Source organism: Parapedobacter koreensis (assembly GCF_900109365.1).
In the GTDB taxonomy this organism is placed as follows: Bacteria; Bacteroidota; Bacteroidia; order Sphingobacteriales; family Sphingobacteriaceae; genus Parapedobacter; species Parapedobacter koreensis.
Map to the genome: position 1 here is coordinate 345,623 of NZ_FNZR01000004.1, position 57,671 is coordinate 403,293.

At 49.2% G+C, this 57,671-nt stretch carries 45 protein-coding genes (2 of these 45 running past the window's edge); 21 read left to right on the forward strand and 24 right to left on the reverse strand.

The annotated features are described in order from the left end of the window. From BMW65_RS12845 to BMW65_RS12865, 5 genes are all read left to right on the forward strand, one after another. A protein-coding gene (locus BMW65_RS12845) for a nucleoside hydrolase (protein ID WP_218145401.1) crosses the window boundary here: on the forward strand, positions 1-722 show its 3' portion. 2,101 nt of this gene lie to the left of the window's left edge; 722 of the gene's 2,823 nt are visible here — the last part of the coding sequence; the start codon falls outside the window, past its left edge; the stop codon is at positions 720-722. A gap of 82 nt (positions 723-804) precedes the next feature. After that, positions 805-1,935, forward strand: a complete 1,131-nt coding sequence (locus tag BMW65_RS12850) for a sialidase family protein (protein WP_090606028.1) — start codon at positions 805-807, stop codon at positions 1,933-1,935. Between the two features lie 33 nt (positions 1,936-1,968). Beyond that, complete coding sequence (locus tag BMW65_RS12855) at positions 1,969-2,349, forward strand: SRPBCC domain-containing protein (RefSeq protein WP_090605925.1); 381 nt, start codon at positions 1,969-1,971, stop codon at positions 2,347-2,349. Between the two features lie 28 nt (positions 2,350-2,377). Continuing rightward, positions 2,378-3,490 (forward strand): acyltransferase family protein, encoded by a 1,113-nt coding sequence (locus tag BMW65_RS12860; protein ID WP_090605927.1) that lies wholly within the window; start codon positions 2,378-2,380, stop codon positions 3,488-3,490. Between the two features lie 24 nt (positions 3,491-3,514). Then, a complete protein-coding gene (locus BMW65_RS12865; protein ID WP_090605929.1) occupies positions 3,515-4,831 on the forward strand; it encodes an acetylxylan esterase in 1,317 nt (438 codons plus the stop codon). Positions 4,832-4,841: 10 nt separating this feature from the next. Here the strand turns inward: BMW65_RS12865 and BMW65_RS12870 are convergent, their stop codons facing one another. The 3 genes from BMW65_RS12870 to BMW65_RS12880 form a co-directional block, all read right to left on the reverse strand. Continuing rightward, complete coding sequence (locus tag BMW65_RS12870; RefSeq protein WP_090605930.1) at positions 4,842-5,639, reverse strand: glycosyltransferase; 798 nt, start codon at positions 5,637-5,639, stop codon at positions 4,842-4,844. Between the two features lie 12 nt (positions 5,640-5,651). Continuing rightward, positions 5,652-7,451, reverse strand: coding sequence for an ABC transporter ATP-binding protein (locus BMW65_RS12875; RefSeq protein WP_090605931.1), 1,800 nt, complete (start codon positions 7,449-7,451; stop codon positions 5,652-5,654). 200 nt (positions 7,452-7,651) lie between these two features. Continuing rightward, positions 7,652-9,259 carry a M20/M25/M40 family metallo-hydrolase gene (locus BMW65_RS12880; RefSeq protein ID WP_245747632.1) on the reverse strand — a complete coding sequence of 536 codons (1,608 nt, stop codon included), beginning with the start codon at positions 9,257-9,259 and terminating at the stop codon, positions 7,652-7,654. A gap of 275 nt (positions 9,260-9,534) precedes the next feature. On the opposite strand from BMW65_RS12880, the gene BMW65_RS12885 reads away from it, so the two are divergent. After that, positions 9,535-10,851, forward strand: coding sequence for a DUF3748 domain-containing protein (locus BMW65_RS12885; RefSeq protein ID WP_090606031.1), 1,317 nt, complete (start codon positions 9,535-9,537; stop codon positions 10,849-10,851). Positions 10,852-10,864: 13 nt separating this feature from the next. Here the strand turns inward: BMW65_RS12885 and BMW65_RS12890 are convergent, their stop codons facing one another. After that, complete coding sequence (locus tag BMW65_RS12890; protein WP_090605933.1) at positions 10,865-13,597, reverse strand: outer membrane beta-barrel protein; 2,733 nt, start codon at positions 13,595-13,597, stop codon at positions 10,865-10,867. 235 nt (positions 13,598-13,832) lie between these two features. Between BMW65_RS12890 and BMW65_RS12895 the strand changes: the two genes are divergently transcribed. Together BMW65_RS12895 and BMW65_RS12900 are read left to right on the forward strand one after the other, a co-directional pair. Continuing rightward, positions 13,833-15,074, forward strand: coding sequence for a cysteine desulfurase (locus tag BMW65_RS12895; protein WP_177181115.1), 1,242 nt, complete (start codon positions 13,833-13,835; stop codon positions 15,072-15,074). Positions 15,075-15,139: 65 nt separating this feature from the next. After that, positions 15,140-15,559 (forward strand): SufE family protein, encoded by a 420-nt coding sequence (locus tag BMW65_RS12900; protein ID WP_090605934.1) that lies wholly within the window; start codon positions 15,140-15,142, stop codon positions 15,557-15,559. A gap of 84 nt (positions 15,560-15,643) precedes the next feature. Here the strand turns inward: BMW65_RS12900 and lysS are convergent, their stop codons facing one another. Next, complete coding sequence (gene lysS / locus BMW65_RS12905) at positions 15,644-17,362, reverse strand: lysine--tRNA ligase (protein ID WP_090605936.1); 1,719 nt, start codon at positions 17,360-17,362, stop codon at positions 15,644-15,646. Positions 17,363-17,650: 288 nt separating this feature from the next. Between lysS and BMW65_RS12910 the strand changes: the two genes are divergently transcribed. From BMW65_RS12910 to BMW65_RS12925, 4 genes are all read left to right on the forward strand, one after another. After that, positions 17,651-18,256, forward strand: coding sequence for an RNA polymerase sigma factor (locus BMW65_RS12910; protein ID WP_090605937.1), 606 nt, complete (start codon positions 17,651-17,653; stop codon positions 18,254-18,256). Positions 18,257-18,268: 12 nt separating this feature from the next. Next, positions 18,269-19,591, forward strand: coding sequence for a hypothetical protein (locus BMW65_RS12915; protein WP_090605939.1), 1,323 nt, complete (start codon positions 18,269-18,271; stop codon positions 19,589-19,591). A gap of 232 nt (positions 19,592-19,823) precedes the next feature. Continuing rightward, the gene (locus BMW65_RS12920; RefSeq protein WP_090605941.1) at positions 19,824-21,758 is read left to right on the forward strand and encodes a tetratricopeptide repeat-containing sensor histidine kinase; all 1,935 of its coding nucleotides are present in this window, start codon (positions 19,824-19,826) and stop codon (positions 21,756-21,758) included. Between the two features lie 105 nt (positions 21,759-21,863). Further along, a complete protein-coding gene (locus BMW65_RS12925) occupies positions 21,864-23,282 on the forward strand; it encodes an alkaline phosphatase (protein WP_090605942.1) in 1,419 nt (472 codons plus the stop codon). A gap of 24 nt (positions 23,283-23,306) precedes the next feature. Here BMW65_RS12925 and BMW65_RS12930 read toward each other — a convergent pair whose 3' ends face one another. Together BMW65_RS12930 and BMW65_RS12935 are read right to left on the reverse strand one after the other, a co-directional pair. After that, positions 23,307-23,933, reverse strand: coding sequence for an HAD family hydrolase (locus tag BMW65_RS12930; RefSeq protein ID WP_090605944.1), 627 nt, complete (start codon positions 23,931-23,933; stop codon positions 23,307-23,309). Further along, a complete protein-coding gene (locus tag BMW65_RS12935; RefSeq protein ID WP_090605945.1) occupies positions 23,930-25,126 on the reverse strand; it encodes a proline dehydrogenase family protein in 1,197 nt (398 codons plus the stop codon). Before BMW65_RS12935 ends, BMW65_RS12930 begins: the two co-directional genes overlap by 4 nt. An 85-nt stretch (positions 25,127-25,211) precedes the next feature. Between BMW65_RS12935 and BMW65_RS12940 the strand changes: the two genes are divergently transcribed. From BMW65_RS12940 to BMW65_RS12955, 4 genes are all read left to right on the forward strand, one after another. Further along, complete coding sequence (locus tag BMW65_RS12940) at positions 25,212-25,421, forward strand: RNA-binding S4 domain-containing protein (protein WP_090605947.1); 210 nt, start codon at positions 25,212-25,214, stop codon at positions 25,419-25,421. A 3-nt stretch (positions 25,422-25,424) separates the two neighbouring features. Further along, positions 25,425-25,850, forward strand: a complete 426-nt coding sequence (locus BMW65_RS12945; RefSeq protein ID WP_090605948.1) for a hypothetical protein — start codon at positions 25,425-25,427, stop codon at positions 25,848-25,850. Between the two features lie 7 nt (positions 25,851-25,857). Then, the gene (gene aroB / locus BMW65_RS12950; RefSeq protein ID WP_090605949.1) at positions 25,858-26,925 is read left to right on the forward strand and encodes a 3-dehydroquinate synthase; all 1,068 of its coding nucleotides are present in this window, start codon (positions 25,858-25,860) and stop codon (positions 26,923-26,925) included. Between the two features lie 86 nt (positions 26,926-27,011). Beyond that, positions 27,012-27,740: a ThuA domain-containing protein gene (locus tag BMW65_RS12955; protein ID WP_090605951.1), complete on the forward strand. Its 729-nt coding sequence runs from the start codon at positions 27,012-27,014 to the stop codon at positions 27,738-27,740. Between the two features lie 21 nt (positions 27,741-27,761). Here the strand turns inward: BMW65_RS12955 and BMW65_RS12960 are convergent, their stop codons facing one another. The 5 genes from BMW65_RS12960 to BMW65_RS12980 form a co-directional block, all read right to left on the reverse strand. Further along, complete coding sequence (locus BMW65_RS12960; RefSeq protein ID WP_090605952.1) at positions 27,762-28,292, reverse strand: peroxiredoxin family protein; 531 nt, start codon at positions 28,290-28,292, stop codon at positions 27,762-27,764. A 71-nt stretch (positions 28,293-28,363) separates the two neighbouring features. Next, positions 28,364-29,473: a lipid-A-disaccharide synthase gene (lpxB, locus tag BMW65_RS12965; protein WP_090605954.1), complete on the reverse strand. Its 1,110-nt coding sequence runs from the start codon at positions 29,471-29,473 to the stop codon at positions 28,364-28,366. A 50-nt stretch (positions 29,474-29,523) separates the two neighbouring features. Then, positions 29,524-30,732 (reverse strand): porin, encoded by a 1,209-nt coding sequence (locus tag BMW65_RS12970; RefSeq protein WP_090605956.1) that lies wholly within the window; start codon positions 30,730-30,732, stop codon positions 29,524-29,526. A gap of 89 nt (positions 30,733-30,821) precedes the next feature. Beyond that, complete coding sequence (locus BMW65_RS12975) at positions 30,822-31,874, reverse strand: agmatine deiminase family protein (protein WP_090606034.1); 1,053 nt, start codon at positions 31,872-31,874, stop codon at positions 30,822-30,824. Positions 31,875-31,926: 52 nt separating this feature from the next. Continuing rightward, positions 31,927-32,799, reverse strand: a complete 873-nt coding sequence (locus BMW65_RS12980) for a carbon-nitrogen hydrolase (RefSeq protein ID WP_090606035.1) — start codon at positions 32,797-32,799, stop codon at positions 31,927-31,929. Positions 32,800-32,889: 90 nt separating this feature from the next. Here BMW65_RS12980 and BMW65_RS12985 point away from each other — a divergent pair, with 90 nt between their 5' ends. After that, positions 32,890-34,095: a carboxypeptidase-like regulatory domain-containing protein gene (locus BMW65_RS12985; RefSeq protein WP_090605958.1), complete on the forward strand. Its 1,206-nt coding sequence runs from the start codon at positions 32,890-32,892 to the stop codon at positions 34,093-34,095. A 15-nt stretch (positions 34,096-34,110) separates the two neighbouring features. Here BMW65_RS12985 and BMW65_RS12990 read toward each other — a convergent pair whose 3' ends face one another. Then, positions 34,111-34,980 (reverse strand): PQQ-binding-like beta-propeller repeat protein, encoded by an 870-nt coding sequence (locus BMW65_RS12990; protein WP_218145402.1) that lies wholly within the window; start codon positions 34,978-34,980, stop codon positions 34,111-34,113. Positions 34,981-35,049: 69 nt separating this feature from the next. Next, positions 35,050-36,522: an RNA polymerase factor sigma-54 gene (gene rpoN, locus BMW65_RS12995; protein WP_090605959.1), complete on the reverse strand. Its 1,473-nt coding sequence runs from the start codon at positions 36,520-36,522 to the stop codon at positions 35,050-35,052. 184 nt (positions 36,523-36,706) lie between these two features. Between rpoN and BMW65_RS13000 the strand changes: the two genes are divergently transcribed. Then, positions 36,707-37,840, forward strand: coding sequence for a cytochrome-c peroxidase (locus BMW65_RS13000; protein ID WP_218145403.1), 1,134 nt, complete (start codon positions 36,707-36,709; stop codon positions 37,838-37,840). A 61-nt stretch (positions 37,841-37,901) separates the two neighbouring features. Here BMW65_RS13000 and trxA read toward each other — a convergent pair whose 3' ends face one another. Next, positions 37,902-38,219: a thioredoxin gene (trxA, locus tag BMW65_RS13005; protein WP_090606039.1), complete on the reverse strand. Its 318-nt coding sequence runs from the start codon at positions 38,217-38,219 to the stop codon at positions 37,902-37,904. Between the two features lie 181 nt (positions 38,220-38,400). Further along, the gene (gene dnaE / locus BMW65_RS13010) at positions 38,401-42,834 is read right to left on the reverse strand and encodes a DNA polymerase III subunit alpha (RefSeq protein WP_090605961.1); all 4,434 of its coding nucleotides are present in this window, start codon (positions 42,832-42,834) and stop codon (positions 38,401-38,403) included. 357 nt (positions 42,835-43,191) lie between these two features. Here dnaE and BMW65_RS13015 point away from each other — a divergent pair, with 357 nt between their 5' ends. Both BMW65_RS13015 and BMW65_RS13020 read left to right on the forward strand, forming a co-directional pair. Beyond that, on the forward strand, positions 43,192-44,502 hold the full coding sequence (locus BMW65_RS13015; RefSeq protein WP_090605963.1) for an ammonium transporter: 1,311 nt from the start codon (positions 43,192-43,194) through the stop codon (positions 44,500-44,502). A 154-nt stretch (positions 44,503-44,656) separates the two neighbouring features. Further along, the gene (locus BMW65_RS13020) at positions 44,657-46,567 is read left to right on the forward strand and encodes an amidophosphoribosyltransferase (protein ID WP_090605965.1); all 1,911 of its coding nucleotides are present in this window, start codon (positions 44,657-44,659) and stop codon (positions 46,565-46,567) included. On the opposite strand, the gene BMW65_RS13025 is transcribed toward BMW65_RS13020, so the two are convergent. The 8 genes from BMW65_RS13025 to BMW65_RS13060 form a co-directional block, all read right to left on the reverse strand. After that, positions 46,557-47,531, reverse strand: coding sequence for a bifunctional riboflavin kinase/FAD synthetase (locus BMW65_RS13025; protein WP_090605966.1), 975 nt, complete (start codon positions 47,529-47,531; stop codon positions 46,557-46,559). The two genes, BMW65_RS13020 and BMW65_RS13025, sit on opposite strands and share 11 nt — an antisense overlap. Continuing rightward, a complete protein-coding gene (truB, locus tag BMW65_RS13030) occupies positions 47,509-48,240 on the reverse strand; it encodes a tRNA pseudouridine(55) synthase TruB (protein WP_090605968.1) in 732 nt (243 codons plus the stop codon). The genes BMW65_RS13025 and truB overlap by 23 nt, the downstream gene beginning before the upstream one ends. After that, the gene (locus BMW65_RS13035) at positions 48,237-49,031 is read right to left on the reverse strand and encodes an undecaprenyl-diphosphate phosphatase (protein ID WP_090605969.1); all 795 of its coding nucleotides are present in this window, start codon (positions 49,029-49,031) and stop codon (positions 48,237-48,239) included. Before BMW65_RS13035 ends, truB begins: the two co-directional genes overlap by 4 nt. Further along, the gene (locus BMW65_RS13040; RefSeq protein WP_090605971.1) at positions 49,028-49,267 is read right to left on the reverse strand and encodes a DUF3098 domain-containing protein; all 240 of its coding nucleotides are present in this window, start codon (positions 49,265-49,267) and stop codon (positions 49,028-49,030) included. Before BMW65_RS13040 ends, BMW65_RS13035 begins: the two co-directional genes overlap by 4 nt. A gap of 9 nt (positions 49,268-49,276) precedes the next feature. Continuing rightward, entirely contained in the window at positions 49,277-50,155 is an 879-nt protein-coding gene (locus tag BMW65_RS13045) for a cell division protein FtsX (protein WP_090605972.1), read from the reverse strand. Between the two features lie 101 nt (positions 50,156-50,256). After that, positions 50,257-54,807, reverse strand: a complete 4,551-nt coding sequence (locus BMW65_RS13050) for an efflux RND transporter permease subunit (RefSeq protein ID WP_090605974.1) — start codon at positions 54,805-54,807, stop codon at positions 50,257-50,259. A gap of 38 nt (positions 54,808-54,845) precedes the next feature. Continuing rightward, on the reverse strand, positions 54,846-56,009 hold the full coding sequence (locus tag BMW65_RS13055) for an efflux RND transporter periplasmic adaptor subunit (protein WP_090605975.1): 1,164 nt from the start codon (positions 56,007-56,009) through the stop codon (positions 54,846-54,848). 224 nt (positions 56,010-56,233) lie between these two features. Continuing rightward, positions 56,234-56,608 (reverse strand): hypothetical protein, encoded by a 375-nt coding sequence (locus tag BMW65_RS13060; RefSeq protein WP_090605977.1) that lies wholly within the window; start codon positions 56,606-56,608, stop codon positions 56,234-56,236. Between the two features lie 210 nt (positions 56,609-56,818). On the opposite strand from BMW65_RS13060, the gene leuS reads away from it, so the two are divergent. Further along, positions 56,819-57,671, forward strand: partial view of a leucine--tRNA ligase gene (leuS, locus tag BMW65_RS13065; protein ID WP_090606041.1) — the 5' portion only. Its footprint extends 1,937 nt past the window's final position; the window shows 853 of its 2,790 coding nt (coding positions 1-853); it begins with the start codon at positions 56,819-56,821; the stop codon falls past the right edge of the window.

Below are 57,671 nucleotides of genomic sequence, written 5' to 3' on the forward strand. Positions count from 1 at the left end.
CCGTCATTATCCATAACGGCAGAATATGGCGCGCCATGGAGGATGAAAAAGGAGAAGGCGGTTGGGGTAAAAATTTCAGGGCCTTGATGCTGAGTGCTCCTGTTGATGCAGACTTAATGAAGGCCTCGAATTGGACGGTTTCTGAGCCATTGGGCTATAATGCTCAATGGTTAGATCGGCAGTTCAACGGTTGGCTGGAAGGAAATGCCGTGGTTTCACCCCAAGGCAACATCGTCAATATGTTGCGGGTAAGCATGACCCAGGGTGGTGGAAAAGCGGCCATTATCAGATATGATGCATACGGGAAGAAGCCGAACTTCGATCCTCAGCAAGATTTTATCGATTTTCCCGGCGGAAGTACCAAATTTCATGTCTTGTTTGATTCAGTTTCGAATAGATATTGGGCACTGTCCAATGCCGTGTTAAAAAAACATGAAAATGAGCGTCATACGCAAGGGATGATCAGAAACACACTCGTGCTTATGTGTTCTGCCGACTTAGCACATTGGGAGATCATTGATACCGTTTTGTACCATCCAGATGTGGCCAAACATGGCTTTCAGTATCCGGCTTTTGCAGTTGATGGTGAAGATATTGTACTGGTTTCAAGGACAGCTTATCACGATGACTTTGGAGGGGCATTTAGGCAGCACGATGTTAACTACTTCACTTTCCATCGCATAAGACAATTTAGAAAGTTACTGCCAAGAAAGGAGGAATAGCTGTAAAATAGCATCCAGCAATCGGGATTACCGAAATGAGCCTTATATTAGCTTGCTCAATGGGGATACAGAAAAAAATGTTATGGAAAAGTTAGTAAACGCATTGCTATTAGCCCTATCCTCTTGTTGCTTAGCCTGTCAATCAATCGACAGCGGTAACATCGACAAATCCGACCTTCCAGAATTGGCCGAGCCGGGTGTGGGTGCTTATCTAAAAGGCCAGTTGGTTTATCCCTTGGACAACAAACCGACACCACAATGCCATGCGTCCACTATCGTGGAAACACCAGAAGGGCTGGTTGCTGCGTTTTTTGCAGGTACGGAGGAAGGGGATCCCGATGTCGGTATTTGGATTTCGCGCTTGGTGGACAGTACGTGGATGCGGCCTATAGCAGTTGTGGATGGCGTGGTCAATGACACGTTGCGGTATCCGTGCTGGAATCCGGTTTTGTTCCATCCCGATGGTGGAGACCTGATGCTCTTTTATAAGGTTGGCCCCAGTCCGCAGACTTGGTGGGGAATGCTGATGACTTCGGTTGATAATGGTGAAACGTGGTCTGCACCGAGAAAGCTGGGTGAGGATCCAAAAATCGGGCATCTACTGGGGCCAATAAAAAATAAACCCATACAGCTTGGCAACGGCACCATCATCAGCCCAACCAGTATTGAATATCCGAAGGGTGACGGTGAAGACCAGGATTGGCGCGTCTATTTCGAAGTCAGCAGGGACTTGGGACAGACATGGGAAGTCGTTGGCCCCATCAATGATGGTGTCGAATTTGACGCTATCCAGCCGAGCGTGCTGACGTATCCCGACGGGAGGTTACAGGTAATTTGCCGCACACGGCAGGATGTATTGGCCGAAAGCTGGTCAGAAGATAATGGCCATACGTGGAGCAAGATGATAGCGATGCCGCTGCCCAACCCAAATTCCGGCACGGATGCGGTGACCTTAAAAGATGGACGTCAACTGCTGGTTTATAATCATTCCACGAGGAAAGGCGAGGAGCCGAAAGGACGTAATGTACTGAACCTGGCCCTATCGGATGATGGAAAGGACTGGAAGCCAATAATGACATTGGAAAACGAACCCATTGAAGATGGCTATGCTTATCCGGCTGTTATTCAATCGTCAGATGGTTTGGTGCATATCACTTACACTTACAACAGGCGATCGGTAAAATACGTGGTCGTCGATCCGGAGGCTATGTAAAAATACCTACTTTTGTGCTGTGAAACCAATAACATGAAAGATTATAAAGCATATTTTATCATACCGGCTCCGCCGGAACTGGTTTTTTTGGCACTTACCACCGCGGAGACTATCCGGCTGTGGACGGGCGACGAGGCGGTAATGGTTGCCGAGCCAGGCAGCGAGTTTTCGCTTTGGGACGGGGCGATAGTGGGCAAAAACCTGTCGTTTGAGCCCGGCAGGCAAATCGAACAGCAATGGTATTTCGGCGAGCAGGAACAGCCTTCCATCGTGGTCATCAAACTGCACGATCATAAACACGGGACGTCAATGGAGATACGGCAAAGCAATATCCCCGATGAGGAATACGATGACCTTGTGGAGGGGTGGCGCACCGAATATGCGGGAGCGCTCATCGACTTCTATACGGAGTGAAATTTCACCACGTCTTTAACGTCAATTTATGGCTCAGTATACAAATAGTGATGCAACGGGGCGCGGGCAATCACGGCAACGCCTGGTGTCGTTGGATGCCTTCCGCGGATTTACCGTGGCTGCGATGATTATTGTGAACACGCCAGCGAGCTGGAATCACGTGTTTCCACCATTGCTGCATGCGACTTGGCATGGGATTACACCTACGGACTGTGTTTTCCCGTTTTTCATTTTTATTGTGGGGATCGCCATCACCTTGTCCTACGACAAGCTTAAGGCAACAGGGGCCTCCACGAAACAAGTGGTATGGAAAACCCTTAAGCGCGCTTCCGTCATTTTTCTCTTAGGCATATTTTTAGGCTTGTTTCCCGAGTTCAATTTTTCCGAAATCCGCGTTGCTGGTGTGCTGCAACGCATCGCGCTTGTGTTTTTGGCATGTGCGTTCTTGTTTTGGTACACCAACTGGAAACAGCAGGCGCTGATTGGCGCCGTTGTGCTGGTGGTTTATTGGATGGCGATGGTGTGCATTCCGGTTCCGGGTGTAGGAATGGGCTTGCTGGAGCCGGGTAAAAACCTTGCCGCCTGGGTGGATAATATGCTAATGCCCGGCAGGATGTGGCAGGGCACATGGGATCCGGAAGGCCTGCTTAGCACGCTTCCAGCCGTAGCAACCGGGATTTCGGGCATGTTAATCGGCAGGCTTATCGCGAATCCCAATGTATCAAGAGAACAAAAGGTGGCTTGGATGTATTTGCTGGGATTATCAGCTTTTGTCCTGGGCTCGGTATGGGGGTGGGTTTTTCCGATCAACAAAAACTTATGGACAAGCCCGTATGTCCTCTATACGTCCGGATTGGCTTCCATGGTATTGGCTTCGTTATTTTTTGTTATTGAAGTATTAGGCGTGAAAAAATGGGCGACTGTTGGCGTGATCTTCGGGAGTAACGCCATCGTGGCCTATGTGCTGGGAAGTATCATACCCAGTGTGCTTGCACCATTGAATAACTGGTATGTTATGAACGTGGTGGAAGGTAGGAACTGGGCTGAATTGGCATCACTGCTGTGGGCCGTAGGGGTATGCTTCTTGTGCTATATTCCCATTTACCTGCTTTACCGGAAAAAAATATTCGTCAGAATTTAATAACTTACGAAACCTTATAAACTTATGAACAGATTATCCCTTATCCGTGCCTTCGCGTTGGCTTATGGTCTGCTCTTGCTATCCGTCCAGATCACCACTGCCCAAACCCGATCCAATCAACTTATCCAAGTGGTGGTATCGCCGGAAAAGCCCGATTGGACATATGCAGTGGGAGAGGAAATAAATTTTTTCGTGACGGTGCTCCGGCATCAGGCTTTGATGGAAAATGCCGAGGTGACCTACACCATCAGTTTGGAAAAAATGGCTCCGTTGCAATCGGGTAAGGTCCCGCTGAAGATTGGCACCGCCGTGGTGGGCAAGACGTTGAAACTTGATGAACCGGGTTTCTTGCGCTGTGAGGCACGCATCACCGTGGACGGCGTGGAATACCGGGGTATTGGTACGGCGGCTGTAGCGCCGGAAAGCGTACAGCCTACGCAGCAGTTGCCCGATGATTTCTGGGAGTTTTGGAATGGCGCAAAAGCCGAAGCGGCCAAGGTGCCCTTGGATGCCAAGCTGACGCTGCTTCCTGAGCGGTGCACGGAGAAGGCCGATGTATACCAGGTAAACATGCAAAACTATGAAACGGGTGCCCGCCTTTACGGCATATTGGCCAAGCCCAAGATAGCTGGAAAGTACCCGGCAGTCCTGCAGGTGCCCGGTGCGGGCATCCGGCCATATGCAGGCATTGTGGATTTGGCCGAGAAAGGCATCATTACACTGCAAATCGGCATCCATGGGATTCCGGTCACCTACGAAACAGGCTTATATGACGATCTGCGTGCAGCTCCTTTGAAAAACTACCAGTTTTTCAATATGGACGATCGGGACCAGTACTACTATAAGCGGGTATACTTGGGCTGTGTACGGGCGATTGATTACCTCTATTCGTTACCTGAATTTGATGGCCAGACGCTGGCGGTATGGGGTGGAAGCCAAGGCGGGGCATTGTCCATTGTCACCGCGGCGCTGGACGATCGGGTAGACTACCTCGTGTCGTTGTATCCGGCACTGTGTGATTTAACCGGTTATTTACATGGCCGTGCCGGCGGCTGGCCCCACATGTTCAACGAGGCAAATGCGCCGTTCATGGCCAAAGAGGAAAAAATCAAGGTGTCCGCCTATTACGATGTGGTTAATTTTGCCCGTAACGTAAAGATACCCGGTTTTTATACCTGGGGGTACAACGACGAAACCTGCCCGCCTACGTCCTTTTACACGGCTTACAACCAAATAGGTGCACCGAAGGAGTTGTTTCTCGTGCAGGAAACCGGCCATTGGACATTCCCGGAGCAGCAGGCGAAAATTCAGGAATGGCTGCTGGCGAAGCTGAAGCCATAGCGCATTTTGCTTAGTCGTTCATCAGCAACAGCATGGTGTCCTTGAGCATCCGGTATTTCAGGAATAACGATCGGGCGACGGGGTTGTTCCGGAGTTTCTGGAATTTGCGCTTGTCCAGACGCACTTGACCGGGTTCATCCTGGGTGTTTTGATGTTCGAATAGCTCCCCGTGCTGCTCGTAGTAGAGGCCCCGACCCTTATTTCTCAGGAAAGAACGGCACATTTTCATCTCGGTAATGTCGCCGCTCAACGTTTCGAAATACCTGCCGAATTTTTGCGGGAAGGTAGCCCGTTTTAAATGCGGATGGTCGCTGTAGCAAAAGAATTTACGGTGGTCCGTATACCACGGTGCCAAGTGGAACTTCATCTCGGAGAATCCATTCCGGTAAGGCTTGAGGTAAGGGTAATCTGCCCATGGAAACGCGTAAAACCGGACAATATCCCATGCTTTTTCGTTTTCCATGATTTCAAAGCCATCTTTTATGGCGGTCTTGATTTGGTGCTTGGGGACGAAGTCTTCCTGGATGTACAAGATGTAAGGCGTGGTTGCCCGATCCTGGCCTACATTGATGCTGTTGCCCAAGCCCTTATTGACGGGGGTCGTCAGCAGCGTAAATTCGGTATGCTTTTTTAGCCCTTCGATATATTGCAGATGGTCAAACTCACTGCCGCCGTCAGACACGATGATCTCGTGGAAGGAGATGCCGATTTCCTTTAATTTGAGCAAGAGCCTTTCCAGCGATTTGCTACGGTTGAAATGAGTGACCAACAAACTTATCTTTTCGAAATGTATATTTTTTTCTGCCATATGATGGGATTGTTAAAGCTTCTGTAGCTCAATCATGCGTTTGAATTTTTCGGACGAGCTCTCTAGGTCAGCAAACGAATTGCTGACGTTGATGATCTGCCCTTGGTCCAAAAGCACGATTTTGTCAGCGTTCTTGATCGTCGCGAGCCTGTGGGCGACGATTAGGATGGTAATGCTCCCTTTCAGTAGATCGATACTTTCCTGGATATTTTTTTCGATTTCGGAGTCCAACGAAGAGGTGGCCTCATCCAGCACCAATAGATCGATGTCTTTATAGAGCTCCCGGGCGATAGAGATGCGTTGTTTTTGTCCGCCGCTGATGTTTATGCCGTTGTTGCCCAGCAAGGTTTGCTCCTGTAGAGGCAATCCTGCAATAAACTGGTGGAGCGAGGCTTGCCGAATGACTTCAGCAAATTTCGTCCGGTTTTCTTCCGTGGGGGCATCCCAGAGCGTGATGTTGTTGAATATCGTATCGTTAAAAATGGCAGGCTCCTGTGCGATATAGCCGATGCGCTTTCGGTAAGACGCTACGTCGATGTTGTCCATCTTATTGCCGTCAACCGTGATTTGGCCTTCGTCTGGCGATAGTAAGCCCGTAATCAGGTTGATCAGTGTGGTCTTGCCGCTGCCGCTTTCCCCTACAAAAGCGATGGTCTCATTCCTATTGATGGTCAGGCTTACATCTTTAATGATGGGCTGATTGGAATAGCCAAACTTGATGTGGCTGAGCGACAAGCTATGCTTAAAGCTGTCGAATGGCATTCCGTGGCGATTTTCCTTATTTTCATTCAATTCACCTTCAAACGATATGATATTATCGACCGAACCGGAGAGCGAAAGAAACTGGTTGTATGACGATTGCATTTGCACCAGCGAGGTCAATGCCCGGTAGAAAAACAGCAAGCTCAGGATGATGGTGCCCAGAACACCATCAAAGAGGTACACATGCAGGTAAATCACGAGGCAAAGCACCAATATCAATACCGGCTCCCGGGCCGCACCGATAAACGCATGTAATTTCCCCATGATGAGGTTGTCGCGCTCGATGGTTTGGATGGCCTTCTTCAACAAAGCCATCATCCGGTTGTAGGTGCCGGTAGCCTTCAAGTATTTGAAGTTGGCCGAAAACTGGATAATAAGCCCTTGGTAGGCATGCGATGTCGAAGTAACCTGTTTCGATAGTGACTTTGTTGTTTTGAAAATACGGGTGAACAGGAAATTCGTCAGGATACCTCCGGCCGTTATCAGCAATGCGAAGCGGAGGTCTACGTAAAAAGCCAGCCCCAGGTATACACAGATGAGGATGATCTGTTGGATAGCCTCGAAATAGGCCGCATAAGCATCGGAAAGTTTATTGACTTCCCCTGTGGTCGTATTCTGGATTTTCCCAACATCCGAAGAGACGAAATGCTTAAAGGAAAGCTGGCTTAAGTCAGTGGTAAGCCGTAGCCGTACTTTTCGGATGAATTGCTCTTTGATGACGGTTTTATAGGCCTGATTAATGTAGAGCACAACGCCCTTCATCAGGAAAAACGAAGCCATTACAACTAAGATGCTTTTTAGGTTTAGTTCGATACCTAAGGAAGTAAGACCCCTCATGAGAAACGAAAAATTTCCGAAATCTGCCGAGTCGAGGGCTTCCTTGCTGTCAATCAGCTGGAACATGGGCATGAACATGGCCAAACCGAAGCTGTCCAATACACCGACGGTAATGCTTATCAGCATGCTTAAGAAGATCCGATACCCCAAGTAGGAATAAAAGTATACAAATGGCCGGAATGAATTTTTGAGTATACTTTTAATTTTTCCCATAGATGTTGGACGACATATTCACGTTTCGATATTAAAGATGAGCGAAGTCGCACAAATTTAAACTATCGGGGGTTGATAGTCTTGTTTTTCCATCTATATTATTTCAGTTTGTCACTTTTAAACGACAAGGACACCAAAAAAATAGCCCAAGTGTCCTTTTTTCACTTGGGCTATTTTCCATGAGTTGGGCTAATTTCCCATTAGTAACCTACGCCCGTACGCCTGGGCTGGCGGATAGTGGGCCATTGTCCGGGCTGCCCATCCAAGCCCAGGGGCAGTACCCGTTTTTCCCTATTCACCAGCCCGGGCTCTTCGCTGGCCTTATAAGCAAGTGTAGCGATGAGGATGACATTGGATTTCAAATCGTCAAAAATCAACTTGTCATACGTATCCAGGTTGGTATGCCAGGTGATGGTGCTATAGCCCCAGGATAGGGAGCTCATCATGAAGGCCGGTATGCCCGCCGCCACGAAAGAGGCATGGTCAGATCCGCCGCCGCCGGGAGAACCCGGATAATCGGTCTGGATATCACGCGTAATCTCCCGTGGTGCTGAAGCCATCCATCGGCCCATGAAATCATAAGCATTCAGGAAACCCGATCCATTGAGGTTGGCTACCCGGCCGGTACCGTTATCCTGGTTGAATACGGCTTGGGTTTTCTCCACGATGTCGGAATGATCCAGCACGAATGCCCTTGAGCCGTTCAGCCCTTGCTCTTCACTCCCCCAATGGCCAATCAAAATGGTACGCTTCGGATTGGGGTACACTTTTTTGAGGATACGGGCCACTTCCATCATCGTAATTGTGCCCGTACCGTTGTCGGTAGCGCCGGATCCACCTTCCCAAGAGTCAAAGTGCGCCGATAGGATGACATACTCATCGGGTTTTTCCGTGCCCTTGATCTCAGCGATGGTGTTGAAGGTGGGCACGGTGCCCAAATCCTTGGAATCCGTCTCCACCTTGATGCGCGGTTTGTGGCCGTTTTCCGCGAGGCGGTACAGGATGCCATAGTCTTCCAGCGAAATATCCAACGAAGGCACTTTGGTGGTACGTGATCCGAAAATCTTGTTGGAGCCAAATTCGCGTGACCAATAGCTGGACAGGATACCCGCAGCACCAGCATCTTCGAGGATGCGCGGTAGTGAATTGGCCGAAATGCCTATCGCCTGGATGTTGCGGTTCCAGGCGGCCGTTAGCGAGTCGCGTTCGCCCTTCATCTTTTCGACCGATTCGGGCTTCCCGAATTGTTCCCAGTTGTAGTCTGGCCGACCTGTGGGCTGTGGCATGGATATCATGACGTATTTGCCTTTTACATTGGGCAACCAAGCCTTGAAGGCCACGGAATCTTTCACTTCGGGCAATGTGATGACCTCGCCTTCCACCGCCTTGCCACCCGTAGTGGGGCTCCAGGCCAATTGCGTGCCTGCGAGGGTCTTCACACGGGGATATACCATGTCGATGTGGGAGATGCCGCGTTCCCATCCCCGCCATTCACCAAATTCCTCATAGCGGGCCTCAATGCCCCACCCTTTGTACTTGGCAACCGCCCAGTCATGCGCGTTCTTCATTTGGGGAGTGCCAACCAACCGGGGGCCTACTACGTCCAGCAATTCGTGGGCAAGCTGTTCCAACTCGGAGTTGCCCTTGGCTTCTTTGACGATTTGTTGTACCACCGGTTCGAGTTTCTGCTCCTGCATCATCCACTGGGGCTGTGCAGTCGCAGCCATAGCGCCAAGCCCCAACAACAGGGACAGGGCTATCGGCTTGATTGTGGTGTGCGGTTTTTGTAGCTTGTTTATGTGTATCATACCATCTTGTTTTGGGGTTAAATAAAATTGACCATTTATAAAAAAGGGGTATATCCATGCTTGCCCGCGGTAAGGCTGGTAAGCTGTTATTGCCATTACAACAGGCGATTCTAACGAAAATAGTTGAAAAAAAGATTGTATGGCAGAAATTTTACGAATATTATCGGCATGTTGGCGCATTTTGCTTTAAATTAAGCCAAAATACTACACTTTTGTACGAATATATTACAATAAGTGCAATACCCGGGAAGGTATTTTTGCATATGGACATGCCGATGAAAATTAATGAGCTTCAGCTTACCAATGCCCGCCAGGGCCATACTATCCACAATACCGAGGTGTTTTCCAAAGACGGCCGGTGGATTGTGTATGACACACGCAATGATGATACACAAATCGGTAGTACGGGCACGATAGCCATGGTCAATGTACATACCGGGGAAACGCGGACACTGTATCAAACAGTGGGCCAGTCAGCTTACGGGCCGGGAGTGGGCGCAGCAACGTTTTCGCCCGTGGCCGATCGGGTATTGTTCATCCACGGTATCCGCAATGCTGATGCATCCCGGCCGTATGGTATGACCCGTCGTACCGGTGTGGCTATTGATATTGATCATCCGGGGCATCCCATTTTCATGGATGCACGGGACATCACGCCCCCATTTACCAAAGGTGCCTTACGGGGTGGCACGCATGCACACTCGTGGAGTAGCGACGGGCAGTGGATCAGCTTTACCTATAATGATTATGTGATGGAACAACTGGCTCGAACAGATTCCACCGTTGCGGATTTGCGCATGGTCGGCGTGATGGTGCCGGGCCAGGTAGTGGTCACTGATGGTGGATCAATGGAAAATAATAGCGGCGAATACTTTTCAGTGGCGGTGACCACGGTGACCGAATCCCCTACGCTCGGCAGTAACGAGGTTGATAAGGCTTTTGACGAATGTTGGATAGGCATCGATGGTTATTTCAGGCCGGACGGCAGTAAGCAGCGGCGAGCTATCGCGTTCCAGGGGAATGTGCGTGATACCGAGGGTAGGACGGTCACGGAGATTTTTGTGGCGGATCTGCCGGATGATCTGACGAAGGAACAGGATGGGCAACCCTTGGCCGGAACAGCCACTACGCGCCCCCATGTGCCTGTTGGCGTGGTTCAACGACGGATTACTCACTCCATGGCAGGCGTGGAAGGGCCGCGGCATTGGCTGCGCACAATACCTGATGGGAGTATGATTCTTTATTTAGCGAAAGATAACCGAGGGATCGTGCAATTGTTTGGCGTGTCGCCCAATGGAGAGGAACCACGGCAAGTTACCGCCAATCCCTTTCCGGTGCAGGGGCCGTTCAATAGCTCCCCGGATGGGCAGTGGGTGGCTTACCCAGCGGACAATAGCATACTGATTACCGAAATCGCCACAGGCAATACCCATCGCATTACACAACGGTTTGAAGAGGTGAATAAACCCGTCGGCGCACCGAATTGGTCGCCAGACGGGAAGACTATCGCTTACAACCGGTATGTGAGCGAAGAGGATGAGCGATTTTTACAGGTGTTTTTGCTGACTACTAATGCAAAAATAGTTTGGTAACTCGATGGCAATATTAATTATACATCTTCTCGTAATCATCGATGGTCGTTCCCTTGGCAAAATACCGGATATTATACGTAAAGCTCAACATAAAATACCGTTGCAATACATTCGATTGGGAGTCCTGTATGTAGGTCTCGGTAATGTCCCGCCGGATGTTGTTGTTCTGGCCGAACAGGTCATACACATTGACACTTACTTCAGCACGCTCGTTTCTGAGTAGTTTTTTCCCGATGGACATGTTGGCCAGCAAAATGCTGTTGTCATAACCTTCGGATAACCCCGTATTGAGCTGGTGATTGACGTCCAGCCGATAGACCAGGTTCTGCCAAAGGATCCAATTAAAATTAATCCGGGTAGTCTGGTTGAAATAGTTGTTGTTGAGCGTGGGACGCAGGGAATTTTGGACGGTATTGTATGATGAACGTGTCCAGATGTTGAAATCCATGCGGTCACTGATGTTGCTGCTCAATGAAATGCCCCCATTGTACCGGGTGGTTTTGACCGCGTTGACCTGGTCATTGATCATCCCCGGGCTATTGGTATAGGAGATGCCACCATGGAAGTTAAAATTAGAGGGTAAGAAATGTACGGGCAGGCCATAATGGAAAAATGAGCGTAAATCCCAGTAGCCATCAAGGTTGACCGGACGTGTAAGCTGCGAACCCCGCTCCAGGATGATACCGTCTGCCAATTCAATGGGCGCTTCAGCAATGGTGGTACTGGTGACTACATTGTTGGACGTGACGGTAGATCGCACCATAGCAAAAAAGGTGCGTTGCGTTTCCGAATTATAACTCCGGTAGCGCAGATTGAACCGATTGCTGTACGACTGATCAAGGTCCGGATTTCCGGTGCGGAGGTGCAGGGGGTTTGAGTTGTCGATGACCGATTGCAGGTCGCCGATGCCGGGGGCATTGGTGCGTGCATCGTAGTCAAATTCCAGGTTTTTTGAGTCTGTAAACTTATAGTCCAACCGCAAGGAGGGCATGACGCTACGAAACGTACGCTGCAATGCGAACACGGAGGGAAACTCCTGATCATTTTTTAGCTGGGCGTGCTGAAACTCGGCTTCCACCTGAACGCGCAGTTTTTCCAAGGAATACTGATAGCCTATCTCGGCCTCCTGCGTGAGGTAGTCACTGTTGAAGGTGTTGCTGAGCGCGGTGTCCAGACGTACCTGATTGCCCATATTGTCCGTGTCATACGTCAGTTGGTCGGAGTCATTGGTACGGGTACCAATTTGGTATTCAAATTCGACTATACCGTTCTTGCCGAACGGCTCGGTATAGGCGGCGTTTGCCTGCCAGTTAAATCCTTTACGTACACGCACAATTTGCTGGCTGATATTTTCCACGCGCTCGGCGGGATCGAAAAATATATTCTCGGCTTGTCGGTTGGCGTCGTCATCATTCTTTTGATTTCCAGTCACCAATCCCACGCGCAGGCTACGCCCTTTTTTGGCAAAGCGTCGGCTGTAAAATAGGCGGCTATTGAAGTTGAGGTCCGAATTGTCGGCCAGCCGCTGGTTTCCAGTTTGGTTCAATGGGCCGGAATCCGTCAAGGTATTTCCATTGAAAAAGCTGTTTTCGTTGTCCGACTGGGTGGAAAAATTTGGTCGGAAGAGGATGCGGTTGTTGCTGTCTATTTGGTACTCGAAGCGCATATTGAACCGATGGGCTGCGTTGCGGCGGGTATTCGTGCTCGACTCAGTATAGCGCTGCCCGTCGCTGTCAGGGAGCACATATTCGCGTAAAAGTGAAGATTCACCGAAGTTTTTGCGGTGATTGAATAAGTAGCTGGCGTTGACTTCAATTTTTTCACCCCAGTTATCGGTGTAGTTCAATCCAATGCGATTGGTATTAATGATACCATTCTGTGGGCGCGCTTCGCCCTGGCTGTTCGGATCTGCTGAAAAGTCTACCGCATTGATGTTGTTGGTCAATCCAGTGATGGTGAGCCGTTGGCCTTCGTTGAAGGCATTTACACTGGCTCCCACCATGTAGCGTTCGCTGTCGCCGTATCCGGCTGACGATTTGCCAAAAAGCCCCTTCCGGCTATTGGGCTTGGTAATGATATTGATGGTTTTCAGGCGTTCGCCATCATCAAATCCGCTGGCCTCGGCTTCATCACTTAACTTATCAAACACCTGAATGCTTTGGATAATCTCCGCGGGCAAGTTCTGTAGTGCGGCTTTTACATCCGTGCCGAAAAACGGTTTGCCATCCACAAGGATCTGCGTGATATTTTCACCTTGAGCCTGGAGGTTGCCGTCCTCATTGCCCATGCCTGGCATTTTTTCGATAAGGTTTTGCGCAGAGGCGTCTTTCATGGTCTGGAATGCGCCGGCATTGAATTCAGTGGTGTCTCCCCGCTGTTTTCCTACCGGGGGACGGCCGGTGATGGTGATTTCGTCCAGCAACCGGGCTCCTTCATGGAGATACAAGGTGCCGACATCGATATCGTCATCGATTTCGATGGGTTTGTCGGTATTGTCGTAGCCAAGGTATTGCACGCGGATGAGGTAATCCCCCTCTTCGACCTCATCCAGTTCAAAGGAACCGTTCGATTGGGTAACCGTTTCCCGGACGACCAATGAGTCCTGTGCATGGAGTAGGGAGACGGTGACGTTTGGAAATGGGATGCTATCGCTGGCTGAGCGTACGTCCCCCTTGATGGTGTGCTGTTGTGCCAAAGCGGATTGTATAAATAGGCATGACAGCACGGCATAAAGTAAATATTTCATTAATGAATGTATTGTTTTAGTATCTGCGCGGAACTGCACAAATATCAGACCGTCATCGGCGGAATCGGCCGTTAAGTCAGCCTTGTCACGTGTTCGTTATGTAAAATAACTGTTAAGGTACCGTTGCTAAGAAGATGCCACAACTGTCATCGGCTGGTTAGTTTTGCTTCCCTTATCCCGCGACGGCAAGTACTTCCCGGTGAGATAACAAAAATTACTTGTACCTTTGTATCCTATGGAACGGACAGCAGTATTGGAGCGGTTTGACGTCAGGCGGATAAGGAAAGATTTTCCTATTCTCACCCGTACGGTGAATGGAAAACCCTTGGTATACCTTGACAATGGGGCCACTACGCAAAAACCTCAACAAGTGATCGATGCGATTGTAAACTACTATACGCAATTGAACAGCAACGTGCACCGAGGTGTACATCACTTGAGCCAACTGGCCACGGATGCCTTTGAGGTGACGCGACGCAAATTGCAACCTTTTATCCATGCAGCCCATGAGCACGAAATCATTCTCACCAAGGGGACGACGGAAAGCATCAACTTGGTAGCCAGTTGCTACGGCAAAGCATTCATAAGTGCCGGGGACGAAATCATCATCTCTGCTATGGAACATCATTCGAACATTGTCCCTTGGCAGATCGTTTGTGAGGAACGTGGTGCGTTGCTCAAAGTCGTGCCCATCAACGATGCGGGAGAATTGGACATGGAAATGTACCGATCAATGCTTAACGATCGGACCAGGCTGGTAGCGATTACTTATGTGTCTAATGCGTTGGGAACCATCAATCCGGTGAAAACGATCATTGAGTTGGCCCATGCAGCAGGGGCACCTGTATTGCTCGATGCAGCCCAAGCCATACAGCACCTGACCATCGATGTGCAGGAGTTGGATGTGGATTTTCTGGTGTTTTCCGGGCACAAAATGTATGGACCAACCGGCATCGGCGTGCTTTACGGAAAGGAAAAATGGCTAAATGCCATGCCTCCTTATCAAAGTGGGGGCGAGATGATCAAGGAAGTGACCTTTGCCCAAACGACCTACAACGAACTGCCATTCAAGTTTGAGGCAGGCACGCCCAATATCGAGGCGGGTATCTGCTTGGGCCATGCGATTGACTACATCAACGATATCGGGATGGCTGCCATCGCGCAATATGAACATGAATTGCTGGATTATACCACCCAACGTTTGCTGGATATTCCTGGGCTGCGCATCATCGGCACCGCGAAGGAAAAATCTAGCGTCGTATCTTTCTTGCTGGATGGGGCACATCCGTATGATGTGGGGGTTATCCTTGACAAACTGGGTGTCGCCGTAAGGACAGGGCATCATTGTACGCAGCCGCTAATGGACCGCTACGGCATTCCCGGTACGGTAAGGGCTTCTATTGCGATGTATAACACGAAGGAAGATATTGACATATTGGTAGCAGGCGTGGAAAAAGCGGCAGCGATGTTGTTGTAGTCCGGAGTCGGAAGACAGGAGTCCATAAGTCTCATGTCTATTGTCTCATGTCTCAAATCTCAAAAATGACCATAAACGAAATACAAGACGAACTTATTGACGATTTTGCATTCTTTGATGATTGGATGGCCAAATACGAATACATCATTCAACTCGGAAAAGAATTGCCACTGATTGATGAGCAGTACAAAAAAGACGAATACCTCATCAAAGGTTGCCAATCGAAGGTTTGGTTGCATGCCGACCACCAAGGTGGCAAGGTCATATTCACAGCGGATAGCGACGCCATCATTACGAAAGGATTGGTGGGATTGATGATAAAAGTGTTATCAAACCATACGCCACGGGAAATCGCCAATAGTGAACTTTATTTCATTGACCAAATTGGACTGAAGGAACACCTTTCGCCTACCCGTGCGAATGGCTTGCTATCTATGGTAAAGCAGATGAAACTGTATGCTGTGGCGTTGAACGCTAAAATTTGATTAAGGAACAAGGATTTAACGAGCAAGGATACTAACGTCCTTCATCTTTGCTCCTTGTTCTTTAATCCTTATTCCAACTTCCAACTACTCAAACCACCTCAGCACCTCATCCTTCGTAGGCATAGGGATTTCAAGCTTCATTTTCTTGCGCAGGCCACCCAAATCATTGAACACCTTATTGGGGTTGGCTGCCTTCAGGGCGTCGATGGTGTTTAATCCCATTTTTTGCAATACCGGTATCCATTCTTCCGGTATGCCCTGTGCCGTGTAATCACCCGTGCCGGCTTGTTTCAATACCTTCTCCGGGCGCATTTGTGGGAAGAACAATACATCCTGTATACTCTGCTGGTTGGTCATGAGCATCGCCAATCGGTCGATACCAATACCGATGCCCGATGTGGGTGGCATGCCGTATTCCAATGCCCGCAGGAAGTCATAGTCGATAAACATCGCTTCGTCGTCGCCGCGCTCCATGAGTTTGAGCTGTTCTTCGAAGCGTATCCGTTGATCGATGGGGTCATTCAGCTCACTGTAGGCGTTGGCCAGTTCCTTGCCGTTGATCATCAGCTCAAAACGCTCCACCAAGCCGGGTTTACTGCGGTGTTTTTTGGTGAGCGGGCTCATCTCTACGGGATAGTCGATGATAAAGGTTGGTTGGATATAGTGGTGCTCGCATTTTTCACCGAAAATCTCATCGATCAACTTCCCTTTACCCATGCTTTCGTCCGTGGGAATACCCAGTTGCTTGCAGACCTCGCGGAGGCCTGATTCATCCAATCCATCCACTTCGAATCCGGTATGTTCCTTGATGGCGTCGTAGATGCTCACCCGTGGGTAGGGTGCGGTGAAATTAATCTCCTTGTCACCCACCTGCAGCTTAGCAGTACCATTGGTTTCAATAGCCACATGCTCGAAAAGTTTCTCGGTGATATCCATCATCCAGAGGTAGTCTTTATAGGCGGTATAAAACTCCAGCACGGTAAATTCGGGGTTGTGCGTGCGATCCATCCCCTCGTTGCGGAAATTCCGGCTAAATTCATAGACCCAATCATACCCACCCACGATGAGGCGTTTGAGGTACAGCTCGTTGGCAATGCGAAGGTACAGCGGTATGTCCAGTGCATTATGATGCGTGATGAAAGGGCGAGCTGCTGCACCGCCCGGTATGCTTTGTAATACAGGCGTATCCACTTCCAGCGCGCCGCGCTCATTGAGGAAATTCCGGATAGCGGTTTTCACTTTGGATACTTTGACAAAGGTCTCGCGCACTTGCGGATTGACCACCAGGTCTACATAGCGCTGGCGGTAGCGAAATTCAGGGTCGGTGACGGCATCGAAGGTCTTGCCATCGGCAGATTTGACCACGGGCAATGGCTTCAGCGATTTCGACAACAACGTGAGTTGCTGCACGTGTACAGAAATTTCTCCGGTATTCGTGGTAAACACAAACCCCTTGATGCCGAGGAAATCGCCGATATCCAATAATTTCTTGAATACCGTATTGTATAGCGTCTTGTCTTCCTCGGGGCAGAGGTCGTCACGTTTTAAGTAGGCTTGGATACGTCCGGTAGCGTCCTGCAATTCGATAAACGAGGCATTGCCCATCACGCGGCGGCCCATCATCCGTCCTGCGATACTGATATTTTTATAGTTTAGCTTGTCGCGTTCATAATTTTCCAGGATATCCTTGGCAGTGACATTGACCTCGAATGCTTCAGCAGGGTAGGGATCGATACCCAATGCCGCTAATTTGGCTAACGCATCCCTGCGTTGCAGTTCCTGTTCAGATAGTGTGGTACTCATCCAATGTTGAATTATGCGGCAAACTTAGCTAAAATGCATTTTAATTGCAACGATGGTTGCCAACCTGTAGCATTTCCTTGCAGGTATCCGTCTTACCCAAAAATAACGTAATATTAGGCTTATGACGCATGGTTTTAGGGCTGGCTACATACTCCCGATAGATTGAAAAAAGTATTTGTTGGGTTCGTTTTAGCGGCAGGCAGGTAATGAGCATTTGAATTTGAAAGTGGGTTTATCTAAGTTTGCATATCGAATTAACGAGCTGATTAATTGTAGCGTAGCCGCATAGTGAGTTTTAACATCCGATACTCGAAGAGGAAACATGCGTTGTCATTGGAGGACGCGGTGAAGGGGTGTGTGCAAAATGGAGACGAACGGAGTAAAGAATTGATATACAAAAGCTGTTACGGCTATGTGCGTGCGATTACCATGCGATACGTCAAGAATGAATTTGATGCCGAGGAGCTGACCAATGAGAGTTTTATTCGGGCGTTTAGCAAAATTGCAACGTTTAACAGCGGGGAATCGGGCGATCGGTTTGAAAAGTCATTCCGCGCTTGGCTGGCCCGTATCGCGGTAAATATATCCATTGATTTTTTGCGTGCTCAGAAGCAACTGCTGGCGTTGGATGATGTCAGCGAGAGCGAAATAGAGCAGCAACGTGTAGAAGTATCCGGAAATTTGCATGTAGAAGACATCATGAAATTATTGTTTCAGCTGCCAGAAATTCAACGGACAATTTTTAACCTGTATGAGGTGGAAGGGTATTCCCACGAGGAAGTTTCAGCATTGTTGGCCATTCCTGAAAGCACATCCCGGACCTACCTCACACGCGCAAAGAAAAAATTACGGCAGCTTTATCTGGCATCAACAAACATTACGGCTAGGTTTTAATGATAGGTTGAAATGAACGAAAGTGAAGAAAATAAGGAACTGATTCAACGGATGGCAGCGGCCCTGCGCAACCATGAGGAATCCTACCGGGAGGGGGCATGGGAACGTTTTTCGGCTGTGCACGGTAAGCCGAAGCCGAAGGTACTGCGATGGCCCTATTGGAGTGCCGCTGCGGTGGTGCTACTGGCAACGGGCTTGTTTTGGTTCAATTGGAAGGCCAGTGGTCCCGATGGAATAGCTACTGACAGTGAGATACAGCAAACACTGGCCCAGCGCCCTTTGGAAAAACAGCAAATGACAACAGCCGAATTATCGGACGAAACGGAGGGGGCTGCTCAGGTAGCAGTGCAACCATCGAACCGGAATGTGCACATTGCGCCTGTAAGTGTACGCGCTACGCCTATTCCCGATGCGGTATCCGTACCGGGAGTTGATCCGGTCCAATTGGCCGCTGTGGAAGAGGAAGTTTCCGATGACAAACACATTTCAAGTGCTGAAGCAACGGGTCAGCTATCAGACACACCGGCGCAGCGCCTCGCTGCCGTCGGAGAGCAGGATGCCCCTGATCGCATGTTGGGACGGGAAGCAGCAAGCCATGAGGCGTCGCCAAGCGCAGCATATGCCACAACCGCGGGCGAAGTTGCGAGCGACGGCACGCGGAAATGGAATCTTGGCGTGATGGTCGCACCATCACTCACCAGTGAGAAGGTCAATTGGGGGGGGGGGATAGCTATCGCTTATCAGCTATCGGACAAATTCTCGGTGGGATCTGGTGTGTCGATCGGCCAGTTGGGTGTCAGTGAAAATCCGAATTATGAACCGCGGTCGCCGCAGACCGCCGCTACTCCGAACATGCCATCCAGTACGGACGGCCACGGATACCAGGGTTTTGTAAACAATAGCGAGCAGTATAAGGAGGGGATCTCGGTGACCAGCAGTGTAGTGACACTGGATATTCCGATCGATCTGCGATACGAAGTAGCGCGGGGTTTCTACACTTCGGTAGGTGTGTCGTATGTGGCTGTATTGAATGAGCAGCGTACCAGCCACTTCGTCGGCCAACTCAATGAACGCACATTTGGGGAAAGCAACTCCACTCACAAGAATTTGGCCACTTCTATGGAAGTCGTGTCCATGTCCGAACGGACGAACGAACAGCCCCTCGAAGGAAAGGGGTATGCAGGTTTTATGAATTTTTCTATCGGGCGCAAGGTGCCACTATCCAAAAAGCTGTCGCTCTCAGTGGAGCCTTATTTTAAGCTTCCCATTGGGCGGCTTTCCAAGGAGGAAATGAACTTTACCAATGGCGGAATACGTATCGTAACCGGGTTTTGACCCTTCCCCGGGGTTAATAATTATTTAATAGCTAACGTTTTGATTAGTTAGCAAAATCTATTACATTTGATGCGTACCTTTTTAGCTACAGCGTGAGCGGATGGCAAAAAAAGGCAGCTGACTCATCTACCTTTTTGTGTTTTTGATTGCCAAGGGCATGCTTCATATAAGGTGAGCCGGGTTTTGGGTATGAGGTTTGTGCTTCACGTGGCAATAGTTTTACAAACGGATAATGATGAAACATAGTCACGCGTGTTTTTACTTGATACCCCTTCTACTGGTCATCCATGGTTTCTCCAACCATGTATGCGCATCGTTTGTGTTTCAATCCCGTAATGATACAGCTATTATCAATGATTGGTATCGGGAGGCTTTCCGGTCCATGGACGGCAACCTGAAAAAATCGGATGATCTCATCAACAAGGCATGGAAAATGTCCATTGACATTGCTTATGACCAGGGCATTGCCGACGGCTATTATTATACCGGATGTGTATACGAGCAGAAAGCTGCACTGAATATTGCCCGTCGGTATTTCGAAAAGGCAGTTTCGTTGTATACACAGGGTCAGTTTTTGGCTAAACTTCCCGATTGTTATAAGCGGTTGGGCGAGATTTACATGAAAGAGGATCGGTATTATACCGCGTTGCAACATTTTTTGAATGGGCTGCGTGTAGCAGACGAGGAAGGCGATCACGTGGCCCAAATCGAGTTGAGTATCCAGCTCGCCAACTACCACAATACCGTTTCAAGGGATTACAAAGAGGCGATTGCGATGCTGAGCGCGGCGGAACGTCGCGCAAAGACGGCTAACTATCCTTCGGCGTTGGCCACCATTTATTTGCAATACGGCATGAGCTATGCCAATCAACGGGATTATGTGCAGGCCTTGCATTACACACAACTGGCTAGGCAAGCGTTTGATAAGCTGTCAAATGCGGAAGATTTATTGAAAACTTTACTCGTTGAGGGAGATATCCATAGCAAGACCCATGAAGAGGATCGGTTAGCTACCGTGCTCAGCGAAGCCAAGCCTTTGATCAATTCGGTGAAAAGCAAGCAATTACAGGAAGCATACCAATTATTGCATGCCACTGAGTTGTATTTTTTAGGTGATTACAACTCCGCGTTGACCATTTGTGAAACGTTATATGCCCAACTGGATGGTAATAAGCAACAGGAAGAGTGGCGAGAGGCCCGTTCTTTGCATTTCAAGGTGTTATATGCATTGGGCGATGTCCGGCAAGCGGATAGCCTGTTTGATAATTACGAATACATCAAAGATAGCCTTTATACCGCCCAATATATCGGGCAGGGCATGGAAATGAGCGAAAACTATAAGCTGGAAAAATTTGAGCGCCAAATCAGGGAGCAGGAATTGCAGCTGTCCAATACCAATTATCAACGCTATGGTTTTATTGCGGGCATTGTCGTGTTGCTGACCATATTAATCATCCTTTATTTCCACTTTAGGGAAAAAGACAAACTGGCCCATCGGGTAGCCATAAAAAATGCAGAGGTTTCCGTCCAGAATGAAATATTGAAACAAGCCAACCGGCAAAATGAAATGCTGTTGCGTGAAATCCATCACCGGGTAAAGAATAACCTCCAAATCATCAATAGCCTGCTCAACCTTCAATCCAGAAAGACGACCAACCAGGAAGTCATGGCCATGATGCAGGAAAGTAGCAGCCGGATAAATTCCATTGCGCTGATCCATAATAAGCTGTATCAGCAACAAAGTCTCAACCGGTTGAATATCCAGGAGTATATTGAACAATTGGGGGCCCATTTGCTGAGCATCTACAATGTCGGCAAAAAGAGCGTACGCTTCAAGGTGGAGGCCAATAACGTTTCACTGGATATTGATACCGCTATACCCATCGGATTGATACTGACGGAACTGATGACCAATTCATTGAAATATGCTTTTGTCGACCGCGAAGAGGGCGAAATCTACGTACACGTAAAGCATGAAGGGGAGAAAGACTACGAACTGATTTTCAAGGATAACGGTGTTGGCATTCCCGAGACAAAGTTTGCGCAGACCAATGAAACCCTGGGTTTTCGTTTGATTAATTCCCTGACCAGGCAACTGGCTGGAATTATTCAATATACTTTTGGGGAGTTTTCGATGTATAATATCCGCTTTAAGGGCCAAGCCTGATTCGGTTGCTGGTGCATATTTAATCATTGTTAGTTTACGTTACCTTAATCTCACGGCGCTACTTTTGAGGCATTTTAACAGCCGATCGTCAAAATTGCTTATTAAATGAAACGTAGAGATTTTTTTAGAAACGCAGCTTTAACAGCCGCTGGGGCAGCTGTATTATCCCCTTTTGAATCGATTGCGCGGGATGGCCGCCGTGTCGCAGTTACCCATTCCGTAGCCAAAACGGCTAAAAACATTATTTTCATGGTGAGTGATGGCATGAGTGTTGGTACGCTGAGCATGGCTAATATGCTCAATGAGCGGCGGGATGGCAAGTTGTGCAACTGGATGTCCTTATACCATGCTGGTGTAGCTAATAGAGGCCTCATGGACACGGCGTCAGCCAATAGCTTGGTCACCGATTCCTCTGCGGCGAGCTCTGCATGGGGTGGTGGTGTCCGCGTAAATAATGGGGTACTCAACGTCACACCGGACGGCAGTAAACCAACGCCCATTCTAAGGAAATTCAAAGCCGCAGGCAAAGCGGTAGGGTGCGTCACTACGGTACCGATCACCCATGCGACGCCTGCCGGATTTTGCGTGAATAGCAACAGCCGCAACGATCAACCCGGCATCGCCTTGATGTATCATGACCTGCGGTTTGATGTCATGATGGGAGGCGGCACGGAATTTTTCAGTGCGGACAAGCGGGAAGATAAACAAGATGTCTTCGGGAAATTTGCTGCAAGTGGTTTTCAGGTAGCGAAAACAAGGGAGGAAATGCTGGCTATCGATGCTGCGGCAAAGGAAGCTCCCATATTGGGCGTATTTCATCAAGATGGCTTGCCCTATGCACTGGATAGGGAAAACGATGAGACATTGAAAAAAGCAACACCGTCGCTGGCAGAAATGGTCGGCACGGCTCTTCGTCACCTGAAGAAAAACCGCCAGGGGTTTGTATTGCAGGTAGAGGGCGGGAAGGTGGATTGGGGAGCCCATGCCAATGATGTAGGCGCGCTGTTATACGACCAGTTGGCGTTTGATGAAGCGCTGGCGGTGGCCATCGCATTTGCCGAAGCGGAAGGAGATACCTTGGTCATCGTCACGACCGACCATGGCAATGCCAATCCCGGCTTTTTCGGGGGCAATGCTAATTTTGAACGGATGTTCAACTTCAAACACACCAATGAATGGGTGTTGCAAGGCATCAATAGGGATTTTACAGCTGCGCAGGTGATTGAACGCCTGGAGCATGCACAAGGTATTGTCATCAAGGCCGATGAGGCGATGCGTTTACTGACCCACTATGTGACCGACCGTAACGAAGAAGGCCTGTATAATCCCTATCGGTTGCCTTTCGCGGAGTTGGCGCAGATTCAACAACATTATACTTCGGTAGGCTGGGGGAGTATGGATCATTCTGGTGACCACGTTGAGATAGCAGCTTATGGGCCGGGACGTGAGCTGCTGAAGCCCTTTGTACGCAATACCGATCTCCATAACCTGATGCTGGAGGCCACGGGCGTAACCGTAGGGTGATAGCACGGCAGCGGTGAGCGGATTTTAGATAATCTGGTCGATACGGATCCAATCCATGCCTGCGGCGATGGCACCCTGTACACCGGGGTTGCCATCTTCAAAGACCAAGCAGTCTTGAGGAGCAACGCCAAGTTGTTGAGCGGCCTTGAGAAACGGATCGGGGTAGGGCTTTCCCCTATCGGTATCATCGGCACAGACGAGGGTTTCTATGGTGTCAATGAGGCCTATTACGGTGAGTGTGCGTGTCACGGTTCTGCGGCTCCCGCCGGAAACCACCCCAATGCGCACCTTGCCAATATGGTTTTGCAGGTGGTGCACTACAAAATCGATGGGTAGGGTGTCTGACACATAACGATCAAGGAAGATGGTCGATTTGGCCGTCGCAAATTCGTGGGGCGGCACTTGTGTATGATACCTTTTGTTGATTTCTTCGGCAATAAGCACGGTAGGCCATCCGGCGAGCTCATCAATAATCGCAGCATCCAGCGTGATGCCGTATTGCGCCGCTGCTTCGCGGTATGCCATTTTGTGTGCGTGCATATTATCGGCAAGCGTGCCGTCACAATCGTATAAAAATGCTTTGTAGTCCTTTTTGCTGCTGAGCTGGGTAAGTAGCTCAAGTTTTTCGTGGATCAATGCATCAGCCGTCATTTGCCTGATTTCCTCCTTCTTTTTTCTTTAGTGATGAGTGAGAGTTCCCGTCCGGTTTGTCCCGCTACAGATGTGTTTTCCTGAGCCCTACGGAAGAGGTAAGGCATTACGGCTTTCACCGGGCCGTAAGGCATGTATTTCACCACGTTGTACCCCACTTCAGCAAGGTTGAAACTGAGGTTGTCACTCATTCCCAATAATTGGGCAAAGAAAATATGCGGATGGTTGTGTGGCAACTGCCGTTTGTCCATTTCTTCAGCCAGCAGCTTGCTGCTTGCCTCATTGTGCGTGCCGGCCATGAAACCAACCCGGTCGAGGTGGTCGAGGCAGAATAAGACAGCCAAGTTGTAATCCCGATCGGAGGCTTCTTTGTCTGGCTGGATGGGCGAAGGGTAGCCCATCTCCTTGGCCCGCGCCCGCTCAATTTCCATATAAGCACCGCGCACCATTTTAGCACCCAAAAAGAACCCATCCGTTTCCGCCAGGTAGTAATCTGCCTGAAGCGACGCTAATTTGTCGTGCCGATAGAGTTGGTACGTGTTGTAGACCACTGGGGCGTTGCGATTGTACCGCCGCATCATGTCAAGTGCGATATCGTCAATGGCATCTTGTATCCATGAGTGCTCTGCATCGATAAGCACCTTCACGCCGTTATCAAAGCAGGTCTGGCATATACGTTCCACGCGTTGCTTTACACGCTCGTATTCCGAGGTTTCCTCCGGGGTGAGTGGTTGCTTGGCATTGACTTTTTCAAACAGATCAAAACGACCAAGCCCAGTGGGCTTGAATACGGAAAAGCTGATGTTCGGATTCGTTTTAGCGTAGGCAACCGTACGCAGGATTTCTTGGCATGTATCATCGAAAACCTGCTCGGTATCTTCGCCTTCCACGGAGTAATCGAGGATGGTACCGACCTGTTGATTGGCCAGCCGCTCAATGGCGGGGACACAACCGTCGATGGTTTCCCCACCACAGAAATGGTTAAAAATCGTGCTGCGGATAAGGCCTTTTATCGGCAGTCCCGCTCGCAATGCGAAATTAGTGACGGGTGGGCCAATATTTGTAAGAAAGTTGTTAGCGATAATTTTAAACAACCAATAAGCCTTGTTTAGATCGGCGTTGCTTTTACTTCTGAAAGCGATTTCCGTATTTTCGAACGAAAGGGCGCTTTGTTGCTGCGTTTGCTGGGACATTAATTGAATGCGAATATGGGGCAATATTAATGATAATTGCTATTTTTCACAAGTTTTATACACAATTAAGCATTACATTTGCACAATGGTTACCTTTAAAATTGCAGGTGAGTATATCCAATTAATCCAATTGTTAAAAGTGCTCAACTGGGTGGAGCATGGTGGCGAAGCACAGGCAGTGGTCACGGCGGGATTGGTGCGGCATAATGGCCAGGTGGATTTCCGCAAACGGCTGAAAGTAAAGCCGGGCGACACGGTTGAATTTAGGGGGAAACAGGTGCAAATAGTCGGATAAGTAATGAAGAAACAAGGGACTATCTTACTACTCGCTTTGCTTGGTGCATGCCATGGTACTGAAAAGAACGTCAGCAAGTCTTATGTTTTGGCGGTGGCCGTCGAGACTTATGAACGAAAAGGCTCGGATGCTATCATTGAAAAAACAGAAACGGATACCGTGGAGGCATCTACTGCATTGGCGGCTTATTCCAAGGGTATCCAGAAATACGCCGCTGTGCTGATGCATATCCAACAGTTTCCTGACTCGGTAAAAGGCACGAAAGGCTTAAAAATATGGGATGGACAAGGCAATGATATTGTTCCTACTATTGCGCAAAGCCAGCGCGACAGTGTCATTATGAACTTTGTGCAGTTTGCAAGGCGCTCAAATATACCTTATTATGACCGCGTCAAAGATTTTGAACTTAAACTGATGACGGCAAGATAGCATATCGATGAACCAATACATACCAAGCACCGGCTACAACGTTTTCTTTGATAATACATTGGATGAATTGCAACAATTCATCCAAACCAATGCCTACTCGAAGGTATTGTTGCTGGTCGATCGGAACACGAGCGAGCACTGTCTTCCAGTGCTGCAAGCCGCAATGCCTGCATTTGACGGCTACGACATTATTGAAATCGACCCCGGGGAAGAGAATAAGAACATTGATTTCTGCATTGGTATTTGGAAAATGATGCTTGATTTTGGTGCTGATCGCCAAAGCCTGCTGATTAACCTGGGTGGGGGGGTCGTAACGGATATGGGTGGATTCGCAGCCTCCACCTTCAAGCGGGGGATAGATTTCGTACAGGTGCCAACAACTTTATTGTCTCAAGTGGATGCGTCCGTAGGCGGGAAGACGGGGATCGATATGGACAATGTGAAAAACATTATCGGAACATTCGCTCAACCCAAAGCCGTATTCATCGCAAACAGATTTTTGGATACCTTGGATAAGCGGCAATTGGTGTCGGGTTTTGCGGAGATCATCAAGCATGGCCTGATAGCCGATAAAGCGTTTTACGAGACGGTGAAAGGTATGGATGCCGCAGATCTTTCCTTGGAACACATTATGCACTCCGTGACCATCAAAAATGAGGTGGTCACCCAAGATCCTACTGAGCGGGGACTGCGCAAGATTTTGAATTTCGGCCATACCATAGGCCATGCTATTGAAGGCTATTCACTAGCCCATGATGGAAATCCGCTGCTCCACGGCGAAGCGATTGCCGTTGGCATGATTTGCGAAGGGTACCTGGCCCATCGAAACAACGGGTTGTCCAAAGGGGCCTTGGATGATTTGATCCATACCTTCCGAACTCATTTTCCGGATTACACTTATCATCCCGGCAGCTACGACGAGTTGGTGGCGTTGATGAAAAACGACAAGAAAAATACGGGCGACCAGATTGGTTTTGCCTTAATCAGTGATATCGGGCAATGCAGTATCGATCAGTTTGTTGATGAAGCGTTGATTCGGGAAAGCCTTGATTTTTATCGGGAGATTGTTAGTTAGTCGAGCGTCAGAAGCCCCAAAGTCTGTTATCTAATGTCTATTGTCTAACTAATGTCTATTAACCAATTAAACTAAATTGAATAAAAATGAAACATTTCAAAAAAGCAGTATGGTTTGCAGCTTTGATGCTGTTGGCCATGGCCAACGGGATGCGTGTGTATGGGCAAGCCCGAATTTTAGTGTTTTCCAAAACAACAGGGTTCCGGCACGACAACATTGAAAAAGGAGCGGAGACCATCAAGCAATTGGGAGCAAAACAAGGCTTTGCCGTAGATCATACCGAAGATGCATCGGCGTTTACGGACGAAAACCTAAAGCAATATCAAGCAGTTGTTTTCCTGAGCACTACGGGTACGGTATTGGATGCCAACCAGAAGGCAGCTTTTATGCACTACATCCAAGCGGGAAATGGCTTTGTAGGGATCCATGCTGCCAGCGATACGGAGTATGAATGGCCTTGGTACGGGAAGCTTGTAGGCGCCTATTTTTTAAGCCATCCGCAAGTACAGGATGCCGACATCCACGTGGTTGATAAGTCTCATCCGGCTACGGCACACTTGCCTGACGTGTGGAACCGCAAGGATGAATGGTACGATTTCAAAGACCTAAATGATGAAGTGAAATTGCTGATGCGGTTGGATGAAAAATCCTACAAAGGCGGTAAGATGGGCGACTACCACCCGATGTCATGGTATCACCAGTATGATGGTGGAAGGGCTTTTTACACTGCACTGGGGCACACCAAGGAAGCTTTTGATGAGCCAGCATTCCAACAGCATATCGTAGGCGCAATACGGTATGCCATTGGAGACTGAATAAATTGGGTAGGGTTGGTATTATCCCTGATTGGCAACCAACCCATCAATTACGGCTAACATTTCCTTGAACTCTGCTTCATCAAATAGGCGGGTTAGGAAGACGATTTTGCCATCCCGATCGATGACCACATTGCGGGTGACCCCGCTTTTCTTGGCGGCAAAACGACTGTAAATATCCGCGTTGGGATCCAAGGCCAGGGGATAAGTGATATTTAGATCCGAGGCGAATTTCTGCACGGTCGCCAGCGGTTCATCCCGGTCTACACCAATGAGTTTCACACCCCGGTTCTTGAAAGCCTGGTGTACATCTTGTTCCAAATGTGGCATCTCTTTGCGGCATACGCCGCACCAACTGGCCGTAAATTGGAGGACAACCACCTGACCACGCAGGGATTCAAGGTTTACGGTTTCCCCGGTATGCAAGACCAAATCAAAATCGGTTGGCGCCACGTCACCGACCTTCACAACAAAACCGCGTTCATCCGGTTCTTTCTCGCCCGGGATGGACAGGAAATTTAGGGCCAAAAAGGCGAGGAATAAAGCTTTCATAATTATCTACTAATTTAGTAGACAAAAATAGTGAAAGTTTTGGTCTGTGCAATAGGCTTGGGTTGATTTTGTTAGCGAAGGAACGTTACAATGTGCTGGGCTGTGCGTTCAGACGCTCCTGGATCGCCCATTTTCTTGTGGAGGGCGGCGTAGTCATCCAGCACTTGAGCTCGATAGATTTTGTTATTCAGGAGACCGTTGAGCTCTTTGGCGATATCCTCTACGGTGCATTCTTTCTGGATGAGTTCGCTAACAGCAGGTTTGTCCAGAATGAGATTTACCAGGGAAATGTATTTGACCTGGATGACCCATCGGGCTATCGCGATAGACACCGGATGGGCTTTGTACACTACTGTTTGGGGTACATTCAGCAGTGCTGTTTCCAGCGTTGCTGTGCCGCTGGCCACAACGGCGGCTTCGGCATGTTTGAGCAGGTCATATGTAGCATGGAAGACGATGGGCAGATTAGCTTCCCCCATATGTTGCTGATAGTATTCCAGCGGAAAGTTTGGTGATCCGGCCACGACGCAGTGATGCCCGGGGAAACGGAAGGACAATTGGCCCATGATGGGAAGCAGCTTGCTTATCTCCATATGCCGGCTGCCGGGTAGCAGTGCAATAATGGGTTTGCCCGCGAGGTGATTTTCTTCTAGAAAGCGATCATTGTAGGTGTAGCTGGCAATGGCGTCCAGCAGCGGATTGCCCACGTAATCCACGTCCATACCCCATTTCTCATAAAAATCTACTTCGAAGGGAAGGATGCAAAACAACTTATCCACTACGCGCTTGATCTTCAACACCCGCCGTTGGTTCCATGCCCATACTTTGGGCGAGATGTAGTAACAAACCTTTAGCCCCATCTTTTTGGCAAAGGATGCGATTTTCAGGTTGAAGCCTGGAAAGTCAATCAACACAAGTGTATCCGGCTGATACGCCATCACATCTGCTTTAACCAAACGGAGGTTTTTAGCAATCGTGCGGATATTAGCCAGCACCTCAACAAAGCCCATGAATGCCATTTGAGAAGTATGAATCACCGCTTCTTGTCCGGCGGCCCGTTGCATACGGTCTCCGCCCACCAAACGGAATTGTGCATCTGCGTCCGCTTTTTTGAGTGCTTGGATCAGGTTGGCGCCATGCAGGTCGCCCGATGTCTCCCCGGCAATGATGTAGTACTTCATGCCGTAAAAATAAGGATTTATCTCCGGACTCCCGTCTCCCGGCTTCTACCTTAAATCCCCAGCTCAATCTGGAAAGTAGCCCCCCAGTTGTTGCCCTCATGGTTTGTCCGGTAGATGCCTTCTTCGATTTGGTAGCTGGCATTCAATTGCAGTTTGAGGCGGTGGGCGCGGAAATATTTGGTCAAGCCGAGTTCGACCACCTCGGTCTGCACTTCATAGGCCAGGATATCCCTGTGGGGTTTAATCCAGGTATAGCGGCCGGCAATTTCATAGCCCCGGTTTCTATCCAGGAGGTAAGACATCTGCTGGTTTACGCCTTGCCCTTTGAAGGCGTAGGCAACTTCGCCTTCTTCATCGGTACTGAATGGGTCATCAACCCCACGCTTCATATACTCAATCTGGTAAGCCCACCCCCGGTATTTAAGGATGGCATCATAAAATGCAGTTTTTAAGGTCAGTGGCGATGTGATGTAGGTTCCGGTCTGGCCGCCGCTACGCGTGGTGCGGTCGTTGTAGCTGTAGCCGCCGCCAATGGAAAGTTTGGGCGTCTCTTCGTATTCAAGGTCACCCTCGTAATAGTCACCGTCATTGGTAAAATCACCAAGTGGGAGGAACTCAGCCCGGCCGGTGTAAGCCAATCCGTCGTCCGTCGTCGTGGATACGCGGCCTTCACCGGTGCTGATAGCTCCTTTGAGGTGTATGGGCACTTCCCCGATTTTAGGGGAATAGTAGGCTTTAATGCCAAAATCACGGTCGATATTGAAGGTTGCGTTGACCAGTGATCGTTCAGCAAATTGCAGTTCTCCGGAAGAATTTACCCGCTGGCGGTTGCCGGGAAGTTTATTTTGCCCAAACGCGACGTAAAAATTGTCCGTGAAGTTATAGAAAATCACGGCATCACGCACGATATTCACCACGTCCGTGTCATCATAATCCTGATCGCCGCGTGTAAACCCAAGCTGGATGCTATACGCTAATTTGGGGTTATAGATGTAGCCATCCATCCGGAGCCGTAGTCGCCTGATGCGGGCCTCGAAACTTTCGGCACTTAAATCATCTCCACCAGTGGAGGTATATTTTAAGCGGCTTTGCATCCTGAACCTGAAATTGATATAAAAGGTCGAATCGTCGCCCATATATTGGATGCCTTTAAAGTCCTCGATCGTTGGGCGCTCATCGCGCAACCGTTGGGCAAATGAGGGCTGGCATGTGCCGATACCTAAAGCAAAGATAGAGAAAACCAGTAGCCGATAATTCATGTTATATGATGGTTAAATTTCGGTTACTAATATCTACTGATAAGGTTATTGGATTGTTCGGTTAATATTAATAAATTGTTAATTTTAGTTTACTTCACATCGGGCTCCTGCTGGCTCAAGCAATGCCAGCTGCCCAAGCCCCAAATGATATCCGTACTGTCAATCCCTAAAACCTTGCGGCCTGGAAAACACGCAGCGAGTATATCCAGTGCTTTTTGGTCATTCCGATCGTCGCGGTATGTGGGCACGATCACCGCCGCATTGGCAATATAAAAGTTGGCATAGGAAGCGGGCAACCGCTGGCCTTCGTAAACCATCGGTTTTGGCATCGGCAACTCAATGATTTGAAGTTGTTTGCCGTCTATTAATCGCATTTTTTTGAGCAATTGCAGGTTTTCTTGCAAAATGGGGTAGTTTTCATCCGATCGGTTTTCTTCCACCACGGTGACTACGGTATCGGCGTTTACAAAACGGGTCATGTCATCGATGTGGCCGTCGGTATCGTCGCCCACGATGCCATCGCCCAGCCAGAGGATTTGCGATACCCCGTAATAGGCATATAGAAATGCCTCGATTTGCTGCTGGTTTAAGTGTGGATTGCGGTTTTTATTCAGCAGACAGGCTGTACTGGTTAAGATGGTGCCCTCTCCGTTGAAATCGACCGATCCACCCTCCATGACAATACCGGGATGATAGACCGGGACGTCCAGGGCTTTGCCTACCAAGGTGGGAATGACATCATCTTGCTCATAAGGCGGGTATTTATTTCCCCAGGCATTGTAGTCCCAGTCCACGATGATTTTCGGAATATCGGCATTGGGATTGATCAAGAATGCGGGGCCATGGTCACGGCACCATGCATCATCCGTCGGGTGGTGGTAAAACGTGACGGCTGACAGATTTACACCGGCATTGGCCAAATGGTCGGTCGCAAAGGCCTCCATGGCGGCATCCCTGACGTTGATGCACACATGCTCGCCTGCGGAAACTTCCTTGATGAATTGGGAATACGGCGCGAAGACGGCTTCGAGCTTGCCCGGCCAGCTCGCTTCTTTATGAGGCCAGCTCAACCATGTGGCGCGGTGTGGGTGCCATTCGGCCGGAAACTGGTAGCCGGATGCTTTTGGTATTTGTACGGTCATGTTGTGCAAAGAAACAGGAAGTTTTTGGAAAAAACAGGAATGCCGCAAACGGTTATTCATCAATAAACCGTTTTGTAATCGGCTGATAACTATCAATCCGCCTGTCGCGCAAGAAAGGCCAATGTTTGCGGAAATAATCCGACTGGGACAAATCTACTTCGGTGACTTCAGTTTCCTCGGCATCGTGGGAGGCTAAGTAAAGCAAACGGCCCTGTGCATTGGTAATGAAGCTGCCCCCCCAGAATTTCATGGCACCATCCTGCTCAAAGCCCACACGGTTTACACTGACCACGGGCAACCCATTGGCTACTGAATGGCTTCGTTGGATAGTCTGCCACGCATTGTACTGATCCTGGTTGGTCTCTTCATCCTGATCGGAAGCCCAGCCGATAGCCGTCGGGAAAAACAAGATTTCAGCACCCATTAAGGCGGTGATGCGTGCCGCTTCGGGATACCATTGATCCCAGCAGATCAGTACCCCGATGGTCGCATATTTGGTTTTGAAAGTTTTGTAGCCCATGTCTCCGGGTGTGAAGTAGAATTTCTCGTAATAACCCGGATCATCGGGGATGTGCATTTTACGGTATTTTCCCAAGTAGGCACCATCGGCATCGATGACAGCTGTGGTATTGTGATACAAGCCCTCCGTGCGTTTTTCAAATAGGGAAGCGATAATGACTACTCCCAATTCGGCAGCAACGGCCTGCAACGTCTCCGTCGACGGACCGGGAATGGGCTCGGCCAATTCAAAATTATCGTAGTCTTCCACATCGCAGAAATAAAGCGACGTGAATAACTCCTGCAGGCAGATAATTTGTGCGCCTTTTGCCGCGGCTGCACGGACTTGGTCGACTGCTTTGGAAAGGTTGGCGGCTTTGTCTGCCACACAACTCATCTGCACTGTTCCGATCTTTACGTTGGTCATGATGATGCTGTCTTGTTCAAGCTGCAAAAGTACGAAAACTGTGCCAATAACGGGGAGAGGGATTTTACGAAAAATTCGTAAATTAGCCTTATGAAAAACTATGTTGCGATATTGCTGCTGGGAGGGATGGCATGGGCTACCTCCGCCGCTGCCCAGCAATTACGGCTTACCGGTAGGGTTGTCAATGCCGAGACCGCAACGCCCGTCGCCGGTGCCAGCATATTCATCAATAATACAACCTACGGCACAAGCTCAGCAAGCAATGGGAGTTTTGAATTGGGCGGCATTGCCCCGGGAACCTACGAAGTCGTGGTCTCATCGGTAGGCTACCATACCCATGTGACGTCGATCGAGCTCAGGGATAGCCAGTCCGTTTATTTGCCTATCAAGCTGAAGGTCAAATCGACGATGCTTGAGGAAGTAGACGTGGTGGCATTCGAAAAAGACGGATGGAGCCGTTGGGGACGGTTATTCCTGGAGACATTCATCGGTACTTCTCCCAATGCTTCCCGGACTAAGCTCTTGAATCCCGAAGTGTTACGTTTCAGGCATTACCGTGATGAAGGTTATTTAGAAGTTATGGCCAGCGAACCGTTGATCATTGAAAATCGGTCGTTGGGATATACGATTGAATATTTATTGAGCAATTTCCGTGTCGATTTTCGCAATCGGGTAAATCTTTATGCCGGTTATCCCCGTTTTGTCGAGATGACAGGGGGGAGGCGCAGCCTGCGGACTTATCGGCGACGCCGGGCGGCGACTTATGCGACCTCGTTGATGCGCTTCATGCGTAGCTTATACCAAGGTACAATCCGTGAGCAGGGTTTTGAAGTAAGGCGTATGGAGCGCAAGCCCAATAGGGAAAAGCAACGCGTGCAGGCGTTGCAGCGGACGATCTCCAAAACCGATAGGTATACCCAAGATTCGTTGGCGTATTTCCGTAAGGTCATGCGACAAGAAGATGAGTTTGTAACCGTTTTCCCCGATTTGTTAACCGTAGATAGCCTGTTGGTAGATAGTGCGGATGGCCGCAAAAAACTGGTGTTTGAAGATTACCTATATGTCCAAAATATGCGCCTTAAGGAAGAGCCCGGTTATCTGCGTCAGTTCAATGAAACGCGAAAACCGGGCCCCCAAACATCAATATTGTTGCTATATGACAGTCCGTATATTTGGATTGAGCGCAACGGTAGCCACTTCCCACCCCAAAGCCTTTATACAGGGTGGTATTGGACATGGTGCGACAAAGTGGCTGATTTATTACCGCTTGACTACCCGTCGCCCATTGGTTACTGATCCGCGCGCTCGAAATCAGTAGGTCAGCTCGTACGTTGCCACTTCGTTTTTCAGGAATGTGGGCACAATGATGAGGTTTTTGCCCGGCACGAAACCGATGTCTGCCGTATTGGATTTTTCTGCTTGCGTATCCAATATCACGGTCGTCTCACCACCTTGGATGAGGAAGATTTCCCCGTGCCACCTGCTGGCTACGAATGTGCTGTCGTTAAGAACAACCAGCCCGTCTCCGCCCGTTACTTCGGTGTTTATCGTTTCTTGGGCGTAATTGCCATCATCACTGAATTTTTTCAAGCCCTCGCCATCCAGTGCATATAAATGGCCATTATGGTATTCCAATCCATTTACATTGGCATTTGTCGTGGAGATGACCGTATAGTTCCCATCCGTCGTCATGCTGTAAATTTTACCCGTCCGGCTATCCGAAAAATAGAGCTGCTTGCCATCCGTGGCAAGGTCGTTCAGGAAGACGGCACTGTCTATGGTCACGGTTTTCTCAATCGCCGCTGAAGAAACGTCAATGATTTTCACCGCATCGATGTCCGTGACGTATAATTTGCCATCCAGCAATGCCATGCCTTTAGGAGCGTGTAAGTCGCCTTCTACCCATTTGAGCTCACGGATGGTGCCATCGGTATTGACGATGGAGATGAATCCGTCGTTGTCTTTTTCCCCGGCTTTGGTATTGCCGTTGGTTACATAAATGATGTCTGTCGCGGGATCATACAACGTCGATTCCGAACCGGTAAATACCGTATCCGTTTTCCAGGAAAGTGTCAGCTCCGGTGTGGCGGGCGCTTCGGCCGTGTCGTTGTTTTGGGTACCGCCGGTGCAGCCCAGTATAACCGATGCAGCGGCAGCAAGAAGAAATGAATAGTTCATCATATTTAGGATTTAATTAATAATGTTTCACTGTCTTCCCATCACGCATCATCGACACCCCCGATCACCTGCCTACAACTGCTTCCGCAGCCGAGCTACCGGTATTCCCATAGCTTCACGGTATTTAGCCACAGTACGGCGTGCGATGGTGTACCCCTTTTCCTTCAATATTTCCGTAAGTTTTTCGTCAGCCAATGGCTTGCGTTTATTCTCGTTGGAAATACATTCTTCCAGTATTTTCTTAACTTCTTTATTGGAGACCTCTTCACCCGTATCGGTCTGAATGGCTTCCGAAAAAAAAGATTTCAGCAAAAACGTGCCAAACTCGGTTTGCACATATTTGGAGTTGGCCACCCGGGATACGGTGGAAATGTCCATGTCAATGCGGTCTGCAATATCCTTCAGGATCATCGGCTTCAGCTTGCGTTCATCGGCCGTGAGGAAATATTCGTACTGGTAATTCATGATGGCATTCATGGTTTTGAGCAACGTTTGCTGCCGTTGCTTGATAGCATCGATAAACCATTTTGCCGAATCGAGCTTCTGCTTGACAAACTGTACGGCTTCCTTCATCTTTTTGTCCTTCTGTGCAGCCTTATCGTAATGGTCGAACATTTCCTGGTACGAACGGCTCACGCGTAGCTCCGGTGCATTGCGTGCATTGAGGGTCAAGTGGAGCACACCATCACTGTTGGTGACGTGGAAATCCGGGATGATATGCAATTGCTTGCCCGCCACCGCTCCCGAATCTCCCGGTTTAGGGTTGAGCTTAAGAATCTCATTGACAATTTCCTTTAGCTCATCCGAGTTGATGTTGAGCGCCCGCTCCAATTTGTCGTAGTGCTTTTTGGTAAATTCATCCAGGTAATTTTCCACGATGGCCATTGCCTTTTTGATAACTGGGCTTTCCTGATCCTTTTTGCGGAGCTGGATGAGGAGGCACTCCTGGAGGCTACGGGCACCGATTCCGGGAGGGTCAAACTCTTGGATGATTTTAAGCATGTCTTCTACCTCTTGCTCTTCGGCGATGACATTTTGCGAAAATGCCAGATCATCAATGAGCGATGAGATAGGACGCCTGAGGTATCCATCGTCATCCAAGCTGCCGATGATTTGCTGCCCGATGAGGAAATCCCGATCAGACAACGCCAGCAAGTCCAATTGCTGTTGCAGATTTTCGAAGAACGAGTTTTGGATAGCTATGGGAATTTCCTTACGGTCTTCCTCATCATCACCATTATATTGTCCGGATCCGTAGTCATTGATATCATCTGTTTGCAGGTAGTCGTCTACATTAAATTCGTCAAGTTCTGCAGACTGATCTTCATCGCTAAAGCTATCTTCATCAGGGTCTTTATCCGGATATTCTTCCACAGGATCATTCATGTTGGCAAGGCTGATGTCCTCTAATGCCGGGTTCTCTTCCAATTCCTCCTTGATACGTGCATCCAACGACACTGTCGGCACCTGCAGCAATTTGATAAACTGGATTTGCTGAGGGGATAATTTTTGTAATAACTTTTGTTGTAAGGTCTGTTTCAGCATAACTAATTCACTTCACAAACATACGCAAAAATATGAGTTATTAACTAAAATGGATTGCGGCATGGAGAAATAATAGCCCCGATGCTAGCCAAGCAATAAATGAGCAATATCTTTTTGAGAAGTGATTTTTCACATGGATTACGGGGCCGTTGATATTTATTTTACGGCGAACTAAACACGACGTATGATGAAACAGCGAAAATACCTGATGTATGTAACGATGGGTGGCATGGTGGCCGCTTATCTGTTTGTTGCCACATGCAACGGTGAGAAGATGCAGCAAGAAACGCAGCAAACATCGGCAGGGGCCAATCTGGCTACGCTATCCGAAGCTGACCAACGGTTGATTCAGCAATCACGCTCCATTTTTGGTGCGTTGCCTGCATCGGCCGAGGTTGAGACCAACCCATTGAATGCCACCAAGGTGGAACTTGGCAAGATGCTCTTCCATGATGCGAGGCTCTCCAAGAGTAGCTTCATCAGCTGCAACAGCTGTCATAATCTCGCCAGCTACGGTGTGGACAACCTGCCCACTTCCGTGGGGCACAATTGGCAGTTGGGCAATCGAAATGCTCCCACCGTATTGAATGCCGCCTTCCATATGGCCCAGTTTTGGGATGGGCGTGCCGCAGATGTGGAAGAACAAGCCAAGATGCCCATACTCAATGAAGTGGAAATGGCGCTCCCGCACGAAGAAGTAGGCACGGGAAAAATCGCTTCCATCCCCGAGTACCAGAAGCTATTTGCAATAGCTTTTCCCGGCGAAGAGATCCCCCTGACCTATGACAATATTGGCAAGGCTATTGCCGCTTTTGAGCGGACGCTCATTACCCCTTCGCGTTTTGACCGCTATTTGGAAGGCGATGCAGATGCATTGACCCCGCAGGAAAAACGGGGGCTGGAAGCCTTCCTCACGGCCAATTGCCAGACCTGTCACATGACCCCGCTGTTCGGTGGCCATATTTACCAGAAATTCGGTGTCATGAAAGACTATTGGGAACTTACGGGAAGCAAAGCGATTGATAGGGGACGTGCCGATGTAACAAAGAATGAAAACGAAAGCTATGTTTTTAAGGTGCCTTCATTGCGCAATATCACCCGCACATACCCTTATTTCCACGATGGCAGTATTTGGGATCTGAAACAGGCAGTGGCCATCATGAATGAGTTGCAGTTTGGTAAAAAGCTTGGTGATCAGGAAATTGACGATATTGTCGTGTTTCTGGGGTCGTTGACGGGAGATATCCCCGAATCGGCAAGGTTGTTGCCTATTTTGCCACCTTCATCCGGTACAACGGGGCTGCCGGATTTCCAGTAAGATCATGCAAAGCAAAAAGGGCGCTTTTCAAAACGCCCTTTTTGCTTTGCATGTGGCTTTCTTACAATTGTTTTACCAGCTTGTCCGTCAAGACGGATTTGGGCACGGCGCCAATTTGTTTGTCTACGATTTGGCCATCTTTGAAGAACAGTAGCGCAGGGATATTGCGTATACCATATTTTACTGAGATATCAGGATTATGATCCACGTTCACCTTGCCTACGACGGCTTTACCGTCGTATTCTTTCGCCAATTCTTCTACAATGGGGCCAACCATGCGGCAAGGACCGCACCATTCAGCCCAAAAATCTACCAATACGGGTTTGTCTGATTGCAATACAACCTCATCGAAATTGCTGTCTGTGATTTCTAATGCCATGATGTTAGTTAGTTGTGGCTGCCAGCTTTCAGCCATTGGCTTTCAGCTTTCAGCTTATGTTCACGCTAATTGTTTACTTTTTAATCTTCATTTCCGGTCTTCCCGACTCCGGTCTCCGGACTTCCGACACAAAGATAACTATCAAATTCATTGCCAAGGCATGCACACCGACAATCTGACATTAATTTAACTTGTAATTGACACCGTTTATTTCAGTGAGTGCTTCAATAAAATCGTTACTTGGGCTGATTCTCAGTTCCTTAGATGGCATTTCAATGCTTATTTCGGACTCGAAATCCCGCACGGCAAACTTGAGCTGGCAGGTTTTGTTTTCGTGCTGCTCCATATTGGCATTTACCAAGCGCTGGATGCGGCTGACGAAATCATCGTTCAGTTCATGCAGGGGTACCTGGATGGTGATGCATTTGGCCAGCTTATCCCGTAGATCGGACAGCAGTTGCATTCCTTTCACTTCAAACCCCCAATTGCCCGCCTGGCGGAAACGCTCTTGGATGAGGCCTCGTATCTGTATGAAATACCCTTCATGGAGGTAGCCTTTCATTTTGACGTAATCTTCACCGAACAACGCAATCTCGTAGGAATCGGCATAATCTTCGAATACCATCACGCCGAAAGGTTTGCCGTTTTTGGTGATGCGGTGGCTGGCTGCGGTGACCATACCGCCGACGGTGAGTTCCCTGTTCTTAATTTTATTGAACTCTGTACGGGTTTCTTCATCCACTTCCGATGCTTTCATTTTGTCGATCAGCGTGAGCAATCGCACAGGATGCTGGCAGAAATGGTTGATTTCAAAGCGGTAATTGTCCAATGGATGGCTGGTGAGGTAGATACCGATGACGTCCTTCTCGTACTTCAGCTTTTCAATCAGTCCCCACTCCGCGCAGAAGGGCAGGGTCGGTTCGGGAATCTCCACACTGCTGCCCCCGCCAAACAGGCTTACCTGTGCCGAATTTTCATTTTCCTTGTATTTAGCCCCATATTTCAACGCTTTTTCCAATGTTGTGCCTCCGCCATCGGTATCCGCATGGAAATACTGCGCACGATGAGTGCCAGCAAAACAGTCGAACCCACCGGCATAAGCCAGGCTTTCAAAGGCTTTCTTGTTGGCAGCCCGCAGATCGATCCGCCGTGCCATGTCGAAAATGGATTTATAGGCGCTGTCCTTGCGACTTTGCACGATGGTATCTACTGCTCCCGCACCCACGCCTTTCACCGCACCCATACCAAAGCGGATGGCCCCTTTATCGTTTACGGTAAATTTATAGTACGACTCATTGACATCAGGCCCCAGCACCTGTAGTCCCATGCGCTTGCATTCCTCCATGAAGAAGGTCACCTGCTTGATGTCATTCATGTTGTTGGAAAGCACGGCGGCCATGTATTCCGCAGGGTAATGCGCTTTCAGGTAGGCCGTTTGATAGGCCACCCACGCGTAGCAGGTGGAGTGCGACTTGTTGAAGGCGTAGCTGGCGAACGCTTCCCAGTCTTTCCATATCTTTTCCAGTACTTTGGCATTGTGTCCATTGGCGGCAGCTTGGTCTACAAACTTGGGCTTCATCTTGTCCAGCACGTCGCGCTGTTTCTTGCCCATGGCTTTGCGGAGCACGTCGGCCTCGCCCTTGGTGAAGCCCGCCAGCTTCTGTGAGAGCAGCATCACCTGCTCCTGGTATACCGTGATGCCATACGTTTCTTTCAGGTACTCCTCGCAGGCGTCCAAATCGTACGTGATGGGTTCTTGGCCATGCTTGCGCCGGATGAAACTCGGGATGTATTCCATAGGCCCCGGACGGTATAATGCATTCATGGCAATGAGATCTCCGAAGACCGTGGGCTTGAGTTCCTTCATGTATTTCTGCATACCGGGCGACTCGTACTGGAAGATGCCGATGGTTTCGCCGCGCTGGAAGAGTTCATACGTCTTGACGTCGTCTATCGGAAATTCATCAGGGTTAAGCTCGATGCCATGCCGGTGTTTGACGATGCTTACAGTATCCTTGATGAGCGTGAGGGTCTTGAGGCCGAGGAAGTCCATTTTAAGCAGCCCGGCGCTTTCCACCACGGAGTTGTCAAACTGGGTCACATACAGCTCTGAGTCTTTCGCTGTAGCCACCGGCACGAAGTTGGTGATATCGTCGGGCGTGATGATGACGCCGCAGGCGTGGATGCCCGTATTGCGGAGCGAGCCTTCGAGTACCTGTGCCTGTTTGATGGTCTCGGCCTCCAGGCCGGAGCCCTGTGCCATAGATACCAACTGCTGCACGTTTTCCAGCTCTTCCGAGCGCAAGGCGCTTTTCAATGCCTGCGCATCCATGTTGAAAATCTTGTTGAGTTTCAGGTTGGGGATGAGTTTGGCTATTTTGTCGGCCTCGAACAAGGGCAGATCCAGTACCCGTGCGGTATCGCGGATGGACGACTTGGCGGCCATGGTGCCGTAGGTGATGATTTGGGCTACCTGGTTGGCACCATATTTATTGATAACGTATTCCATGACCCGGCCGCGGCCTTCATCATCGAAGTCGATATCAATATCTGGCATGGATATCCGGTCGGGATTGAGGAACCGTTCGAACAGGAGGTCATAGGCAATCGGATCGATATTGGTGATGCCGAGGCAGTAAGCTACCGCAGATCCAGCCGCGGAGCCCCGGCCCGGCCCGACGGACACACCCAGTTTCCGGGCTTCAGCAATGAAATCCTGCACAATGAGGAAATAGCCGGGGTATCCGGTGCGCTCAATGGTCGCCAGTTCGAAATCCAGCCGCTCCCGTATTGCAGGTGTTATTTCAGGGTAGCGCCCTTCGGCACCTTTATAGGTGAGATGCTGCAGGTATTTGTTTTCCCCCCGTTTGCCGCCATCTTGCGCATCTTCTGCCACCTGGAATTCCTCCGGAATCTCAAATTTGGGTAGCAATACATCGCGGTAGAGCGAATAAGGGTCAATTTTATCGACAATCTCCTGAATGTTGAGGATAGCTTCGGGCAGGTCAGCAAAAGCCTTTTTCATCTCCTCGCCAGACTTGAAATAATAAGCGTCGTTGGGCAGTCCGAAGCGGAAGCCACGGCCACGCCCTTTAGGCGTTGCCAGCTTCTCGCCATCCTTCACGCAAAGCAGGATGTCATGCGCATGGGCATCGGCTTTATTGATGTAGTAGGTATTGTTGGTGGCTACGATCTTTACGTCGTGTTTATTGGCCAGTGCAATGAGGCTTTGATTTACGCGATCCTCATCTTCCTGCCCGTGCCGCATTAGTTCGATATAAAAATCGGTGCCGAAGGTGGCTTTCCACCATAACAACGCTTCCTCGGCCTGGTTTTCGCCCATGTTGAGGAGCTTGTTGGGAATTTCTCCGTAAAGATTGCCCGAAAGGACGATGATATCTTCTTTATACCGCTCAATGACAGAACGGTCGATACGCGGCACATAATAGAATCCCTTGGTATAGGCGATGGACGACATCTTGGCCAGGTTGTGGTAGCCGTTTTTGTTTTTGGCCAAGAAGACGACCTGATAGCCGTTGTCTTTTCGCGACTTGTCCGCATGGTCATCACAGATGTAAAACTCACAGCCCACGATGGGTTTGATGACAACCTCTGTGGGTGTTTCGCCCTTTTCGATGGCAGCCTTATTTTTGGCTTCCGCGCCTTTATTGTGGTTGAGTACGCTGCCTACGAAGTGAAAAGCGCCCATCATGTTGCCATGGTCAGTAATCGCCACCGCGGGCATCCTGTGTGCCGCTGCTGCCTTCACCAGGTCACCCACCGATATCGTCGATTGCAGGACAGAGAATTGCGTATGGTTGTGCAGGTGCACGAAGTCCACCTTTGCCATGTCGCGCCGGTTGGCTTCGAGATCCTGCGTGGGGGTTGCGGCCTGTTGCTGGCGTTGCAAGCGTCTGCGGATCTCATCGGACGCGGCTTTCAGATTGACATGCGCCAATCCGATGGGTTGGATCGGCTGCGGGTTGCTTTCGCGAAATTCCACGAAATACCCGGTATCCACCTGCAGTTCGGCGGGAGTGAAGACTTCACGCTTGATGAGTTCGAGGAAACAGCGCGTGGTAGCCTCCACGTCGGCAGTAGCGTTATGCGCCTCAGCAAAGGGGATGCCGAAAAGGTATTGATGCAACTCTGTGAGGTTGGGCAATTTGTATTTGCCCCCGCGCCCGCCGGGAAGCCGCAGCAGTTCGGCCGTCACCTCCGTACAAGTGTCCAATACGGGCAGCTGCGCTAAGGGCGTGTCCACGCCATAGCGGTAGTATTCGCATCCCATGATGTTGATGTCGAACCCGATGTTTTGGCCCACCACGAATTTTGCCCTGGCCAGCGCTGTATTGAATTTTTCAAGCACATCCGCCAACGGAAAGCCCTGTTCCGTGGCCAGCTCCGTGGAAATGCCGTGTATGCGCTCCGCATCAAATGGGATATTGAAACCATCGGGCTTAATCAAATAGTCTTGATGCTCAATGAGGTTGCCCTGGGCATCGTGCAGTTGCCAGGCTAGCTGTATACAACGCGGCCAATTGTCCGTATCGGTGACCGGTGCATCCCATCGTTTGGGAAGACCGGTAGTTTCGGTGTCAAAAATCAAATACATGGGTTGCCAATAAAAAGGGTGGCGGTAAAATATTCAAACAAACTTACGGATTTAAACGGGGAATGGGAACAGAAAAACTGCTCGGTTCCTTGCTAAATAATCAAGGCGCTGGAATTAATAGCATTATGTTTTCAACACTTTTCCATTGCCGGATGGATACAACCATCCAGGTGCGTTGCCATTAATAATCAGCTATAATGCTCCAGTTTTTAAATTTTCTTTATTTTTTGGTTTTAATTGGTTGGCAATGCTGAAATTTTTTATATTATTGAATAATTGTTAAAAATAATATATAAAATTTGCGATTTTGTTATTCAAATTACTATTTTAGTAGCGAAATTATTATTAACAATCACAATGTATTCGAAAAAATCTACACTTCCCTTTGTTTTATTGGTTATAATAGCGCTTTTGGCGCTGTTTTTTCCAGGATTGCCCGCAACGGGCGAGCATGAGTTTGATGCCGCAGACATTGCTTGGATGCTGACGTCTACTGCCCTGGTGTTGATCATGACACCGGGTCTGGCCTTTTTCTATGGCGGTATGGTCAAGAAGAAAAACGTTATTTCTACGATGTTGCAGAGCTTTATCTGCATGGCCGTTGTGGCCGTTATATGGGTAGTGTTTGGTTTTAGTTTGGTGTTTGGTGAGTCCATTGGTGGTATCATCGGCAATCCGGCGACTTATTTTATGTTTGGTGGCGTCATTGGCGGCGAGAATTGGCCCGGTGCACCAACGATTCCTTTTGCCTTGTTTGCCCTGTATCAGCTTAAATTTGCCATCATCACGCCGGCATTGATTACCGGGGCGTTTGCTGAGCGTATACGCTTTACTTCTTATGTGTTATTCCTTTGCTTGTTCTTTATCTTTATCTATGCCCCGCTTGCTCACGCGACTTGGCATCCAGATGGGTTATTGGCCGGTATGGGGGTATTGGATTTTGCCGGGGGTACGGTCGTACACATGTCGGCAGGTGTCACCGCGTTGGCATCCGCGCTTTACCTGAAGCAGGGAAATGCAAACGGTGGGCATGATCCAGCACGGATTTCCTATGTGATTTTGGGTACGGGATTTCTGTGGTTTGGTTGGTTTGGTTTTAATGCGGGCTCGGCCTTTGGAGCAAGCGAGCTGGCCGCTACCGCACTGGCTACGACCAGCACGGCATCTGGTGCGGCTGCATTGGCTTGGATATTTTTCGATGCCGCCAGGGGTAAGAAACCAACGGCAATGGGTGTATGCATTGGCGTAGTCGTCGGCTTGGTGGCCATTACCCCCGCTGCGGGCTTTGTTACCGTGCCGCACTCGCTCATCATCGGGATAGTCGCCTCGATTATCAGCAGGCTTGTGGTTGAATGGCGTACCCGTTCGCGGGTGGATGACACGCTGGATGTGTTTCCAAGCCATGGTGTCGGCGGGATGGTTGGTATGATTCTAACCGGTGTCTTTGCCACCAAAACCATCAATAGTGTGGTCAGTACGGATGGATTGTTTTTCGGTGAGACGGGCTTGTTCACCGCGCATGTCATTGGGCTGGTCGGGGCCGTTATATTCACGTTTGCCATGGCCTTTGTTATCCTTAAGGTAACCGATGTGATTACGAAATTGCGCGTTTCACCTGAAGAAGAGGAAGTGGGGCTGGATATCAGCCAGCATGGCGAGAAATTATAAAGCAGTACGCGATGAGCATACAAGCCATCCTCAGGTAGCAGCTGGGGATGGTTTTTGAATGTCATCAGCCAGAATCTTAATGTAAGTTAAGAAAACCAAGTTGCAACACAATTATTTAAAAATTGTGTATCTTTGCAGCACTCAAACGCATAACATGAGTGACGCAATAAAACATGAGTGCGGTATCGCACTGGTTCGCCTGTTAAAACCCCTTTCTTATTATCAGGAAAAATATGGTACGGCCTTATATGGTATAAACAAGCTGTACTTATTGATGGAAAAGCAGCACAACCGTGGACAGGACGGCGCTGGTATTGCCACCATCAAGCTTGACGTGAAACCCGGTAACCGCTACATCAGCCGCTATCGCTCCATGGCACCGAATGCCGTGGCCGATATCTTTGAATATGTGCAGAAAAAGTTTGCCGCGGTGCAGCGCGCCTATCCGGATAGGTTTGCCAATGCCCAATGGCTCAAAGATAATGTGAGCTTTACGGGTGAAGTGCTCATGGGACACCTCCGGTATGGCACCCATGGCAAAAATAGCATCGAGAATTGCCACCCTTTCCTGCGGCAGAATAACTGGATGACCCGTAATTTGGTCATCGCAGGCAATTTCAACATGACCAATGTGGACGAATTGCTTGAGCAATTATATGAGCTGGGCCAACACCCCAAGGAAAAGGCAGATACGGTGACCGTGCTGGAAAAAATCGGTCACTTCCTTGATTCCGAAAACCAGGAACAGTTTGATAAATTCAAGCGGCAAGGCTATAGTAATGTAGAAATCAGTGCACTGATTGCCGAACACCTCGATGTCGCACGGATTTTGCGCAAATCAGCCAAAAACTGGGATGGTGGTTATACCATCAGCGGAATAGTTGGCCATGGCGATGCCTTTGTTATGCGCGATCCGGTGGGTATCCGACCTGCTTATTACTATGTCAATGATGAAGTGGTCGTGGTGGCATCCGAAAGGCCAGCCATCCAAACCGCGTTCAATGTGAAATTTGAAGAAATCAACGAAGTAAAGCCCGGCTATGCATTGATTGTGAAAAAAGACGGCTCAATTACCGAGGAAATGTTCAGGGAACCTGCGGAAAAGAAATCGTGCTCGTTTGAACGCATTTATTTTTCCCGGGGTAGCGATGCTGCTATCTATCAGGAACGTAAGCATTTGGGACACTTGCTTTGCCCGCAAATATTGGATGCTATCAATTATGATATCAAAAACACGGTATTCTCCTACATTCCGAATACCGCGGAAGTAGCATTTTATGGACTTGAAGAAGGTATCAATGCTTATGTGCGCAAGCTTCAGAAAGACACGTTGCTCAACCGTGCAGACAAGATTTCGGATGACGAGTTGAATGAGATGCTGAGCATAGCGCCGAGGTTTGAAAAATTGAATATTAAAGATGCCAAACTGCGTACATTCATCACCCAGGATGCAGATCGGCAGGATATGGTACAGCACGTGTATGACACGACCTATGGCATCGTCAAAGACCATCAAGACACCATTGTGGCGGTAGATGATTCCATTGTAAGAGGAACCACGCTGAAACAAAGTATCCTAACCATCCTCGACCGCCTCAATCCCAGGAAAATCATCATCGTTTCATCTGCACCGCAAATTCGCTACCCCGATTGTTATGGTATTGACATGTCCCGTTTAGGCGAATTTGTCGCTTTTGAAGCGGCAGTTTCGCTGTTGTACAAAAGGGGGATGGGTAATGTGGTGGAAGAGGTGTACCGCAAGTGCCTCGCCTCATTGGAACTGCCCAAAGATGAGGTGGAAAACTACGTAAAGGCCATCTATGCGCCTTTTACCGATGAGGAAATTTCCAAGGAAATTGCCGGCATTATCCGGGGCACCCATATCAACGCCGAGGTAGAGGTGATTTACCAAAAGCTGGAAAACCTGCACATCGCTTGCCCGGATCACAAAGGAGACTGGTACTTCTCCGGCGACTATCCGACACCTGGTGGCAATCGGGTAGTCAACCGCGCATATATGAATTGGGTGGAAGGAAAGAACGTGCGGGCGTATTTCAGTGCGTAAAAAAAGCGCGCACTTTTTTCTCGTCTACGGCCATCTGGTCGATCAATTCCTGCATGGTTTCAAACCATTGGTCATGCCGGATGAAGTGGAGGAATTTGACGCGTAGTGTCTTCCCGTAAATATCTTCGTTGAAGTCAAAGAGGTGTATTTCGATGCTCCGGCCTACACCGTCTACGGTTGGCCGGGTACCGATGTACCCCATCCCTTGTAAAACACGTTCCGGCAAGTTTGGCGAATAGGGGCCGGTTTTAATCTTGATGGGTTCAATGATGGCTGCCTCCACGGCATAGATGCCATAAGCCGGGATAAGCTTATGGCTTTCATGTACTTGTAAATTTGCCGTGGGGTAACCGATATTCCGTCCCAACTGATTGCCACGGATGACCATGCCCGTCAATTGGAAGGGATACCCCAAATAGCTGTTTGCCGTATTGATATCGCCCTTAATGAGCGCTTCGCGAATCTTGGTTGATGAGACCGCCACGTCGTTAATGTCCTGCTCTGGGATTTCTTCCACCGTATAACCGTATATCTCCGCATGGCCAAGCAAGTCATTCAGCGATCCACTACGGTCCTTACCGAAACGGTGGTCGTAGCCGATGACGATCTTTTTGGTGCCTATTCGGTCTACGAGGACTTCACGGATGTATTCCTCCGGTGATTGGTTGGAAAAATCGCGGGTGAAGGGGGTAATGATGAGGTGGTCAATGCCTGCGTCAGCGAGCTGCTGTACCTTTTCTTCGATGTCGTTGATGAGCCTCAAACTATCGTCTTCCGGGTGCAGAATCATGCGCGGGTGCGGGAAAAACGTCAGCAATACCGTTTCACCACCGATCGCTTTTGCACTTTCTTTTAGCGTACTCAATATTTTCTGATGCCCTACGTGCACACCATCAAAAGTACCGATGGTCACCACTGCGTTTTCCAGTGGAATGAAATCCTCAAGATTTTTGTATATCTTCATCTGATGCTGCAAAGGTAAAGTCCTTTATGTATTTCACCAAGTCAGCCACCTGCCAGGCTTGTCCTACATGGAAGTTGCCGCTTTTTGTTCGCCGCAAACAGCTAAGGTGCGCCCCATTATCCAGTGCTTTGCCAAAGTCGTGTGCCAGCGAACGGATGTAGGTGCCTTTGCTGCATACCACCCTGAACTCAACATTTGGTAGGTCAATATTCAAGATTTCAAACGCGTGAATATGTACAGTACGGGGTTTCACTTCCACAGTCTCGCCGCGCCGTGCTTTTTCATACACCCGCTCGCCATCCATTTTTACAGCTGAATGGGCAGGTGGCACCTGCTCAATTTTGCCAACGAAAGCGGTTGCCATTTTCCTGATTTGCTCGTCCGTAATACCCGATATGTCAAATCGCTGGTCAATATCGCGCTCCAAGTCATAGGATGGTGTGGTGGCACCCAACGTAATGGTGCCTGTATATTCCTTTTCCTGGGCCTGGAATTCGTCAATGCGCTTGGTGAATTTGCCCGTACAAACGATAAGCAAGCCGGTGGCTAAGGGATCAAGCGTACCTGCATGCCCCACTTTCACGTTCAAGGGCTTCATGGCACTGCGTATTTTCCGTATCACATCAAAGCTGGTCCACCGGAGCGGCTTATCGATCAACAGCACTTCGCCTTCAGCAAAGTTAAACGTTGGGCGGGAAATTTCCATCATAAAATCTGCAAGCTGTGTCCGCTGACTAACAGGGCAATGATGATGCCACCTACAATAATCCGGTACCAGCCAAATGCCTTGAATCCATATTTGGAAACCACACCAATAAATGATTTGATGGCAATGATGGCCACGATGAAGCCAATGGCATTTCCAATAATTAACTGGTTGATTTCCGATCCATTCAACGCATTCCCATTATCGAAGTAATCTTTCAGCTTGAGTATGGTGGCACCAAACATCATGGGGATGGCCAAAAAAAATGAAAATTCGGCAGCGGCCTTACGGGTAAGCTGCTGGGTCATGCCCCCTACAATCGTGCTTGCCGACCGGGACATGCCGGGGATAAGTGCAAGGCATTGGAATAAGCCGATTTTCAGTGCCTGCCCATAGTTGATTTCATCGGAGTCATCGATGGAAGGTTTGTTGAACCACTTATCGACAAACAACAAGATAATCCCGCCAATGACGAGCGTGACGCCCACTACCAATGGGCTTTCAAGCAAACCATCGATGGCGTCGCTGAATAAAAAACCCAGGATAACCGCTGGTATGGCCGCCACCACCAGCTTGTAGTAAAAAGTGAGCGACCGGAAAAAGCGTTTATAATACAATACCAATACAGACAAAATGGTGCCCAGCTGGATAGCGATGGTAAACAACTTGACGAATGGGGTGGGAGATACCCCCATTAAAGCCGTCGCAATAATCATATGGCCGGTTGACGATACCGGCAGAAATTCAGTGAGGCCCTCCACAATGGCCAGCACAATCACTTCAAATAAGGTCATTGACTGTTACCTGAATTTTTAGGCTTTATTAAAATGGATACTACACCCAGTGCAAAACCGATGACGACCACAAGGGGGGCGAGGGTAATCTTGGTAAAACTATAAATATCCGACGTACCCATCATCAAAATAAAGCCCAGCAAAACGACTGCGATGCTGAGCAAGAAAAACTGGTAGTTCCGTTTGCCAAATACAAATGATGCCTTTTGGGACGGTTGTGATTTTTTATAGGACATATGCTGTGATTATCTGTATAATTCGTTTGACTTTAGGCGCAGATACTTGCTGACGGCAAAATACGTGCTCAATCCCGAAATGAGGATACCAAGCAAAGTTACGACAATAAATATGACAATAAATTCAAACCAATCGCGTAAAAACACCAATTCAGGGATTTCACGTTGCCCAAGGTGCAAGGTGAGTAAGAGCAATAAGATGGCAATGAGTGCGCCAAGCAAGCCATGCAAGACGCCATAGCCCAGAAAGGGCCGCCGGATGAATCCTTTGGTAGCACCTACCATCTGCATGCTTTTGATCAGGAACCGCTGGGAGTAAATGGCCAGGCGAATGGTGTTATTGATCAGTGCAACAGCAATGACCAGCAGTACCGCGGTAAACGCGAGGATGACAATGCCGATGGTACGGATATTTTTGTTGACCATGTCAATGAGTGACTCTTGGTAGACCACTTCCTTCACCATTTCATTGGCAGAGACTTTTTTGATGAATGTTTGGATACTGTCGGTATTGGCATATTCCGCTTTGAGGTAAATGTCAATGGAAGACAGCAGTGGGTTGTGACCCAAAAATTCAACAAAATCCTCACCCAATTCCTGAGACAGGTTGTTGGCTGCCAGTTCTTTGCTGATGTATTGTGACCGAAGCACATAAGGGTCGGATTCCAGTTCCTTTTGGAAGGCCAGCACATTCCCTTCCCCTGCGCCTTCATTCATGATGATATTGAGGACGATGTTCTCCTTCACATAATTGGATAAGTTTTTTGCATGTACGAGGATTAACCCCAAAAGGCCCGTCATCAGCAATACCAAGGCAATACTGATGACCGTGGATATGTATACCGATTTGGTCTTTTTCGAGGATGTACTTACTTCATATACTTCCATATGCCGTGGTGTTTTCGTTGCGAAAGTAACGAATTGCGTTGATATAAATGCAATTGGGCTGGCATAAATTCATTTTACGCCAGCCCGATTACCCCTCGTGTTTATTGCCAGCCGCCGCCCAGGGCTTTATATAGCGAGAGTTTGGTGATGGCTTTTTCCCTGCGGGTCTGTACCAGATTAATTTCCGCGTCGAGCACGTTCCGCTGGGCAGTAATGATATCCAGGTACGTGGCCCGCCCAGCCTTAAACAATTCATTAGCGGCATCCACAGCCATTAAAAGCGCATTCACCTCCTGAATGTTGTGCGCGCGGCGTTGGTTGATGTAATCCTGGGCTTTCAAATTGGTTTGCACCTCTTTCCAGGCGTTTAAGACCGTTTTCTCGTAATCCTGGAAGGCCATTCCATATTCCGCACTGGCAGCCTCGTATGCTGATCGGATGGCACGCTGGTTGAATACCGGGGCGATGAAACCACCCAACAAGCCATAAGCGATAGAAGTAGGAGCCATAAGGAACTTATCAATAGCAAACGCTTGGAAGCCCACGTAAGGTGATAGCACCAGTGACGGTAGGAAAGCCGCTTTCGAAGCCTTCATATCGGCATCGGAAGCAAGCAATTCCAATTGCGCCTGCCTCACATCGGGCCGGAGTGCTATCAGTTGGGTAGGAATACCTGCTACAAGGGAGTCCGTGAACGCATCGGTCATCCATCCGGCGGTGTCCCGGGCAATTCCGCCATGGAAACGGCCCAATAAAAAATTTAGGTGGTTTTCAGCTGCAGTGATCTGTTGAAGAACTTCCTGTTCCTTACCCTTTGAATTATGCACTACGGCATTGAACTGCTGAACACCCAGCTCGTCGGCCCGGCCTGCATCTTTTTGTACGTTGATGATGGCCAGCGCCTCTTCTTGGAGGCCGATGTTTTTCCGTAAGATGGTCAGTTCATTGTCCAATGCCAGCAGATCATAGTATGCCAGCGTCACTTCCTCTATCAATGCCGTTTGTATCAGCTTGCGACCTTCATACGAGGCAAGAAACCGTTGGTAGGCAGCGCGTTTTTGGTTCTTCAGCTTTCCCCACAGATCGATTTCCCATGACGTGCGCAAGCCGATGAAATAATCGGGTAGTGGATCTGGCAATTTTTCATCCTCATCGAGGTTATCCGAGAAGTTGGTGTCGTAGTTGCCAATGCCATCCATGGTATAAAAGCCGTATTTCCGCAGGCCGGCTTCGGCCAATGCGTCTACTGAGGGGAATAGGCTGGCCTTCCTGAGCCTTAGGTTGGCACGGGCAATCTCCACTTGGTGGAGGGCCTTTTCCATGTCGGGGTTGTTGGCCAGTGCCGTATCGATAAGGTCCACCAAATTGGGGTCATTGAAGAAATTGCGCCAGCTGACATATGCCGTGTTGGCCGTATCGGTATTGCCGTGGTAGCTGACGGGCAACGTGCGGTGCTGGTAGTCAGGTAGCTGCTTATTGGTTGAACAACTTGATAGCAAGATGAGGCAGCCGATGACTACCAAGCCTGCCGTGCCTACTTTGATCTTCTTTTTTTTCGAAGAAGCAAATAGTACGTACAGCCCGGGAATAACCATCACGCCGATGAGCGTACCCACCACCATGCCTCCTACGGCAGTGGTGCCGATGGATCGGTTTCCCAGGGCACCTGCACCGGAAGCCATGGCCAGCGGGATGAGGCCCGCGACAAAGGCAAAGGACGTCATCAATATCGGGCGTAGGCGCGCCGCCGATCCCTCTATGGCTGCCTGCAATTGCGTAGCGCCCTGCTTGTGGCGAAGGATTGCATATTCCACGATGAGGATGGCATTCTTGCCCAGTAAGCCGATGAGCATGACGAGCGCTACCTGTGCATAGATGTTATTTTCAAGGCCCAGAAGCTTCAGGAAGAGGAATGCGCCGAACACCCCGGCCGGCAGCGAAAGGATGACAGGCAGTGGCAGGAGGAAGCTTTCGTATTGGGCAGCGAGGATGAGGTAGACAAACAACAGGCAAAGCGCAAACACGTAGATAGCCTGGTTGCCCGATAGGATCTGCTCGCGCGTCATGCCTGACCATTCGATGCCGTAGCCTTGGGGCAATGTGGCCGCAGCCACCCGCTCCACGGCTTCAATGACCTGCCCACTGCTATATCCCGGAGCAGCGTCGCCACTGATGAGGGCGGCAGCAAACATGTTGTACCGGGTGACCTGCTCAGGCCCATATATCCGCTCCATGGTCACAAACGATGAATAAGGCACCATCTCGCCGCTGTCATTTTTTACATACAGCTTGAGCACATCTTCGGGCTTTTCGCGATAGCCCGGCCCAGCCTGTACCATCACCTTGTACATTTGGCCAAACCGGATAAAATTTGTCGCATAGAAGCTGCCCATCAGGGTTTGCAGCGTGAGCATGGCGTTTTCCACACTGATACCCTTCTTAGCTGCAATGTCATAGTCTACCTCAATGAGGTACTGTGGAAACCGCGGGTCAAATGTCGAAAAGGCATTGCCCACTTCCGGCGCTTCTTCCAGGGCCATCATGAAATCTGAAAGCACATCCGCGGTGCGGTTGAGGTCGTCAGCCCCGGATCGATCGAGTAAGCGGAGTTCGAAGCCGCTGGAATTGCCGAATCCCGGCACCGTGGGTGGGGGAAAGTACTCGATACTGGCATCCATCAGGTGATCGGTATGTTCGTCGAGCCATGCAATGACATCATCTACGGATGCCTTGCGATCTTCCCACGCCTTTAGGTTGATCATGCCCATGCCGTAAGAAGCGCCGGACACCTCGGTCACGATGCTGTATCCGGCGAGGGTAGATACGGTCTCTACAGCTTCATGCTGCCTGCTGATCGAATCGACCTGGTTGAGCACGGCAATGGTCCGGTCTACCGTGGCACCCGGCGGGGTGGTGACATTGATGTAAATCATCCCTTGGTCTTCGGTGGGGATGAATCCAGCGGGCAGGATGCTATTGGCTCCCCATGTGGCAATGAAGAACGCAACGAGCAAGCCCAAGGTCACGGTGCGCCTGCCCGCTATCTTGCCGATGAGACCCGCATACCGCATGGCGATCCGGTTGTACCAATTATTAAACCGTTTGAAAAACGCGGCCAGCCATCCTTTCGGAGCGGCCTTGTCATGTGGCGACTTGAGAATGAGTGCACAGAGGGCCGGTGTCAATGTGAGTGCATTGATGCCCGATATCACAATGGAGGCCGCTAATGTCAGCGAAAATTGCCGATAGAAAATGCCCACCGGACCGGAGAGAAACGCTACAGGTATGAATACCGCAGACATCACCAGCGTGATGGCCACCACGGCACCACCGATTTCCTTCATCGCAGCCAGCGTCGCTTCCATGGGGGGTAGGTGCTCTTCCTCCATCTTGACATGCACGGCCTCTACCACCACAATAGCATTGTCTACGACGATACCGATGGCCAGTACCAACGCAAAGAGGGTCAGTAAGTTGATGGAAAAGCCCAGCAGTTGCATGAAAAAGAGTGCACCAATAAGGCATACGGGCACCGCCAGGGCAGGTATCAACGTCGAGCGGAAATCTTGCAGGAAAATAAACACCACAAGAAAGACCAGCAGGAATGCTTCCACAAGGGTGCGGATGACTTCGCTGATGGAGGCGTCGAGAAAACGTGAAACGTCGTAGCTGACGGTATACTTCATGCCCGGTGGGAATGAAGTTTCCTGTAGTTCAGTCATACGTTGCTTGACATTTTCAATAACTTCCTGCGCGTTCGAACCGGGCAGTTGCTTCATCATGATGGATGCCGATGGGCGGCCATCCGTGCGGGATTCCATTTCATAGTCCAACGAGCCGAACTCTACGTCAGCGATATCCCGGATGCGGAGGATCGAACCATCGGCATTGGCACGGATGGGGACATTCCGGTATTGGTCGGGCTCCGAGAACTTGCCGGGGTAGCGCAGCACGTATTGTTGCATGTTTACCCGTTGGTCGGAGCCGATACCCGTCTGTCCGGGGGCAGCTTCTACATTTTGCGCACGCAGGGCGGCGATGACCTCTTCACTGGAAATATCGTATGCTGCCATCCGGTCGGGCTTGAGCCATACCCGCATCGCATAATCGCGGGCACCCATGATTTGGGCAAACCCCACACCTTCGATGCGTTTCAGTTCTTTCAGGATATTGATATCGGTAAAGTTATAGATGAAACGCTCATCCGCAGTCGGGTCGTCACTGAATACATTAAGGTACATCAGCATGCTGTTGACCTCTTTCTCCGTGGTCACACCGGCTTTGATGACTTCTTCCGGCAATTCGTCGAGTACCGTGGTTACCCGGTTTTGCACGTTTACGGCGGCGATATCCGGATCCGTGCCGACTTTGAAAAACACCTGGATCAGCGTCGTGCCATTGTTGGTGGAGACGGAAGTCATGTACGTCATCCCGGCCACGCCATTGATGGCCCGTTCAAGCGGTATGGCCACGGCGTCTGTACATACTTCGGCATTGGCACCGGTATAGTTTGCAGTGACCACCACAGATGGGGGTACGATGTCCGGAAACTGGGTGACTGGTAAGGTGAATAAAGCGAGTATTCCCAATAAAGTGATAAGCAATGAAATGACCAGCGACAGCACTGGCCTTTTAATGAATGTTTCGAGCATCTTACTGATTTTTGAAGCAAAGTGAGCTAATGATACGTTTATTGTGTTCCGCTTGCAGCCAATTGATTATCAGCCAAAGAAGTCATCTTCGGTGATATGGTCATGCCATCCCTTAAGTTTTGGACACCTTCAAACACGATGGTATCACGGGCACTCAATCCATCTTCGACCAGGTAATAATGTCCGATACGTGGCCCTGCCCGGAAGGGTGTCATCACCAAGGTCTTCCCATCTTTCACTTTATACACATAGGTCCGGTCTTGGATTTCGAAGACTGATTTCTGGTGTACGGCCAGGTTTTCACCGCTTTGCAGGGGCACACCGACCTTGCCGGAGGCAGCGTGTTTAATCAATCCATCAGGATTGGGGAAAAGCGCCCGCAAGGATATGGTACCCGTTGTTTCTTCAAATTCATTTTCAGCAAATCCAGCAGTACCAGTGTACGGATAAACGGTGCCATTCGCCAAGGTCAGCGTTACCGGCATGTTGAAGTCGACAGTGCGTATGTTGTCGTTGGCTACGATGCCGAGGTATTCTTGTTCGGAAATGTCAAAATAAGCATAGACATTGCGCAAATCCGAGATGGAAGTCAGCAATGCGCCTTCATCCAGCAGACTCCCTTCCTTCAATGGGATGCGATCGATTCTACCCGTAAAAGGTGCACGGACGGTTGTGTAGGCCAGCTGTGCTTTGGCGTGCTGCAAGAGTGATTTGGCCTCTTTTATCTTGGATTCAGCCGCAGCCAACTGGGCTTGTGCCACCTCCAAATCGGTTTTCGAAACAATATTTTTTTCGACGAGCAACTTCGTGCGATCGACTTCGAGGGAAATGGTTTTCCCATCGGCAATGGCATTTTCGAGCACCGCTTCACAACGGGCCACGTCAGAAGCATATTCTGTATCGCTCAGTTTGAAGAGTGGCTGCCCTTGGGACACCTCACTTCCCTCGTCGATATAAATTTTCTCCAAAAATCCCCTAAGCCTACTGCGGATCTCGACATTTTTAAATGCTTGGATATTGGCCACGTAATCCTGGTGTATGGTGGTATCCAATGCTTCCACTTCGATAACGGGCGTCGTCGTTATCGATTGTTGATCTGCCTGATCTTCCGTTTGTCCGCCGTCAACGGCGCATCCGCCCAATAAGCCAGCCAGTAAGCTGGATGCAAATAGCGGATAAATTAGCGTTAATTTAATATCCATGGTTTTTAGTTTATTTTAAAATAAAAGTCGTTTTCAGCACAAAGCGCCGCCATGCAATGCCCGCCTCGGGCATCACCCACCGGCGTTTAGCAATTGTCTCTCCCAAAAAAATACGGTTAATACGTTGGTAGCGTTATAACGATGAAGCTTGAAATAACATTAGCGCAAGGCTACGCCAGAATGTTGAAATGAAGTTGGACTCATCATTAAACGAATACTATACCTTAAAACGGTTTTAATCGAAAAAGAAAGGCATAATAACCTATTAGGTGCGATATTTTGGTATTCAGCCCTAAGCGGAGCTGTTGGTTGAAAATATCAACTATAGGTAACGGATTGAGTTCGATATGTTCCTTTGGTGGCGGAATGGAAATCCATTTTGAAGAGGCAGGCCGGTAATCGTCGTACTGGAAATCGCTCTCCCGTTTGTTTTCCTGTCCGGCGCAGGGAATATCCAGCAGGTCTTCGAGGAAGATCTCTACTAATGGCGTACCGTCGATTACTTGGCAAGAATCATCGCCATGTATATGCCCATCCTGGTGGAAGATCGTGTTGATGTAGGCAATTAATGCAAGAAAGTATAACAATCTCGTCAACATAATCGACGCTAAAATACACATTCTGCAATTAGTAATACTAATTATCACTTTTTTGTTACTGGCAAGGTGGATTTGTTAATGATTTCGTAATGTCGACGAATTCTTTTTTGCCGTATGGTATTTGAGAAAATAACTTACAAACGCAAGCAGTCTTTCAACCATAAGCCAAAAAATCGTATTTTCGCCGTCTTTATACAATACCTTGTTTCTATGGATTACCATCACCGTGCGATTGAGCAGAAGTGGCAAAAATTCTGGGCAGACAACCATACATTTCGCGTAGCGAATATATCGGACAAACCCAAATATTATGTGCTGGATATGTTTCCCTATCCTTCCGGCGCCGGACTGCATGTGGGCCATCCGCTGGGGTACATTGCTTCGGATATTTTCAGCCGTTACAAACGATTGAAAGGGTTCAATGTGCTCCATCCCATGGGCTATGACTCATTTGGCCTTCCGGCAGAACAATATGCCATCCAAACCGGACAGCATCCGGCCATCACCACGGAAGCCAACATCAAGCGATATCGGGAGCAACTGGACAACATCGGCTTTTCCTTCGATTGGGAAAGGGAAGTACGGACAAGCGATCCTTCTTTTTACAAATGGACGCAATGGATATTCATGCAGCTTTTCAATGCCTGGTATAACAAGGCCACTGATAAGGCCGAACCCATTGTGACGCTTATCGCGCATTTTGCGTCCCACGGCAGTCACGGTTTAAACGCGGTGTCTGATGATGATACCCTGGCGTTTACTGCAACGGAATGGGCAAGTTTCAGCGAAGCGCAACAGCAACGTGAATTGCTGAAATACCGGCTGGCTTACCTGCGGGAGAGTACCGTCAACTGGTGCGCGGCATTAGGTACGGTGCTGGCCAATGATGAAGTAATCAATGGCGTGTCCGAGCGCGGGGGCTATCCCGTGGAGCAGAAAAAGATGATGCAATGGAGTATGCGCATCACGGCGTATGCTGAGCGCCTGCTGCGGGGATTGGAGATCATCGACTGGCCGGATCCGCTGGTTGAAATGCAGCGCAACTGGATAGGTAAGAGCGTAG

Excerpts from the sequence above, each read along its gene's own strand:
- BMW65_RS13025 (WP_090605966.1), bottom strand. The coding sequence starts at position 47,531 with ATGAAGATATACAAAAATCTTGAGGATTTCATTCCACTGGAAAACGCA.
- BMW65_RS12925 (WP_090605942.1), top strand. The coding sequence starts at position 21,864 with ATGAAACGTAGAGATTTTTTTAGAAACGCAGCTTTAACAGCCGCTGGG.
- BMW65_RS12940 (WP_090605947.1), top strand. The coding sequence starts at position 25,212 with ATGGTTACCTTTAAAATTGCAGGTGAGTATATCCAATTAATCCAATTG.
- BMW65_RS12920 (WP_090605941.1), top strand. The coding sequence starts at position 19,824 with ATGATGAAACATAGTCACGCGTGTTTTTACTTGATACCCCTTCTACTG.
- BMW65_RS12870 (WP_090605930.1), bottom strand. The coding sequence starts at position 5,639 with ATGGCAGAAAAAAATATACATTTCGAAAAGATAAGTTTGTTGGTCACT.
- BMW65_RS12900 (WP_090605934.1), top strand. The coding sequence starts at position 15,140 with ATGACCATAAACGAAATACAAGACGAACTTATTGACGATTTTGCATTC.
- rpoN (WP_090605959.1), bottom strand. The coding sequence starts at position 36,522 with ATGCTGAAACAGACCTTACAACAAAAGTTATTACAAAAATTATCCCCT.
- BMW65_RS12945 (WP_090605948.1), top strand. The coding sequence starts at position 25,425 with ATGAAGAAACAAGGGACTATCTTACTACTCGCTTTGCTTGGTGCATGC.
- dnaE (WP_090605961.1), bottom strand. The coding sequence starts at position 42,834 with ATGTATTTGATTTTTGACACCGAAACTACCGGTCTTCCCAAACGATGG.
- BMW65_RS12980 (WP_090606035.1), bottom strand. The coding sequence starts at position 32,799 with ATGACCAACGTAAAGATCGGAACAGTGCAGATGAGTTGTGTGGCAGAC.
- BMW65_RS12935 (WP_090605945.1), bottom strand. The coding sequence starts at position 25,126 with ATGTCCCAGCAAACGCAGCAACAAAGCGCCCTTTCGTTCGAAAATACG.
- trxA (WP_090606039.1), bottom strand. The coding sequence starts at position 38,219 with ATGGCATTAGAAATCACAGACAGCAATTTCGATGAGGTTGTATTGCAA.
- BMW65_RS12990 (WP_218145402.1), bottom strand. The coding sequence starts at position 34,980 with ATGATGAACTATTCATTTCTTCTTGCTGCCGCTGCATCGGTTATACTG.
- aroB (WP_090605949.1), top strand. The coding sequence starts at position 25,858 with ATGAACCAATACATACCAAGCACCGGCTACAACGTTTTCTTTGATAAT.
- BMW65_RS13035 (WP_090605969.1), bottom strand. The coding sequence starts at position 49,031 with ATGACCTTATTTGAAGTGATTGTGCTGGCCATTGTGGAGGGCCTCACT.
- BMW65_RS12955 (WP_090605951.1), top strand. The coding sequence starts at position 27,012 with ATGAAACATTTCAAAAAAGCAGTATGGTTTGCAGCTTTGATGCTGTTG.
- BMW65_RS12930 (WP_090605944.1), bottom strand. The coding sequence starts at position 23,933 with ATGACGGCTGATGCATTGATCCACGAAAAACTTGAGCTACTTACCCAG.
- BMW65_RS13045 (WP_090605972.1), bottom strand. The coding sequence starts at position 50,155 with ATGGAAGTATATGAAGTAAGTACATCCTCGAAAAAGACCAAATCGGTA.
- BMW65_RS12850 (WP_090606028.1), top strand. The coding sequence starts at position 805 with ATGGAAAAGTTAGTAAACGCATTGCTATTAGCCCTATCCTCTTGTTGC.
- BMW65_RS12960 (WP_090605952.1), bottom strand. The coding sequence starts at position 28,292 with ATGAAAGCTTTATTCCTCGCCTTTTTGGCCCTAAATTTCCTGTCCATC.
- BMW65_RS13020 (WP_090605965.1), top strand. The coding sequence starts at position 44,657 with ATGAGTGACGCAATAAAACATGAGTGCGGTATCGCACTGGTTCGCCTG.
- BMW65_RS12880 (WP_245747632.1), bottom strand. The coding sequence starts at position 9,259 with ATGATACACATAAACAAGCTACAAAAACCGCACACCACAATCAAGCCG.
- BMW65_RS12985 (WP_090605958.1), top strand. The coding sequence starts at position 32,890 with ATGAAAAACTATGTTGCGATATTGCTGCTGGGAGGGATGGCATGGGCT.
- BMW65_RS12970 (WP_090605956.1), bottom strand. The coding sequence starts at position 30,732 with ATGAATTATCGGCTACTGGTTTTCTCTATCTTTGCTTTAGGTATCGGC.
- BMW65_RS13050 (WP_090605974.1), bottom strand. The coding sequence starts at position 54,807 with ATGCTCGAAACATTCATTAAAAGGCCAGTGCTGTCGCTGGTCATTTCA.
- BMW65_RS13000 (WP_218145403.1), top strand. The coding sequence starts at position 36,707 with ATGATGAAACAGCGAAAATACCTGATGTATGTAACGATGGGTGGCATG.
- lpxB (WP_090605954.1), bottom strand. The coding sequence starts at position 29,473 with ATGAAGTACTACATCATTGCCGGGGAGACATCGGGCGACCTGCATGGC.
- BMW65_RS12875 (WP_090605931.1), bottom strand. The coding sequence starts at position 7,451 with ATGGGAAAAATTAAAAGTATACTCAAAAATTCATTCCGGCCATTTGTA.
- BMW65_RS13055 (WP_090605975.1), bottom strand. The coding sequence starts at position 56,009 with ATGGATATTAAATTAACGCTAATTTATCCGCTATTTGCATCCAGCTTA.
- BMW65_RS12885 (WP_090606031.1), top strand. The coding sequence starts at position 9,535 with ATGAAAATTAATGAGCTTCAGCTTACCAATGCCCGCCAGGGCCATACT.
- lysS (WP_090605936.1), bottom strand. The coding sequence starts at position 17,362 with ATGAGTACCACACTATCTGAACAGGAACTGCAACGCAGGGATGCGTTA.
- BMW65_RS13060 (WP_090605977.1), bottom strand. The coding sequence starts at position 56,608 with ATGTTGACGAGATTGTTATACTTTCTTGCATTAATTGCCTACATCAAC.
- truB (WP_090605968.1), bottom strand. The coding sequence starts at position 48,240 with ATGATGGAAATTTCCCGCCCAACGTTTAACTTTGCTGAAGGCGAAGTG.
- BMW65_RS12915 (WP_090605939.1), top strand. The coding sequence starts at position 18,269 with ATGAACGAAAGTGAAGAAAATAAGGAACTGATTCAACGGATGGCAGCG.
- BMW65_RS12890 (WP_090605933.1), bottom strand. The coding sequence starts at position 13,597 with ATGAAATATTTACTTTATGCCGTGCTGTCATGCCTATTTATACAATCC.
- BMW65_RS12860 (WP_090605927.1), top strand. The coding sequence starts at position 2,378 with ATGGCTCAGTATACAAATAGTGATGCAACGGGGCGCGGGCAATCACGG.
- BMW65_RS12895 (WP_177181115.1), top strand. The coding sequence starts at position 13,833 with ATGGAACGGACAGCAGTATTGGAGCGGTTTGACGTCAGGCGGATAAGG.
- BMW65_RS13015 (WP_090605963.1), top strand. The coding sequence starts at position 43,192 with ATGTATTCGAAAAAATCTACACTTCCCTTTGTTTTATTGGTTATAATA.
- BMW65_RS13040 (WP_090605971.1), bottom strand. The coding sequence starts at position 49,267 with ATGTCCTATAAAAAATCACAACCGTCCCAAAAGGCATCATTTGTATTT.
- BMW65_RS12855 (WP_090605925.1), top strand. The coding sequence starts at position 1,969 with ATGAAAGATTATAAAGCATATTTTATCATACCGGCTCCGCCGGAACTG.
- BMW65_RS12975 (WP_090606034.1), bottom strand. The coding sequence starts at position 31,874 with ATGACCGTACAAATACCAAAAGCATCCGGCTACCAGTTTCCGGCCGAA.
- BMW65_RS12865 (WP_090605929.1), top strand. The coding sequence starts at position 3,515 with ATGAACAGATTATCCCTTATCCGTGCCTTCGCGTTGGCTTATGGTCTG.